A 57,671-nucleotide genomic window follows, 5' to 3' on the forward strand; every position below is an offset into this window, starting at 1 on the left:
ATATATTTTTAAAACCACATCAGCCTTTGATCCTGTTAATAGTGCATTCACTCGATTCTCTATCGGCTGTGACATACTAAAATAAGTTGCTGGAATTGATTTTGTAAGACTCACTTTTAATACATCCATGAGTTCTTCCCGATTCGAGGCATTTTTCCACTCTGATTTTGGGGTTAGTTTAACCATAACTGAAGTCTCTTCAGTACCCAAAGGTTCCGCTGCCGATTCGCCTCGACCAACACGCGATACAACACTTGCAATCTCAGGATATGGCTTTAAAACTCTTTCTATTTCTTGATTTAAATCTCGAGAATAATCAATAGCTGTAGAAGGAAGGCGTTTCGCATCTATTTCAATTTCCCCTTCATCAATCCGTGGTAAAAATTCAGAACCTAAATAAGAACCTAAGAAAAAGGAAAAAATAACCAACAGAAACGAAAATAGTAAAATCTTCTTTTTACGTAACCATCCCCAATCAAGTAACCTAACATAGTATTCTTCAATTTTTTCCCAAGCATGAGCCTTGTGAATGAATGGTTTTTTATAAAATAAAGCTAAACTAGCTGGAAACACGGTAATTGAATACACAAGTGCGCTGGCAAGAGCTAAAGCAACGGTAATTGCCATGGGTCGAAACATTCTGCCTTCTACCCCTTCTAGCACCATTAATGGTAGATAAACTAACATAATAATAGCAACGGAAAAAACCGCTGCCTTTCCAACTCTCTGGCATCTTTCTCTGATAATCTCTTCTGTGGCTTTTTGGATATCCTCTAAATTCATGGGATGGTTGAATTTTTTTCTTCCGATATAAAAACCAGCTAACACCGATTCTAACATTACAATCGAACCATCTACAAGTAGTCCAAAGTCTAATGCACCTAAAGACATTAAATTCCCGACAACTCCAATTTGTTTCATAAAAATCACAGCAACTAACATTGAAACAGGTATTGCCATTGCCACAAGGGCTCCACCTTTTGCAGTTCCTAGGGTAAAAATCAAAGCCAAAAATACTAAAACTGCACCTTCTGTTAGATTGATAAAAACTGTTTTTAAAGCTCGATTGATAAATTCCGATCGATCATAAAAGGATTCGATTTTCATTCCTTTTGGTAATGTTTTTGTGATTTCGTTAATTTTAGATTTAACGCTAGTGACAACATCTCTTGAATTTTGGCCAAGTAACATGATGACTGTTGCTGCGACCACTTCCTTGCTTCCTTTTGTCGCTATCCCAAATCGTAATGCAGGTCCTTCTTTTACTGTTGCAATTTGCCCGAGAAGAAGAGGGATGCCATCTTTTGCTGTTCTGACAGCAACACGTTTGATCTCTTCGATACCTTCAAATTGGCCTTCCCCACGTATCACTAATTGTTCATAATCTTTTTGGACATAACCTCCTCCGGTATTGAAATTTGCAGATTTTAAATTATCAATGATTTCAGAAATTGTCAGATTGTGTGACTGCAACCTGCGTGGGTCAATCAATACCTGATATTGTTTTAAAGAACCTCCCAGTGTGTTTACTTCAATCACACCTGGAACACTTTTGATTTTTTTTGAGAGATCCCAATCGATATAACTTCGTAGCTCTGTTTCATCATGTTTGTCTGAAGTTAAAATGAACTCATAAATATCACCAAGAGCAGTGGCTACAGGCGCCAATTCCGGTCGACCATACTCCACTGGAATCTTTGAATCGACAAGTTTAAGACGTTCATTCACAAGCTGACGAGCAAACCAGATATCTGTTCCATCCTCAAAAATAACCGAAACAGAACTCACTCCAGCTCGAGAGATAGAACGAATCTCTGTAGCACCAGGAATTCCATTAAGTTCCAATTCAATTGGATAAGTGATAAACTGTTCTACTTCGAAGGGAGTTAAGGCAGGTGATGAAGTAACGGCAGTTACCTGAACATTTGTAACATCGGGAACAGCATCGATGGGAAGTTTTAATGCATTCGCTAAACCAATGAGACAAAAAATACCTGTAGCAACTAAAACTGAAATTTTGTATTTTATAGATAAGTAAACTATTTTTTCTATCATGATGAGTCCTTAAATAGGTATCAGATGTAATGATTAAATTGAGGAATTTGATTGGAAGTTAAAAAGCGGGATGGTACAGATGGGATATTGGTATCCCCGCCCGATTCAGGGTGGGGAACTAGACCCGCCACCCAATGGCTTCCTTCTATCACAAAGACTCAAGTCCCTCCAGGAGAATTCACTTCTTCAGAAAAATTCTGCCCAAAAGTTCATATTTGTTCACGGATTACATCCACTTCTACTTTGAGTTTATGTTTTCCACCACCGAACAAAATTCCTTTCAAAGGAGAAACATCAGCATAGTCTCGCCCAACGGCCGTTATAATATATTCTTCTGTAATGATTTTACCATTGGTAGGATCAAAATCTATCCATCCAAACGTAGGACAATAAACAGAAACCCATGCGTGAGTTGCATCACTTCCTTGTAATTTCTGAGTCCCAGGCGGAGGTAAAGTTTCCAAATAACCACTCACATAACGAGTAGGAATCTTTAATGAACGTAATGCGGCAATCATCAAATGTGAAAAATCTTGACAGACACCTTTCCTTTCATAAAGGATTTGGTCAATTGGAGTATTGATACTTGTTGCCTTTGGATCGTATTGGAATGTTTGATAAATATAACTCGTCATTTCCAAGGCACCAACAAAAACAGGTTTCCCATTTGTAAAAAACATCCGAGCAAACTCTGAATAACTTTCTTTTGCAGCAATGAACGATGAAGGCTGAATGTATTCAATAGATAAAAGATCCGCATCTAAAGTGGATTCATGAATGAGCGAGTATATATTTTCCCATGGTGTAGATTTATTTAAATCTAAGCCCAAGGAATGATGTGTCCGAACCGTTGACTCAACAACGACCTCTAAAAAACGATGTGGGTCCTCAACAGAAAATAAAAATACTTGATTTCCAAAATAATCTCTTCGAAAGGAAGATACTACCGGTTTGGGATTAACGGTCACATGAGTTCTAAAACAATCCTGATGAGATGATGTCAACGGATACATATGAGCCATATTATGGCAATAAGCAACTGTATCATCATAACTATATTTAGTTTTATGGATCACTTTAAAATCAGCCATTTCCATCACCGATCCTAGTTTGTTCTTCGGTATAGTTGAAGTATCGTGATGACAATGCTTCGGATAGTTGCTTCAAGTAAGTATGTAATTCCTCTAACCAAACGGACACTGATTCTAAAGGATTTTCCAACTCAAAGAAAATGGATATATCTTTCATCTTAAAATGAGTATACAATTGTAATGCGGCTCGATCTTCTGAGTACACAACTTTGTCATCCTTTCCAGGTAAAAACTGTATGTCTGAATTGATTTGTTCTAACTGGTATGCAAATGATCTTGGATTGGTTGTATCAAATAACAAAATATCTAATACCGATTCCTGATCAATTTTTCCACTATATCGTCTATTGTATGTTAATCGAATATCATTAATACGTAAAAAAGTTTCGAAAGAAGCTTTGTCTCTAAAACTATCCCAACGAATCATTCCTTGTAACATCAAAATCATATTGATCGATCGTTCAATTCGTCGGCCGAGGTTAAGAAAATACCAACCAGCTTCCCGGCTCATATTTTCAAATGATAAACCTGTTAGAGAAGATAAGTTCACCACTATCTTTTGTAAAAAATCGATAATCTGATCATAAGATTCAATTTCGTGATTAGATTGATCTTCCAACTGCAATAAAATCTTTTTCATATCTTCAGAAAGACGATCGCGAACTGATTTAGAAGCCATCACCAAACTTCGCAAATGAAATGCCAAACTACCGACAACCTGACGGTTTGTAGTCAATCGTTGGAGTTCAGGAAAAGGATTTAAAAATAGGTCTCCCGCATCATCGCCGATAAACCCAGGATAACTATTGGTTACATGAGTCACGAGTTTTAACGAATTTTCCAATGATTCTCTTTCGTAACCATCTTCCACTTGTAAAATTTTATAAGTAGCCTCTCGTATGACTCGCGTTTGGTTTTCCGATCGTTCCAAATAACGAGCCAACCAAAACAGATTGTCTGCCACGCGGCTTGGAACTCCGGAACTTTTTCTTGAAATCAAAACTTGGTCTGACTTCGGAACTAGTAGCGATTCTTCTTTTTGAGTTTCTGTTGCGAGAACCCATAAATCCTTACTCCAAGCTCCTCTTTGGCTGGTGATAAAAAAATCATCTAAAGAAGGAGATACTCTCACCAATCCACCTGCCATGGTTTGATAACCCGATCCTGAAGAAGAAACAAAGGTTCTCATAATGGCGCGGCCGGGACGAAATCCATTTTCACCTAACACAGGAACAGTAGCCGATGCTATCATCTCTTGGGCAATAAAACGATTGGGAGATAATTTTAGTTTATACAAAAAGGAATCCTTTCTGTCGCCACTTAGTTCAATAAAGGTGACTGGTTTTTCTTCATCCGTCCGAGAAACTGTTTTAAAAACATACTTTTCAGGATTTTGTAAGACCAATTGAAAATGGTGTGGTGTTCCCATCCAGTAAGTTGGTGCCATGGGAAGAATCAAATCTTCACCTAAATAAAAACGGCATAAATCTGAATAAAAAGGTAAAAGAGCGCGGTTTTCTAAAAATCCTGTTCCTATGGGATTAGCAATTTTTACGTTTCCGGAACGAACTGATTCCAAAAGTCCTGGAACACCTAACAATGAATCTCCCCTTAGTTCGAGTGGATCCATAAAATCATCATCGACTCTTCGTAAAATCAAATCAATCTGTTGTAAACCTTCTACGGTTTTCATATAAACTTTATTTTTTCTTACAGTTAGGTCACCACCTTGTACTAAAGTATAACCAAGGTAACCTGCAAGATAAGCATGTTCAAAATAAGTTTCGTTAGATGGTCCTGGTGTTAGTAATACAATTACTGGTTCGCGCCCAATAACGCCCGCAAGCTGAGACAACGACTTCCGTAAAGAACGAAAATAAACTGCAACTCGATGCACCATTGCATCGCGGTACATACTGGGGAAAATTCGGGAGAGAACAATACGATTTTCAAGTGAATATCCGGAACCAGAGGGAGCTTGCACTCTATCATTCAAAACATAAAAATTTCCGTCAGCAGCACGAATTAGATCACAAACAAAAAACAATAGAGCAGGATTCCTCGCCAAGAAATGGTTGGAATCATACATACCATCACATGCTCTTAAAAAGGAAGTTTCATTAAAAAGAATTTCAGGCGGAATTTTTTTTTCATGTAACAGTCTTCTTTTGGAATAGACATCTCTTACAAGTGCATCTAATAAATCTGCACGTTGGTTGAGACCTCTTTCCAACACTCGCCATTCTTCACTTTCCATAACCAAAGGGAACAAATCCAAATCCCAAGGCCTTTCTTTTGCTTCCGGTGAGTCAGTTTGGTATAGATTGTATGTGACGCCATTTTCACGGAGGATTCGATCCGTATCACGTCGTCGATTGACTAGTTCTGCAGGTCCTAATTCTTGGAAGGATTTGACTAAGAACTTATATTTGTTTCGAATTTGACCGTCTGCATCATAGAGTTCATCATAAACTCCAGGAATGGTTCTATAATTTCCGATTAAATGATAAGGATCTTGGGTCATCATCTATTTGATTGTTACCATCCTAAGATCCAATGTTGATGGAAAGGCTTTATTTTCCAATCGAACTGGTGGTAAACTTTTTCCAATCTTATGGCCATGGGTCCAAAAACGAGAGATCCTACGGGATTCCGCTTCGTATCCATTGATAGGAATGGTTTGGTAAGACAACCCTCCTGGATGCGATACATGATATGTACATCCACCAAGGGCTCTATGATTCCATGTATCGTAAACATCGAATACCAATGACTGTTGTGCGGGCAGATGTGGATGTAAAGTAAAAACAGGAGTCCATGCTTTGAACCTTACGCCAGCAACATATTCATTATGAACCGATGTTGCTTGTAGCGGAACTTCGTACCCATTGCAACTCAATCGATATCTATCAGGATGAAAACCTTTTACCTTAACTTGGACTCGTTCCGTTGCTGAATCCACACCGCGTGATGTTCCCTGCGCTGTATTTTCTTCGCCAAGAACGTTCCAAGGCTCCAAGGCCATACGCAATTCAATCTCCATACCATCCAAATAACAAATTCCATATTGCGGAAATCGAAATTCAAAAAATGGATCAAAGTCTTTTGATAAAAATCCAAACCCACTATTTTGTAAATCTTGGATGACTTCTTTAAAATCGCGATAAACAAAGTACGGCAACATAAATCGGTCATGTAAATCCGTACTCCAATTCACCGGATTTCCATAATAAGGATCTTCCCAAAACCGACAAACAATTGCCATCATAAATGCTTGTTGAATCACACTCATTTGGTAATGAGGCGGCATCTCAAAAGCCCGCATTTCGATAAGTCCTAATCGCCCCGTAGGTGAACCTGGATCAAAAAGTTTATCAATAGAAATTTCTGTGCGATGTGTATTTCCGGTTATATCTATTAAGATATTCCTTAACACTCGATCTAACATCCAAGGTGAAGTATGTTTACTAGAATCAATTTGTTGGAATGCAATTTTTAATTCATGTAAAGAATCATTTCTACCCTCATCAATCCTAGGTGATTGTGAAGTGGGACCAATAAACATGCCAGAAAATAAGTAGGAAAGTCCTGGATGATTTTGCCAATAAGCCACCAAACTTCGTAAAAGCGAAGGTTTACGTAAAAAAGGGCTGTCACTAACAGACGCACCGCCTAAAGTGATATGATTTCCCCCGCCGGTACCAGAATGGCGACCATCCATCAAAAATTTTTCTGCCGTCAAACGAAGTTGGTGCGCTTCCTCATAAAGGATTTTTGTTTTTTCTACAATCTCTCCAAAAGAAGAGGAGGGATGGAAATTAACTTCAATGACCCCAGGATCAGGAGTGATTTTAAAACGATTTAACCTTGGATCGTGTGGAGCTTCATAACCCTCCAATACAATCGGAATGTCTGTAGCAAGGGCCGTTTGTTCAATTGCATAAATCAAACGTAGCCAACCCTCTAATGATTTGATCGGTGGTAAAAATACTCTAATGTTTCCATTTCTAGGTTCTACACAGAGAGCTGTGCGCGTTCGTTCTTCTGATGCCACATAACTTACTGTAGTTGTAAAAAATGGTGACTGGCCCAATTCCCTTGCTTTCGGAAGGTCTGGTTTGGGAGCGGCTGGATCTTCAGGGGATGTAGGTGCTTGTTTTCCACTTAAGGAATGTAAGGGAAGCCTTAATCCTATAGGTGAATCTCCGGGAATCAAATACATCTTTCCTCTTCGAAAAACCCATTCATCCGATGTCCAAGACTGATTGGCTATGTCATAATCTAAAGGAAGTGTATATCCTACTTCGCGGTGCAAACCAGAATCAACTACTTTGAGAATTCTTTTCCGTTCCATTTCATCATAAGTATTCAAATCATCTAATATAGATTCTGTTTCCGCCGGTAAATTTGCTTCTTGCCAAAGGTAATACAAATTATCTTCGTAAGCTGTATGAATCGATATTGTTGGAACTCGAAGATACTCACCGAGTGCGCTGATAAATCTTCTGGCATCTTCTGTTGTGGCCGACCCCGTATAACGATCATCTGCGAGTAAATAAGGATTGTTCCAGATAGGCTCCCCATCTTTCCGCCAATAGGAAATCATTGCCCATCGTGGAAGAGGTTCCCCCGGATACCACTTCCCTTGCCCATATTGAAGTAGTCCACCGGGTGCAAAGTGTTTGCTCAATTTTTTGATCAACTGTTCCGATTTGGAATATTTTTCAAAACCTAAGGCGTCAAAATTCCATTCAGGAGCTTCAGGATTTTCAGTAGAAACAAAGGTAGGTTCTCCACCGATGGTAAGTCTGATATCATTTTTTTTGATTCGTTTGTCAATGGAATCACCTAACCGAACAATACGGCTCCAATCATCATCCTGGTAAGGTAAGGTGACTCTGGGTGTTTCTAAAACCCTCTCCACACTCATATGAAAAGAAAATTCTAATTTTGCTTTTTCAGCAAAACCGTAAATAGGTCCAGCCGATTCTGGTTCTGGAGTTGCCGCCAAAGGAATATGGCCTTCTCCTGTGAAAAGACCAGAGGTTGGATCAAGACCAACCCATCCAGCACCGGGGATATACACTTCCGCCCAAGCATGTAAGTCAGTAAAATCTGACTCTGCACCTGAAGGACCATCTAAAGATTTTACATCCGCTTTCAATTGAATTAAATATCCAGATACAAACCTTGCTGCTAGCCCCAAATTTCTAAGTATTTGGACAAGTAAATAGGCTGAGTCTCTACAGGAACCCATACGAGAAGATAATGTCAATTCAGGTGGTTGGATTCCAGGTTCCATCCGGATCACATAACCAACGTCAGAGTATACTTTTGCATTTACAGCTACTAAAAACTCAACGATCCTTTTTGGTTCGATATCAATTGTTTTGAGGTACGATGCGAGTAATTTCCCTGGTTTTTTGACTTTTAAATAGGGGGCTAATTCCTTTTTTAAAACTTTATCATAAGTAAATGGAAAATTTTCTGCATACTCTTCGACAAAAAAATCAAAAGGATTGATTACCTTTAAGTCAGTAACTAAGTCAACCGCTACTTGCAAAATATTAGTTTTCTCTGGGAATACTAATCGAGCCAAATAATTCCCAAACGGATCTTGTTGCCAATTTAGAAATTTCTGCTCCGGTAGTATATTTAAGGAGTAAGAAACAATATGATTTTTTGTATGTGGGGCTGGTCTTAATCTTACTACATGTGGTGATAGTTTGATCGACTTGTCATATTGGTAGGTTGTGATATGTGATAATGCAACTCGTATACTCATAGTTAGTTTGTAAAAAATCGTTCCACGATTTTTGCGCCAATGTCATTCAATTCAATTTGAATGTCATCTAGGTACTCATGTAGGCCTTTATCAAAAATAGATTTAATATTTTCTGACCTCAACCGATTCATATAAACTGTGGTTGCATCCTGAGCTAAATTACGGGGTAAACCTTCTTTGATTCCAGAAATTTTTTCCAAAGCTTCTTGCATCTCTTGTAAACAAAAGAATATAGATCTTGGAAAGGTTTCATTTAAAATCAAAAATTCAGCAATATCTGTTGGATCCACTCGTTTGTATTTCTGATTGTACATCTCATGTGCAGATGCAGACTTTAGTAACGATAACCATTGTAATAAATCTAAGGTAGAGCCCACATCGTGAACTGAAGGAAGTAAAATGAAATACTTCATATCGAGGATTCTTGTTGTTTTATCCGCACGTTCCAAAAATCTTCCAAGAAGTGAAAAATTCCAAACTTCATCATGAGAAATGGTAGCATCCGAACATCCATAAAAACTTTGACAGCTCTTTCTAACCGTACTTAAAAACTCAGACAAATCCATGGAAACTGTATCTCCATGGAATTCCGCAGATTCCATATAAACCTTACGATAGTTTTTAATTAAAAGATAAAACTCATTCAATACTTCCCACATGGAGGTAGAGATATTTTCTCGAATGGTGCGAGCATTTTCTCTCGCCCTAGAAAGACATTGGAATATAGAATTGGGATTCTCTTCATCAAAAGTCATAAACCGTATGACATTCAATGGACTTGGTTCTGAGTATCTTTTCTCAAACAACTCAACATCACCTGTTGTGTGCACAAGTGGCAACCATTGGTTCGGAACTTGTTCATTTAAATCCAAAGATAACTGATGATTGACATCGATAAACCTTGAGTAGTTTTCTGCTCTCTCGATATATCGATTCATCCAAAAAACTGATTCTGCAACTCGGCTTAACATATAATTATCCTTATCCTAGAACCCAGGTGTCTTTTGAACCGCCTCCCTGGGATGAATTGACCACTAGGGATCCTTTGCGAAGCGCCACGCGAGTGAGTCCACCCGGCATGACATAAATATCCTTACCGTACAGAATGAACGGCCTAAGATCAACGTGTCTTGATTCGATTTTATCTGCAATAAGCGTTGGAACTGTAGAAAGGTTTAAAACTGGTTGGGCAATATAATTTCTAGGATCTGCTTTGATAAGTTCCTTAAAATCTTCCTGCTCTTGTTTGGTTGATTTTGGACCAATGATCATTCCATACCCACCAGCGCCATTGGCAGCTTTCACAACTAAGTTATGGATGTTTTCCAAAACAAATTGTAAATCAGGGCCTTCCGAACAAAGATATGTAGGAACATTTGGAATGATTGGCTCTTCACCTAAGTAGTATTTAATGATCTTAGGAACATAGGAATAAATGACTTTGTCGTCGGCGACCCCAGTTCCAGGTGCATTGGCGAGTGCTACATTTCCTCTTTTGAATGCTTCAAAGATTCCCTTTACTCCCAACAGAGAGTCAGGTCGGAAACTCGCTTGGTCCATAAATGTATCATCGATCCTTCTATAGATCACATCTACTTTACGAAGGCCTTTGGTCGTTTTCATAAAGACTTTATGATTTTCTACAATGAGATCCGATCCTTCTACAAGGTACACACCCATCTTTTGTGCTAAAAAACTATGTTCGTAATAAGCAGAGTTATAAACACCTGGTGTCCATACCGCAATGACTGGATCAACAACGTCTGTTAGGTTTTCCAACATAGAACGAAGATGGTAAGGATAATCATAAACTTGACGAATGTTTAACTTTTCAAAAAGTTCAGGAAAGGTTCGTTTCATCACCTCACGATTTTCTAAAACGTAAGAGACACCAGAAGGACAGCGAAGATTATCTTCTAACACATGAAAGGCGCCGGCACCATCTCTTACCAAATCCGTTCCTGTAATATGAATCCAAATATCTTTGGGCGGTTTCAAACCAATACACTGTTTGAGATATCCAGAACTAGACTCAATCATATCCCGAGGGATAATTTTATCTTTGAGAATTTTTCCTTCGCCATAAATATCTGTTAAAAATAAATTGAGTGCTTGGATTCTTTGTTTGAGTCCTTTTTCTAAACTCACCCATTCTTCACTGGGAACAATCCGAGGAATGACATCAAACGGCATAATCCGTTCTTGTTCACCACCATCACCATACAAAGTAAAGGTGATCCCAAGTGACATGAGAGCCCTTTCCGCAGAACCACTTCGTTTTACTAGTTCGATCCCACCCAAACTCTCCATTTTTGTTTTTACAAAATCGTAACTTTTACGCGGATAACCTTCGTTAGAAAACATCTCATCATATATATTTTTTGCACTATAGTCGGCGATAAACATAGGGGCACCCTCTGCTTACTTTGTTAGCAATATTTGTACCAAATGGAAGATATGACCCAAAAGGATGGATTCTAGGCTCATCCGACATAACAAGGTTAGGGGATGGGAATTTATTGTTTATAAATTAAGCATTTGAGGAAAAGAAGGAATCTGAGTGTTTACAAGCAGTACGGAATGATTAGTTTTCAGTGGATGGAGCCAAATCATCTGGAGAAATTTTCTTCTTTTTCTCTTTTTTTAGCCGGATTCCATAGACTAAGGTTCTGAAAAAATGTAGAAAAGGTAAAAATTTTAACAAAAACAGATTTCCCAGCTGAGAAAAATGCTCATACCTTCTCTTTTTCGGACGTAGGACTGATTGCAACACTCGACCGGCCAGCCGTTTTGGATCGGAAAGTTTTGGCTCGAGAGCAATGACTCTCGAAAATCGAAATTCCCTTCCCATTTGTTTACGAAAAGAATCCCAAAAATAATCCAAAGCGGACTTTGTCGATCCATACAAACCAAATCCAGGTGTAGGAATTTTGGTTAAATCTGAACTAACAACAATAATGTGGAGGCCGACGGAAATTAAATTAGTCAAACGCTGCACTGTGTAAATCGGAGCGAGTGTGTTCGAATGAAAAAGTGCCTTTAGTTTGTTCCAATCTTCTTTTTCATCTTCTGCATAAGTGATTTGTTCTGAATTTAAAATAAAAACATCAATTTTATCTAAAGTTTCAATGGCTGATTCAATCAAACGTTCCATTTGGTCCGGTTTGGAAGGATCAATTTTATACTTTTGTAAATTGGGATGATTTGGAATTTCTTCTGGGTTGGAATCACCTACTACCACAAGAGCACCTTCCGAAAGAAGTAATGGCAAAAGTTCTTTTCCCAAAGGAGAAGAACCCGAACTCAAAACAATCTTTTTAGAAGCTAGTTTCATATCGGCAATTTTAGCGAGTGGATCAATTGAGAGAAGGATCTTTTGTATGGTCAACAAAGTATTTATAGATCCCACCTTTGCTGCGAAGGGCCTCTCGCCAAACAACTTCAGGATCGTCTTCCCGAAAAACAATGGATTCATCGACCTGGTCAGAGACAACCCAAGACAACCTGTCAAACTCACTTTCTAATTGGCCGGACGACCAACCTGCATATCCTTGCAAAACTCGAAACTGAATCTGATCAGAGGAAAGAACTTCAACCATAGTATCAAAACTTCTTGCCATATAAATTCCGGGCACAATCTCCACACCTGGATCTTCTGTTTGTTTACCATTATGAATGATAGATACAAACAAATTGTCTACCGGGCCACCAGAAAACACTTGTTTGTTGGAATAAACAGTGTCTGGGAGATTTTTTATCAATGATTCCATTGTTTGGTCGGTGGGTTTGTTTAAAACCAGACCAAAAGCACCGTCATCATCATGATCAACCATAAGGATAACGGTTTTGTGAAAAAAATCCTGAATCACACTGGAATTGGAAATGAGTAACTTTCCGCGAGTTGAATCAGGAATTTCTGTCATTATTTTTTGCCGTGAATTTCTTCCAGGATTTTATAAGCCACTTCTAAGGTGCGAATATCAGAATCACCTTTCACCATCGGTTCGGATTCTCCTTTAATACACTTAACAAAGTGCTCGTGTTCCTGTTTGAGTGGATTATCTTTATGAACAAAGATTTTTTCCACAATAGATTCTTGTCTGTATTTGATTTCTCCACTTCCAAGCTGAGTAGTTGAACTTGCCTGTCTATGCAACTCAATCTCTTGGTTGGTAAAATCTAAAAATACATAGGAATCTTTTTGAGAAATATTGAGTGTTCTAATTTTTGCTTGGGAAGCACGGGAAGCATTTAAGGAAGCAACACAACCATTGGCAAAAGTGAGAACCACACTAGCAATATCTTCATGATTCGATACAATCGAAGAACCAACTGCTTTCACTTCTTTCACGTCTGATTTTACCAAGTTCAAAACAATGTCAATGTCGTGAATCATCATATCCAAAACAACGCCCACATCCGTAATACGACTGTTATAGGGAGCAATTCTTCTAGATTCAATGAGGAGTGGGTGTTCTGCAATTTTACCCAATTCCAAAACGGCTCCGTTGAATCGTTCCACATGGCCGACTTGCAAAATCAAGTTGTTTTGTTTTGCCAAATTTACCAGTTCTTTCGCTTCTTCTACCGTTTGTGAAATGGGTTTTTCGACCAAAACATGCTTCTTTTCAGTTAATGCTTGTTTGGCGATTTTATGATGCAGGAAAGTTGGTGCTGCAATGACGATAGCATCTGTTTCCTTTAACAATTCCTCCACAGTAGGGAACGCTTTTGTTTTGTGTTTTTCAGCAATTTGAGCGGCCCGTTCCAAGTTAGCATCAAATATCCCGATGAGTTCAGCATCTGAAAGCTGTTTGGCAACGTTTACGTGGTATTGGCCCATATGGCCAGTACCAATGACTCCGAGTCGGACTTTTTTCTCCATAGATGCTCTCAATACTCCAAAAGATCAGCGGAAAAACAACTTCGATTTTCCGCCACTGCCCACCTTTTCTCCGGACTCGCGGGCAAATTCTTCCATAAGTTCTTTCTGTTTTTTAGAAAGTTTCTTAGGAATTTCGACTTTGATGATTACGTGTTGGTCCCCTTTTCCGTAAGAACCAAGGTAAGGAATCCCATGACCTTTCAATCGGAAGATCTGTCCACTTTCTGTTCCTTCTGGAATTTTGAGTTGGATGGTTTTTCCATCGATTGATGGCACTTCAATCTCTCCCCCAAGGCAAGCCATGGACAAAGAAATTGTTTTTTGAACAATTAAATCATTCCCTTGTCTTTCAAAGGTTGGGTGTTTTTTGATATGTGTGACTACATACAAATCCCCACTTGGTCCACCATTCGGGCCAGATTCACCTTCCCCAGAAACTTTGAGTCGGCTTCCCGATTCGACACCTGCAGGAATTTTAATATGAATGGTTCGTCTTTTCTCTGTTAGACCTTCGCCCTTACAAGTTTTACAAGGATTAGAAATTACTTTTCCTTTTCCTTTACAACGTGGGCAGGTCGTTGTGACACTAAAAAAACCTTGTGTCCTTCTGACTTGTCCTGTTCCCGAACAATCCGGACAAACGGTTGGAGAAGATCCTTTGGATGCTCCCGATCCAGAACAATCCACACATGTTTCTAATCGTGGGATTTCAATTTTGTATTCTTTACCAAGGGCTGCATCTTCTAAACTAACTTCTAAATTATAACGTAAATCCGATCCTCTTTGAGGACCGGACCTTCTTCCGCCACCGCGGCTACCACCGCCACCTGCGCCTCCGAAAAATTCACTGAAGATATCACCGAAGTCTCCAAAGATATCAGAGAAGTCTGTATAAGCTCCTGCCCCGTATCCTCCGCCAGCACCGGCATTGACGCCGGCTTTGCCGTACTGATCGTACGCCGCACGTTTCTGTGCATCGCGTAAGACTTCATAAGCTTCGGTAGCCTCTTTGAATTTTTCTTCCGCTTCTTTATCACCCTTATTTTTATCAGGGTGATATTTGATGGCTAACTTACGATAGGCGCTCTTGATCTCATCATCAGAGGCACCTTTCGAAACGCCTAATACTTCGTAGTAACCACGGTCGCTCATAGTTTTACTTCTTTCTTCTCTATTTATTTTTTGTCCTCATCGACTACGGTGTAATCCGCATCGACGACCTTTTCGCCACCGGCAGAAGATTCACTTGCACCTTGACCTGCATTTGCATTAGGGTCTGCACCCGGAGCACCTGCTTCAGGACCTGCTTGTGAATAAATCTTTTGACCAATTTGCATGGCGACTTCTTGAATGGAATCACGAGAAGCTTTCATACGTTCGACATCACCAGATTCCATTGCTTCACGGCCTCGTTTGATTTCGTCCTGAGCTCTTTGTTTTTCTGATTCGTCGAGTTTGTCAGCAGATTCCCCGATGGTTTTTTCCAATTGGTAAACAATTGCTTCCAATTCGTTTTTAGTATCAGCCGCTTCGCGAAGTTTTTTATCTTCTTCTGCGTGAGCTTCTGCATCCTTAACCATCTTTTTGATTTCTTCTTCAGACAATCCAGAAGAAGATTCAATACGAATCTTTTGTTCTTTTCCAGTTCCTAAGTCTTTTGCTGATACATGAACGATACCGTTCGCATCAATATCAAAAGTAACTTCAATTTGAGGTACTCCTCTTGGTGCCGATGGAATTCCCACTAAGTCAAATCGACCGAGGGTTCTATTGGCACTTGCCATTTCACGTTCCCCTTGCAATACATGAACCGAAACTGTAGTTTGGCTGTCTGCAGCAGTCGAGAACACTTGTGACTTTCTTGTAGGAATGGTTGTGTTTCTTTCGATGAGTTTTGTCATCACACCACCCAAAGTTTCAATACCAAGAGATAGCGGAGTTACATCAAGTAACAATACATCTGTTACATCACCTGCAAGAACTCCCCCTTGGATCGCAGCACCTACTGCCACAACTTCGTCTGGGTTTACAGATTTGTTTGGTTCTTTACCGAAAATTTCTTTTACAAGTGCTTGCACCGCAGGGATACGAATCGATCCACCCACAAGGATGACTTCATCAATTTCGCTCGCCGAAAGTCCTGCATCTTTTAATGCATTGATACATGGAATGCGAGTTCGTTCTACAAGTGATCTTGTAATCTCATCAAACTTTGCTTTGGTGAGTGTCATATCCAAATGTTTTGGACCAGAAGCATCCGCAGTGATGAAAGGAAGATTGATTTGAGTGGAAGAGGTTCCAGACAACTCGATTTTAGCTTTTTCAGCAGCTTCTTTCAATCGTTGTACGGTGTTTTTATCTCCAGAAATATCAATCCCTGTTTGTTTTTTGAATTCATCAATCATCCACTGCATGACCACGTTATCAAAGTCGTCACCACCAAGGTGAGTGTCTCCATTTGTGGATTTTACTTCGAATACACCGTCACCAAGCTCTAAGATAGAAACGTCAAATGTTCCACCACCTAAGTCGTATACGGCGATTTTTGCACTGGTTTTTTTCTTATCAAAACCGTAAGCAAGAGCCGCAGCAGTTGGTTCGTTAATGATTCGTTCCACTTCAAGACCAGCAATTCGACCCGCATCTTTTGTTGCCTGTCTTTGTTCGTCATTGAAATAAGCAGGAACAGTCACTACTGCTTTTTTTACTTCATGACCAAGAAAGTCTTCTGCAGTTTTTTTCATCTTTTGAAGGACACGAGCTGCAATCTCTTGAGGAGTGAATTCACCAGAAACGGTTTCAAATTTCACACCATCATTTCCAGCACGGATCACTTTGTAAGATACCATCTTGGACTCGTCACCGGCTTCGTTAAAACGACGACCAATAAAACGTTTCGCAGAACGAATGGTATTTACTGCATTCGTAATTGCCTGGTTCTTTGCGAACTGGCCCACAATGGTTTCACCCTTTGCGGTAAAGGCAACAATCGAAGGAGTGGTTCTCGCCCCTTCTGAGTTTTGAATGACAACAGGATCTCCACCTTCCATAACCGCCACACAAGAGTTAGTGGTCCCCAAATCGATACCTATAATTTTTTCCTTAGACATAGTCTTTCTCCTTCTTACTTATATTAACTTTGTGGTTTTCCCACTTTTACACGTGCAGGACGAATGGACTGTTTGTTCTCACCTTCTTCATGGTAAAAACCTGCTTGGTATGTTTCCACAACAGTCTCTTCGGTAAACTCTGCACTTTCCTCGGAAGCAATTGCTTCCATGAGCATAGGATCAAACGGCATTCCTTTCGGATCTAATCGTTTGATTCCTTCTTTTTCCAATACGGAATAAAATTCCTTTTGAACCATCTTGATCCCTTCTACGAAAGCGACTACTTCCGGAGTTTGGTTAGGAACGTTGGATACTCGCTCCAAGTTGTCTAAAGCACCTGTTAGGCCTTCCGCAAACTTCTTAATGGATTCTTTTCTTGCATTTAACAAGTCATTCGCAGTTCTACGTTTGTAGTTTTGAAACTCCGCACGTTCTCTTAACCAAGAATCTTTTAAAGTCTCGATTTCTTTTTTAGCGTTATCGAGTTCTTTCTCGGCACCCTCTACTGCTTGTTCAATGGCTTCATCCGTAATGGTCTGTCCTTCTTCAACTGACACATTTTGTTCATCCACGGACCCGTTTGTTTCTTCTGCCATTTTTCCTCCTACTATCTACTCAATTTCGTTATCATTTCTGAAACTAACTTTGAGGTGAATTCAATCAAAGGTAAAGCTTTGTTGTAATTCATCCTCTGAGGACCAATGATTCCCATGGAACCAATCCTCTTTTCTCCCATTCGGTAATTAGTTGTGATGATGGTAACACCACCTAACTTTTCATTACCGTCTTTTCCAATGATGGTATAAACACCATCAATCGGAACATAATCGCTAAAAAACTCTTTGAGGAACTGTTTTTCATCAAAGAGATGCAGGATGTTTTCTAATTGTTCCTCTTCATCCTTAAAGTTTTCATATAAGTTTTTCAATCCATCGATATATAAGTTATCAACAGATTGACTGTCTGATCCCATGGCTCTCGCAATTGATGGTGCAAATAAAGAAAATCCTTCGGGACCCTCCTTTTGTATCATCATCTGAGGAATCAGATTACTTTGAATTTCATGAACATCAAAACCTTTGACGTTATCATTCAAATATCTTGAAATTTGGTACAGAGTCTCTTGTGAGATGTGATAATCGAAAAAAATATTTCGATTGAGCACAGTTCCTGACCGCATAACAAGAATCATAAGAACCTCTCCACCATTTACATGGATGAGTTCAATATGTTTGAGTGTATCCAAAGATCCTTCCGGACCAAGAACCACACTCGCAGATTGCGAAAGGGAAGCCAATACTTTGGATGTGGCGATGAGAACCTGATCCAAACGAAATTGCATCCGAAGATACTCTTCCTGGATTCTTTGTTTCTCTCGCATGGTAAGCTCAAAGAGAGTTACCAAACTATCCACATACAGCCGATACCCACGTTCTGTCGGAACCCGACCGCCCGAGGTATGGCGTGCGACTATAAAACCCATCTCCTCTAGTTCTGCTAAGCAGGACCGAATGGTAGCGGGTGAGACTCCGATATCATATTTTTCAGAAAGGGTTTTAGATCCGACCGGCTTGTTGTCCGATACGAATTCCTCAACCAAAGCTTTCAAAATAGAACGATGTCTAGGCGAAAGATCCATATCCTTCTTGGCACTTCCTTTAGCACTCTGGTGATTAGAGTGCTAATCTATGCTTAAAGTTTACGGATTTGGTATTTTTTCGTCAAGCAGGAAGAAGATTGGAGTCTGGAATTTTAGCAGAGTTTCTTAGAATCTGCTAAAATTATGTCACACAGGATAAACTTGGATCTGGTTCCTTCCATGGTTCTTGGCTTGGTAGAGAGCAATGTCGGCCAACTTCAAAATCTCTTCTGGTTTTTGGATCGGGTGCACCTTTGTGAAACCTATACTGATTGTGATATTGAGATAATAATTATCAAAAATGAAAAAGCGGTGTTTTGCCACAGATTCACGAAGGCGATCAAGGACGATGGTGGCTCCCTCGGTGGTCGTATCGGGCAGAATACAACCAAACTCTTCGCCCCCAATCCTTCCCACTGTATCCTCTTCCCTTAGGCAATCCACAAAGATATTGGCCATTTTCTTTAATACCAAATCCCCAATGTCATGACCGTAGGTATCGTTGATGACTTTGAAATGATCGATATCGAAGACTGCAAGAACGGATTCGCGGTTGCGACGTTTGACCGTTGCGACCGTTTTTTGCAAACTTTCTGAAAAAGAACGTCTGTTTGGCAACATGGTAAGTTCATCCATGTAGGCCAAACGTTTCAAACTATTGATAAGAACATTCTTTTGTTCTTCTAATCGTCTGCGTTCGCGCACATCACGAATGATCGCCGCGTAAAAGATTTGGTTTTCGTTGCTGATGGTAAAAGCACGGATCTCCACTGGAATGGTGCCTTTCGGTTTTGTGACCAGTTCTAGTTCTTTTAAAAATCCAGCAATATAATGGGAATTATTGGAGCTAACAAAGGTTTCTATGGAACTTTGTTCTCCCTTTTCATTCGGAGGGAAAAGAAAGGAAAACGTTTTTTGGTCTAATTCTTCTTTCGTAAATCCAGTTAACGACTGTAACGCTACGTTACTAAAGAGTATTTTACTTTCGGTATCTAAAACAACAATGGCATCGATGGATTGGGAAACAATTTCTCTCGCAAACACATCTGTATAAATCTCATTCATTTCCCCAAATTTCCCCATTACCTTTTTCGCTTCGGAATGAATCCCGCCACTTGTGGATATGACGAAAATTAATCTCGGGTTTGTTGACTCGGGATTCCTTTTTCGGCAAAACCTTCATTGGTTTTGGATTCAGACTCTGATACCAATAAGCAACAGAGATTAAATCTAAGGTCAAGGAATTTGCATGTCCATGCTCTAAAAGGAATAGGAAATTTCTTTCAAACCGTATGGGGGATTCCACCCAAAATCGGTATAAATGGGTTCGACCAAGCCATCCCACAGAATCAGAGACTCGTGGATATCCGAAGTATGGATGCATAAAGATTTCTTTTGGTGACCAAGCAGTGTTAAAAACATCTTCTGTACCTGTTCCTTTTAGATTGGCTTCTGTTTGGTTTCCATCAATGAAAATCAAATCATCCCCTTCTCCATACCAAAGAGGTGTGGGAGAATCTATATACAAATTGAGTCCGATGAATTGGCCTTTACCTTCTGTTTCAAGTACTGTGAAGTAATTTTCCTTTTTAAAAATCGTCTTTTCTGTTTCCCCAAGAAGAGCCCATTCATTTTCTTTCCCATTCGATGTGTTCGGTTGGGTGGTGCTTCGATTCCACTGTGCATGGAAACGTAGATTAGAACCTATTGGTTCTTTCCATTCTTCATAATCGATATAAAAATAAAAATTACTAATATCTTCCTCAGATTCATTTTCGATTTCAATTTTTGCCCCTGTTTCAAAGGGCATAGGAAAGTATGAATTCATCGACTTTCCTTTTTTGGGAGCCGCCACCAAGGGAGCCGAATTGAGTATGTATTCTTCGCCCCAACCTTGCCCAAAAAATTCACCTAACGGAACCTCAACGGAAGGATATTTGTGGTTGTCCCAATAGAAACGTATCACCGCATTTTTACGGGCCATTAAATCTTTACTAGCAAGAGTCATCCAAATATGTTTGATGACCCCTCTGGTTTTAATCTCAGCAATCGTTACTGTTTTTTTCTTTGGAATTTTGATAAAATCGTCATTGCCATTGGTAGGATCCGCGCTGGAGATCCTTTGGTTACGGTAATTTTTATCCTTCCAAATCGAAGATTCCCATCCATCAGCGAACAATAAATTTGTGGAAAGGAATATAACCAATCCGAAGAAAAAGAAAGAACTCATTGAAGAAGAAAATTTTTGCATTACTCTATGTTTCGTTAAAAAATTAGAATTCTGATCACTCATAGAATACCAATTTAGCGATTTATTTAAAACGCTTCACTAGTCCAAGAAAAATTCCGGCTTGGACAAGTGATTGTAAAAAGATTTCAAATACCACATACAAGTGGATCGAGAGAGAAACTTCTGGAATTAAGAATACCATTCCTTCCAAACTTCCCACAGCCGGAGAAATTGCCGCAAGCCCACCAAGCACAGTCCTCATCCAACCCAAAACAAACATTTGTTTGCCGAAGGACTGCATGCGAAACCAGTCCCAAATCACAATGATAAAACTTACCATTAGGATTGCTTGTAATACCAAAGTGGGAAATAACCAAGTCATAGCTCTTGACCAAGCGGCACCATCGTTTGCTGTGATGAGAAACAATGGGAATACGGCACTGTCCCCTTCATAATAATCCTTCATCACCAACTGGAAATAAGGAATCGAAACGAGGAGATAAGCGGAAAGATGGCTGAAAATAAACTGAATTGTGATTTTAATCTTCGGATTCATGTTAAAGTTGTCCAATAAGGTAGGAGATCCCATCTTAACATGATGAAATCAGAACTCAAGGCAAAACTGCAACGGACATTTCCAAAAGCCAAAACAGTTGCCTCCGGTAGGCTCTTCACACGCCAGTTGAGTAATCTTGTCGATGAGTCCATCCGGACTCTTTTTAGCGAAGTCTCCGAGGGGATCCCATTAAAAGACCATCTTTGTTTGATTGCCGTCGGTGGCTATGGTCGAAGGGAATTGGCTCCCTATTCTGATATCGATCTACTTTACCTCCATGATGGTAAACTTTCGGACAAACTCCTTAGCGAAATCATTTCTAAAATCAATACCTTCTTATATAACAATGAAAAGGAAGTGGGCCATTCTTGCCGCACGATCAAAGAATCCTTTTTGTATTTGGACCAAATTGAAACCTTCCATGCCGTCCTTGATTCTCGGTTTCTTGTAGGATCAGAAGTTCTTTTCCAAAAATACAAAACAGAGTTCCTCGGAAAAATTCCTGAAAAAACCATCAAAGTTTTTAACGACTGGAAATTGTCTTACCTTCGAGAAAGGATCATCAATTCTTACAATCCCATCCTACTTTCTGAACCTAATATCAAAAACGATCCATTAGGCCTTCGTGATATTCAACATATGTATTGGATTGAAAAAACAAATCCTTTGGCTGATTCTGCCGATGGAGGAATTTTTGATTTTTATTTGATCGGTGATAGTTTAACTCTTTTGTCAGCTTACGATTTTTTACTCTTAACAAGATCAGCACTGCACATCGTTAGCGGCCGTAAAAATGATCGCTTGGATTTGGGTTTGCAGGCGGAAGTGGCAGAGTTTTTAGGTTTTGGTCCCAAAAACGAAATCAAAACTCTCGAATCCTTTATGAGCCAATTTTACAAAGCTCAAAAGGAAGTGTATTTTTATATTGGAACGTATTTGGATGAAAAAACCAATCGAAACAAAAAAAGAATCCAAAGGGAACTTTCCAATCCCGACAGTTTGTACGATGACATCATACAATTCTTCGCAGTGTCCCAATTAAACGAAGAAGAACCATCCCGAATTGATTTGAATGAAATCAGATTCGCATCACACTTCTTAGATGATGATTTTAAAAACCAAAAATCTGTTTTAGATACCTTTCTTGGAATGTTGCGACAAAAAAAACGTGTTGGGCATACCCTCACTCTTATGCATGAGTGTAATATTTTAGGAAAACTGATTCCTGAATTTGGAGCCTGTACAAACTTTCCTCTCTTTAGTTACCACCACCAATACACTGTGGATGAACATACACTACTTATCTTAAGGGAACTCGATGTTCTCATCGCTGATTTATGGGAAGATAGACAAATCCAAGAAGTATTCAATGTATGTGAAAAAATTGAAATTTTGGCCTTAGCGATTCTCATCCATGATGCAGGAAAGGTAAAAGAAGGAGACCATAGCCAATACGGCGCGGAACTGGCACTCATCATTGCCGAAAGGTTTCGGTTGTCAGAAGAAGATACAGAACTTTTAAGATTCCTCGTGGCCGAACACATTGTGATGTCAGAACTTTCTTCCAAAAGAGATATTTATGATCCCAAACTCATTGCCTCTTTTGCAAAACAATTTTCGAATGAAAACACTTTGCGATTATTATATGTACTTACCATCATTGATACAAAGTCCGTAGGACAAGGAATCCTAACGAACTGGAAAAAAGAAATCCTGCATTTCCTATTCACTTCCACTTTGGCTTATCTACAAAAAGGAAATCTTGCTGATACCCAAGAACGGATTGAATCCACTCTAGAAACCTACTTAATCGAAAAAGAAGGACTAACTGCCGAACAATCGGAACGCATCGTTGAATTTGGAATGCAGATAAGACCCTCTTCCTATTTAAATTACAATACGCCGAGAAGAGTGTACCAACATTTTATTTTACTTTATGATTGGAAAAGTTCTGGATTGCCATTCCGAATGATTACCGAAAGGGAACCTGCCTTTGTCACTTTATCCATCTTTGCCAACTCCGACAAACAAATGTTACTCTACCTATCGGGAACCATCTCCTCGTTGGGACTGAATTTAGTGGGACTCCGTTTATTTAGAACCGCGGAAAACCAACTCATTCTACAGGCACAAATCACCGATGAATTTGGAAGTGGTGAAATCGCCGAAGGACAAATCACCGACATTGAATCTACACTCGCTGATTGTATTGAAGGAAAAACCAATATCGAAGATTTGGCATCCACAACAAATATTTGGAAAACACTACCAGAGATACCCGATGGAATGGTTGAAGAGTTGGTAAAATTTGCGAACGACCTTTCGGAATCTTATTCTGTTTTAGAAGTCAGAGTTCCCGATTCCATTGGACTTGTGTATCGAATCTTAAAAACATTACTCGACTTTGAGCTCGAAGTGATTTTTGTTAGGATCTCCACCAGTGCGGATTTTGCTTATGACTCTTTCCATATACAAACCAAAAATGGCAAGAAGATTGAAGACACAGGTATACTACTGGCAATCAAAGAAAAAATCCTCTCGGTGGCTCGAGTGAAAGAAAATCAAGGAATCATGGAGATTAATTTTTAATATGGTCTGGTGGAAAGAAGCAGTAATCTATCAAATTTACCCACGTAGTTTTCAAGATTCCGATGGCGACGGCATTGGTGATTTAGAAGGAATCATCGAAAGATTGGATTATCTTGCCGGGTCCAAAGATTCACTCGGGATTGATGCCATTTGGTTATCACCAGTGTATCCTTCTCCTATGTTTGATTTTGGTTATGACATTTCCAACTATGAAGAAATTGATCCAGTTTATGGTGATACTCAAACCTTCAAACGGTTGTTAAAGGAAGCCCACAAACGGGGAATCCGAATCATTATGGACCTTGTGGTTAACCATACTTCCCATCTCCATCCTTGGTTTATCGAATCCAGATCCTCAGTCAATAGCCCCAAAAGAGATTGGTATATTTGGAAAGAACCAACTCATGTTGGACCACCTAACAATTGGCTTGGTGCATTTGGTGGATCAGGATGGGAATACGACAAACGAACTGGCGAATACTATTTCCATTCTTTTCTGAAAGAACAACCTGACCTCAACTGGCGTAATCCCGATGTCGAAGACGCCATATTCAAAATGATGAAGTATTGGTTGGATATGGGAGTCGATGGGTTTCGATTGGATGTGGTCAACTTATATGTAAAAGATGAATTCCTCCGAAACAATGCCTCCTACTTTATGAAAGGCCCAAGGCCTTACGACAAACAAGTACATGCTTATGATCGTGATCGTCCAGAAATGCATGGAATCTTACGTAGAATGCGTAAACTACTCGATTCGTATTCCGATAAACGTATGTTTGTTGGTGAAATCATGCAAGACTTCCCAGGAAACGTCCTCCTTCCGGCAACCTACTGTGGTCGTAACGACGAATTACACCTTGCATTCAACTTCATGTTTTTATTTTCTCCATGGAAAGCAGAACGATTCTTTCAAATCGTCAAGGACTTTGAATCGGCTCTCGGCGAGGACAATTGGCCGAACTACACTCTTTCTAACCACGACTTTCCACGCCACATCACAAGATACGAAAAAGGTGTAGATACAATCGCCAGAGCAAGACTTGCCGCCTGCATGATGTTAACGCTTCGTGGAACACCTTTCCTCTACTACGGTGAAGAGATTGGTATGAAACGCCAAAAAGTTCCCTATAAAAAAATCCAAGACCCGGTAGGAAAACGATATTGGCCTTTTCATCCCGGTCGTGATCCTGAACGAATTCCGATGCCTTGGGATGGATCTGAAACCACAGGTTTCACCACAGGAAAAGCATGGCTTCCTTTGTACGAAGGAGCAAACACAGTGAATGTGGAAGCTCAAAAAGCAGATCCTAATTCCCTATTTTTCACCTACAAAAAACTAATCCAAATTAGAAAGGACAGAAAGTCTCTCCGCAAAGGAAAATTAAAAATACTAATTACCGACGACAAACAAGCATTATACTACCGAAGAAGAGAAGGAAAAGAAGAGACTTATATATTTTTAAACTTTTCCTCTAAACCAGTCAATGTTTCCTATCCAAGAAAATGGATTCTCAATCAAATTCTATTCAGCTCTGCGAACAGAACGTCCTCTTTTGATCTAGAAAAGGAATTGGACTACGGTGGTTTAATTTTGATGCCGAACGAAGCTGTTATTTTTGGAAATTAAAGTATTGTGATTTAAGAATGCGGGCGCCTCGAATCAGTTCGAGGTTTCCTGATCTCAAAGTATAACGACCCCGCTTTTCGCTCCAATCTTTCCAATCCTTTCCTAACAAAACCTACTATCCAAAACGGAAAGGATTTCCGCTCCAATCGGTGGCGCGGGGATTGGGATGATTGTGCAAAGCGAAAGTTAGGTTTTCAAAACCTATTCAATCATTCAGTTGGTTTTTTATCCAATTTCGCTGGAAACTCTAACAACTCACTCACCTCTTCCGGCAGTGATACAATCTTCTTTGTCAAATGACTTACCGTAATGTAGGTAAGCATTCCCGAACAAATAATTTTATCTCCGCATTTCATTTGAAACGACCAATAGATTTTGGATGATTTGTAACTCGGACTTAAAAAAACATCTAGTAGATCATCAAACTTAGCACCATTGCGATAATCAATTAACGATTGCACGACATGAAAATCGAGTTTGTAACGATCTATAAATTCAGAGTATGAAATTCCTTTAGCACGAAAGTATTCTGTAATGGCTACATCCAAATAGTTTAGATAATTTGCGTTAAACACTATCCCTTGAGAATCTACTTCCGAATACCGAACTCGGAACGAATGCTGAAAAGAGTTTTCCTTGAATTTCATTGAGTGTCAGTTACTCCAGATTTTCTCAACTGTTTTGTTTTTCCGAATCAGCAAAATTAAAAAGTAATATAAGAAGGTTGATTGTTATACTGATTTGTTTCATATCGTTTTAAACTGGAGAACTTAAACCTAACTAAAGAATGTCTGTTTTTCTTTTATGATACAATAAGGCTTTCTTCAAACAAACAATGAGTTTGGTTTTAGAAAGTTTTTGATTTGCTTCCAAGTACAAAGCTCTTTTTCCATCACATTTTAATTCAGGAAATTCAATCGCAATTTCCTGGGCTATGCTGGTTTTACAATTAAAGTAGAGCGCATATTCCGAATCATTCACCTTACCAATCCGAATGGTGGATCCCGATTTTGTTTTTGGTGTTAGAAAACTAGGTTGGCCCCATTTGATACATTCTTCAATCTCACCAATTTGATCGTTCGACTGTGAGATTTCATAAATCCAATTGCGAATTTCCATAAATTTATCTAACATTACGGGTGTTAAATTAAAATAATATGAAGAGAGAGATTCGGAAGGAACGGGATATTTTTGTTTGACTTTTGGATTTGTTTTCATCGGAAGCAGTGTTTGATTGTGCTTTATCAGATGACTTTTAACTTCAAGATTCCTAGTCCAAATGATCGAGCAAGTAAAGTCATGGAGAGTGGAACTGAATAGGAAACTCTAATATTGAAATACAGGGCCGATCTTTGGATCCACGTTTTTGAATCGAACTTTATCACCAATTTTTACAGTATTAAAGTCCGCTACATCTTCAATCACAGTAGTGAGTTTTACATGTTCTTCCGTTTGGACGATCGCCAATACATAAGGGGCACGGTCCGCCATATGCCCAAATCCAACAGAAACAACTGTAAACGAATGGATGATTCCATTCTGCTTTAAGTCTACCGTTTCTAGAGATTCACTTCCGCAGGAAGGACAAACTTCAGCAACCTCTGCCACTTTAAAGTTACATTTTTTGCAGTGAGTGCCAGGCAGAGTTTCGGTTACGTTCATAGTACATTACTCAATTTTTTGTGAAATAAATGCAATACGTAAAAATCCCTCAGTGGAGTAAAATCGGTGTTTGTGGATTGGCGATTAGCCAACCAACGCGCGCGAGTTATACGTATTGCGTTTAAATCCCAATTAAGTTAAATCTCTTTCGGAAAATTCAGGCTAAGCAAGGTAAGGAGTGCGTGTTAATCGAATTTCGGTTAAATCCGGATTGAGACTCCGTCGGGGAACGTCGTCGCAGCTATACGATTGGATTAAATCTCTGTTTGGCAATTTAAAATACGTCTGCAAACGCACGCGATTTATACGCATTGCGTTTACATCCCATAGATAGATATTTTGGTACCAGTAATTTTATTCGTTTGAGTGGGGTAATAAACAAAAACACGTTTAAATCCCCTTAGGAATCTAAACGTGTTTGTAAAAGAAATTTTGGTCTTATCTTACTTCAATCTTTCGATGATAGTGGCAATACCCATACCACCACCGATACAAAGAGTGATGAGGCCGTAACGAAGGTCTCTTCTTTCCAACTCGTCAAGAACAGTTCCAGTAAGGATGGCACCTGTTGCTCCGAGTGGATGTCCAAGAGCAATCGCTCCCCCATTTACATTGATTTTCGATTCATCAATTCCGAGTGTTTTCTTTACGTATAACACTACAGAGGCGAATGCTTCGTTGATTTCCCAAAGGTCTATGTCCTTTACAGTAAGGCCAGCTTGTTTCAAAGCTTTTTGAGAAGCAGAAACAGGACCTGTCAACATGATCGTTGGATCTTCACCAGTCGCAACTGTTGCAAGAATTCTTGCACGTGGTTTTAAACCGTATTTTTTTAGACCTTCATCATTGGTAACAAGAATCGCTGCAGCACCATCTACGATACCAGATGAATTCCCGAGTGTATGGATGTGGTTGATTTTTGTTACTTCTGGATAAGAACGTAATGCAATGGCATCCAATTCTTTTTCACCGATAGTTTTGAATACAGGGCCAAGGCCAGAAAGGAATGCATAATCAGATTCCAAACGTGGGTTCTCTTCTTCAGTCACAACAGTTCCATCATCCAAAGTAATGGGGATTACAGATTTTTTGAAATATCCGTTTTGAACCGCCGCATGCGCTTTTTGCTGCGAAGATTCAGCAAATCGATCTGCTTCCTCACGAGAAATATCATACTTTGTTGCGATTAAGTCAGCAGAAATACCTTGTGGAACTAGGTTGTAGTGAGCAGCAATTTTATCGTTACCAACGTTAAAATCACGTCCCATCATATCATCACCCATTTTCACACGGCTCATGGATTCAACTCCACCACCAACGCCAAGTTCCATTGCTCCGGAAGCCACATGGTTTGCAACGTTGTTGAGTGCTTGTAATCCAGATCCGCAAAAACGATTCACAGTGTAACCTGGAACGTCTTTTGGCCAATGAGCAGCCATAACCGCATAACGTGCGATACATGCAGCTTGGTCAGCAACTTGGGATACACAACCCATTACAACTTCTTCAACCGTTTTTGGATCGATTCCGGTACGTGATTGGATGGCTTTTAATGTGGCGGCAGCTAATTCTTGTGGGTGGACGGATGCAAGTGTCCCGCGTTTTTTGCCCTTTCCTCTCGGAGTTCGGACAGCATCAATAATATAGGAATTCCCCATGGGTTTACCTCTCTCTGGGTGTTTCTAGGAAAAACGTACAGAGTTCGCTCCACAAGAAAAGTAAAAAAATCATCATTTCGTCATAGTTTTCATGATTTTGTGACGGTAGTGGTTTATTTTCGCCCGAATTTGGCAGTGATAGCTCGAAATCAGGGAATCTAAGCGATCTGCTTTGCTTTCATTTCGTTCTTCGGCAATACGGATGTACCGAAAGTTGGGTTCGATGGCTTCCGAAAACTCCCGTTTGTTCCAGTCTACATAACGCCAAGCACTGAAACTATGGTTCACCCCCACCTTTTCATCGATGGTTCCGAGGAGTTGGAATTTGGATTCACAAGGAGTCCGAAAGAAAATGTAACGATTGAAGAAGTAAAGAATGGTTCGGTGGGGGTTCGCATCCAGAACCGACCGGAAATGTTCTCGCATCTCCTCCACTGTATAAAATAAATCAGGCCCAGAATTGGTACTACGAAAAATCACCGGCGAAAATTCATTTGGAGTGTAGATCCTTGTGAGAACCCGAATGTATTCTGGGTCATCCAAGCGGTAAGGAATTTCGTTGAAGGCAAAAGGGAAAGGATCCCTTTCCGTCATATGAATTTCTATATAACGAGTATGATCGTATTCCGGGTCATTGATGTCGGTTGCTACAATTTTTTTGATAAAACGAGAAAGGAATTGGTCTTCATACAAATCTCTTACTGTGACTGCGCCCTCTTCATAAAGAATGGCACTTCCAAAATCAATAAAACTTGCTCCGTCTAACAAACGTCCGATGGAACCATAATCATGGTGTAAAATTCGGTTTCGAAAGATCGAACGAAGGATTAAATTGTGATCGTACAATCGTTTGCGACCCGATCTCTGTTCCACAACAGTGTTTTTTGTTTTTTTGACTTTATAATAATGGATATGATTGGCGAGACCAAATCGTAACTTCTCAAAGGCATGATTTTCTAAAACACGTTTTTCATCTTCTTCATTTTCGATAATAGTTGTCTCAGCAACTAATACAAAATGAAAACCAAAAAATAACATCCAAAGATAAATACAAACAAAGTTTCTGAAGTAATTCCTTACCTTGAAATTGTTTGCGGATTTTATATTAGAAAATTTTTTACTTATTCTTAAAATCAAAGGAATGGGATTCACAAATGGAATGAGATTAAATCAGAAAGCAAAATGAATAAAAAGAAACCCGGCGGTTTCCTATGGGAAACATCAACCGGGGAATAGAGTAGAATTGGCAGAATAAATTAATTCCTTTGGCCGAGAATGGGGCCACCTGTCTTTTCCATCATTCTTTCTTTCGTTAAAAATAAATCTTCCCGGTTGTCGGCCGCCATCTCACCAGTTCCATCCAAATAGATGGCACCCTTAGGACACGCCTCTTCACAAAGCCCACAAAAAATACATCGCAATAAGTCGATTTGGAACTTCTTTGCATATTTGTCTTCGGGATGGAGGTGTTGGCGTTCCGAAGTTACTTCTGCCGCTTCGATGTGAATGGCATTGGCCGGACAAATCCACATACAACAAAAACAAGCCGTACATCTTTCTCGGCCTTGTTCATCTCGTTTCATGGAGTGCATTCCCCTGAACCGAGTGGAATACTGGCGTTTTTTGTCTGGATATTCAATGGTAACTTGTTTGTTAAACAAAGCTACTTTAAGGAAATGTTTGAGTGTGATCCAAAGGCCTTTGCCAATGGACCAAAAATAAAACTTTTCATACCAAGAGAACTGGTGTCTTTTAGCGACGTTGACTACATTAACTGTTCCCAACACTTGCCTCCATTCTTTCGGTCAGTTTTTGAAAGATAGAATCGACAACACCTGCTGCACTCTGTAATCCTTTGATTGCAGTCATAGATTGTTCAAAGTTTTGTTTGAGGCCGTTTTTATTGGTAAAACTACCGCTTGCTTCTGTAAAAATTTGAATCGGCGCCGCCAAACTTGCGTTCTTTGCTGCGTCCGTCAAATTAGAATCAAAAACAATCACTTTGGAAACATCAATTCCATCCGGGATAAACTCTTTCAAAACAATCACTAAATCAATCGCGCCCGACTTAATAGAACTGATGATTCCAGAAATTCCCGATTGTGTGGTGATCCCTAAATCTAATGCACCGCGTGTGTTTGGATGACTGTCTTTTGTGAGTAAAAAATCCACTTGTTCAGTATCTTTGTTTTGCGCATCAGTCACTCGTGATTCCCACTGGATGGACTTTCCACCTAACTCACGAGAAATACTTTCGAAACCTTTTTTTAATTTCTCCAATGTTTCATTCGATTCATGAGCCCCACCAAGTACCGCAATGGATTTAGCCGATTTCATTCGATCAACAATCTTAGAAATCACTTCTTTAGAAGTGGAAGGAGTTCCCTGATCCAGATAACTAAGTAGGCGATTTTCATTCATCCAATCCAAATCAAATCTTCCTTTATCACAAAGGAAAAACATACCTTGGTCGTAATTCTCACGTACCATATAACGATACATCTTATTGTCTCGTACATTTGTTGTTACATTACAACCGGTAGAACAACCATGGCATACTGACTTATGAGATTTGTACCACCAAACGCGTGATTTAAACAGAGTTTTATTATTGAGAAGTGCTCCTACAGGACAGATATCCGCCAAAGCCCCTTGGTAGTTGTGGTTGATTGGTTCTGATTTCGCAAGACCAATGATGGAATGATTTCCCCTTTCAAAAAGACCTAAGTTGGACTCACCCACCTTCTCTTCTTCGAAACGTACACAACGATAACAAACAATACAACGATTATGATTGATGATGAGATTCGTTCCAATCTCTTCTTGAGGAATATTACGTTTATCAAATTCAAATCGGGAATGACCAGTACCCGAACCAAATGCGTTGTCTTGCAAACGACATTCACCAGCTTTATCACAAACTGGACAATCTAACGGGTGATTGGCGAGAAGGAATTCCATAGTACCAGCGCGAGCTTCTTTCACTCGATCTGATTTGGTAATGATCCCCATTCCTTCTTTTACAGGAGTATTACAAGCTGCTTGTAAACGAGGAACACCTTCAATTTCAATGAGACACATACGGCACATACCGACAATGCTAAGTGCTGGGTGGTAACAGAAGTAAGGGATTTCGACTCCAACTTCTTTTGTGGCGTCGATGAGGTTTTTCTTTTCGTCGACTTCGTATTCGACTCCGTCTATCTTTATCTTAACCAAAGAACAGGCCCCCTACGTTTGATTAGACCTTATCATTGGTTTTTGTCAAACCTTCATTTTGAAATTATATTTACCTCGGAAAGATAACTGAAGGGTTGCAAATCCACTACATTGTCAGTGAAGAAATCGGAATCTAAAAATAAGGAACTAGCTCGAATATTGGTCTGTTTCAGAATTTTTGCAATGAGATCATCCAAGATTTGTAAGGCCCGGCTTTCAAAAAAGAAGATCTTATCGAGATTGATTCTCAAATTGGTGAAGGATCCTCGCCCACCTAAGGTTAACATAAACCGGTCGTAGATCTCCTCTTGGGCTTTTTTACCCGGGCAACCCTTAATCTCCAAAAGCATTTGAGAAATGGATAATTCGGAGACATTAACTACCAATGGATGTTGTTTTTTATCAAAGATGTTTTCCGGTTTTAACTGCAATACTTGCGCAATTTTTTCCAAAAGAGCTTGGTTGGCGATGGGTTTGAGAAGGTAAGCAGTCACATGACTGAGAGCGGCTCGCCTTACTTGGTCCTTTTCGCCCACAGCAGTTAACATGATGACAGGAGTCATCTTTAACATATCTTTTCCTTTTTCTAAAAAACTAATTCCATCTAGATATGGCATATTCACATCGCTAATCACCAAATCATAACTATTGTTTCTGATTTTAGTAAGCCCAGACATCCCATCCACTACATGAGTGACATCAAAGTTATATCGTTCCAAAGTATGAAGTAATAGTTTTGCACTACTTTCATCATCTTCTAACAAAAGGACTTTATAAACTTTTGGTCGATTCATGTGTATAAGGATTCCTTTATTGTTCCGGTATAGACTCTAAATTAGCATATTTCATAAACCATTTTGGTTGTAATGCTCTTTGGTAAAGGTAAGCATCCACGAGCACAAGATTTACCACTGCTTCCACAATGGGAACAGCTCTCGGTAATACACATGGATCATGACGACCCTTTGCTTTCAAAATGGTTTCTTCATTTTTATCGTTAATGGTTTTTTGTTCTTTTTTAATGGTTGATGTTGGTTTAAAAGCAGCACGTAAAATCAAATCCATTCCGTTTGAAATTCCACCTTGGATCCCACCAGAATTATTGGTTCTAGTTTTTACTTTTCCAGTGCCTTCTTCAATATAAAACTCATCGTTGTGGACACTTCCTGTTTGGCGAGTCCCCGAAAACCCAGAACCCACTTCAAATCCTTTACAAGCAGAAATAGAAAGGATTGCTTTTGCTAAATCTGCATCTAACTTATCATAGACGGGATCGCCAAGACCTGGTGGTAGATTTCGAACCGCAATTTTTACCACTCCACCCACAGAATCTCCTTCATCCCGAAGTTTGCGAATGAGAGTTTCCATTTCATCGTTGGTCGATTGTTTAGGACATCTTGTAGGAAACCTGTCCACTATATCCCTTGAAATGGGATATTCCAATTCACTAATATGGGAATCAATAGGACCAATGGCATCTACCCAACCGACCGTGGAGATACCTAACTCACGTTCTAAGATGACTCGTGCAAGACCGGCAGCAGCCACTCGTCCAATGGTTTCACGAACCGATGACCTACCGCCACCCACATGAGCCCGGTGTCCGTATTTTTCTGAATATGTATAATCTGCATGTGAAGGACGAAACACGTGTGCCATTTCATCATAGTCACTACCAATCGTGTTTTGGTTGTTCACCTTCATCAAAATGGGGCTACCAGTAGTTTTTCCTTCAAACACTCCCGATTCCACAACCATCCGATCCTTTTCATCCCGTGGAGTGGTAAGATCATTTTGGCCTGGCCTACGGCGTGTTAGATCTTTTTGGATTTCTTCTTCTGGAAAGGGAAGACCCGCAGGTACCCCATCCACTACAACACCAACGGAAGTTCCGTGGGACTCACCAAACGTCGATACTCTGAAAATTTTTCCCCAACTGGAAGGCATATACGGACAATGAAAATGGAGATTGCATTCTCTCCAATAAAGTTTTTCATGAACTTGGGATGCACATTCTCTTTGAAGGTCCGAAATATAAGGCTCTTTCTATTGCTGTCGGATTTCACGTTCTATTAATGTTCGCTCTAATCGGCTATAACCTCCAAAGGGACATAGATTCGCCACTTTTGAAATGGAAAGAGGGTGGAAGTGTTTCTACCATTCGTCTGCATTTTTCTTCGGGATTAGGAAATGCCAGAGCCACCTCCTCTGCAGGACCAGTAAAGGAAGACGGAACCAAAACCGTGGAAGACGAAATCTCAGAATTCCAAAACTGTTTGAGTTATCCTGCGCTGGCCTTGGAACAAAAATTAGAGGATGTTTGTGTTTATAAGCTGACTGTCAAAGAAGATGGTTCTCTAGAAAAAATTGCAGTGGTCACAGCGTGTAGGTATGCGGTCTTTGATTTACAGGTGCGTCGGCAACTCGCCGATTGGCAGTTCCAATATTCCAAAGGTAAAGAATTTGTTCTACCCATTAGGTTCCGTTTAGATGTCCGAGACTAACCCCCCCAACGAAGAAAGCACTTGGTACATCGTATATACCAAACCTAGAGCGGAAAAAAAGCTGAGTGAACTACTGGCAAAGTATCATTTAGAGAACTATCTCCCGATTCGTAAGGAACGAAAAAAATGGACGGATCGATTTAAGTGGATCCACGTTCCTATCCTTCCGTCTTATATTTTTGTTAAAATTGTTTTCTGGAGAGATAAAAATAAAGTCCTCCAATTACCAGGTTCTCATCATTTTGTATTTCATAAGGGCCAACCAGCAACTGTAACTCAAAATGATTTGGACTTATTAGAAGAAGGCCTTCAAAAATATGCGGATTCTTTAAAAGTAAATCCTGAATCCGTATTGGAAAAAGGAAAGCTGGTTCGCATTATCAGCGGTTCTTATGTTGGCAAAACAATGGAAATTTTAAAAGTTAAAAATAAAACCTTAGTTGTTCTAAGGTTTCCAGGAGTCGATACAGTGTTTTCTTATGAAATCAAAGTAGATGATTTGGCCTGGGAGGAATTAATTGTATGAAAGAAAAAGATACCATAGCTATCGTCAGACAAGCGCTAGATGACGAAATTTCATCCCTTGTCCACTTCCGAGATGAATTAGATCCCTCCGTTAAAGATTGTATTGATTTGATCTTAAAATCAACTGGTAAGGTCATTGTCACTGGTGTTGGAAAATCGGGAGACATTGCCAAAAAAATTTCGCATACACTTTCTTCCACGGGAACCTCGGCTTATTTTTTACATCCAACGGATGCCTCTCATGGCGATTCAGGGATTGTAGGACCAGATGATGTAGTCCTTGCCATCGGTAAAAGTGGCGAATCCGAAGAACTCAATTACATATTACCCACACTCAGGAAGATTGGAGCAAAAATTGTAGGAATCACAGCAAACGCAAAATCCAAGTTAGCATCTCTTTCTGATATTGTTATCATCACTCCCGTATTAAAAGAAGCTTGTCCTTTGGATTTAGCCCCTACTTCGAGTACGACCATTGCCCTTGTTCTTGGAGATGCGATTGCAGTAGCACTGATGGAATTAAAAAACTTTCAGGCTAACGATTTTGCCTTATACCATCCCGCAGGCCGACTCGGAAAACGACTTTCTTTGTATTTATCGGACGTTATGCGAAAAGGGGAAAGAAATGCTTCGATTTCTGTGGATGCTAATCTAGAAACCATTCTGAAAGAAATTACAGAAAAGGGGATTGGTGCCACGGGAGTAGTGGATTCCCATTCCAAACTCATCGGTCTTATCACTGACTATGACATCCGAAAGTATTTAACCAAAAATACACTGCTACCTACAGTCACTGCAAAAGATATGATGAATGCAAATCCAAGCAGCTTTCGACCAGAGGAAAAAGCTTATGATGTTTTAATCAAAATGGAAGGAAGGGATCGACCTATTTCCGTGGCACCTGTGGTGGATGAAACAGGTCAGTTTGTCGGAATGATTTCCCTTCACGATTTATTACAAAAAGGACTATAAACATTATGCCAGAATCCTATAAAATCATAGCTTCCGTAGGTGAAGATGATCTTCGTCACTTGCAAAAAAAGGACGTAAAAGAAGTCGATGTGATCGAAGTCCGATTGGATCTTTTCTCAAGAAACTACATCCAAAAAGAAATGAAAAAAAAGCTAAAAGCTTTAGGTCTTCCTGTGCTTTTTACTTACCGCAGGGCAGAAGATAGTAGTGTTCGTTCCTATGTAAAACTCTTCCATGAAGATGTGGAGGGCATTCTAAAAGATTTTAATGACAATGCCAATTATTTAGATATCGAATTGAATCGCGAAGATACTATCTTTCGTAATTACGAAACTCTTAACTATCGAATCATTTATTCCTACCATTCATTTAAAAAATCCATCCTCGCGAATGAAATGATGAATTATATTAATAAAGCAAAGCCTGTAAAAAAGAAAAATCCAATCTTTAAATTTGCGATCACACCAGAAGACATTGAAGAAACGGCAGATTTTTTGAATGATATTAAACTTTTATCCAAATCCAATACAATGATTGGAATCTGTATGGGAGAACTGGGAATTATTTCTCGAGTTTTTGGTGATAAATTCCACTCTTCTTTCACCTACATGACATTAGGTGAAGCAAAAGCACCTGGTCAAATTTCCGTGGATACCTTTAAAAAACTAAGAGCTGATTTGTTTAAAAGTCCAAGTTCTGGAAAGGATTCTAAAGAAGATTAGAAAGTAACACGACCACGGAACAGTGATTCCTGCCCCCGAGGTTTTAGTTTATGGTTGGGCCTGGGCGCTGATTGTGCCCGCTTTTGTTTTAATAAATTCACGAAAACTAAGATCTTTCCAAACATCTTTAAAATCCTTCTCTAAAGATTCAGAAGTCCAGTACTCGGGTTTTAAATCTGCAGCTAACTTAAATTGTTCTTTGGTTTTGGAAAGATCTCCTTTTTTAGAATAACATCTAGCTAGCAGATAGTATCCTGAAGAAGAACCTGAGACTTTTTGTAAGATAGAAATGGCCGCGTCTACCTTTCCTGAATAAAAATAATTCCGACCACGATAGAACAAAAACTCTCTTGATTCTGAATTTGCAGGAACTTTTTCCAAAACAGAAAAATAGGTCTCTGCTTTGTCGAAAGCATTGGTTTCCGTATATCGCCTTGCGAGTTTGATAAAACCCACTTGGTATTTTTCTGGCGTTTGGGTTAGATCAGGATATTTTGAATCAATAAATTCTGAATACTTAGCAAAACTATTATCGAATTTTTTAGTTCTTTTTCCGGCCTCAAACATACAGACAAAACGAAATATATGGGATTCTATTTGTTCTGGATTTAGAGAAAGAGCTTTGTCTGCCGAAGATATACAATTCTCCCAATCCGATTTTTGTTCATACAACCTTGCTAATGCTAATAATGGCGGATCTTTTTGTAATTGTTTGTATGCCTGTTGGAAGGAGATTTCGGCTTTATCTAATTCAGCTAACTTTTGGAAGGCGATCCCTTCGTTCAGATATACATAATACAAAAAAACATTTGTGTCTTTGGTAAATGGATTTTTTTTGGCACGTTCGAAGGATTCAATTGCTGATTTAGGATCATCTTGTCTTAGTTTTACAATGCCAAGTTTATAATGATATCTAGAGCGAGATGGATTTTTTTCAATTAGGATCTTTAGATTGGTTTCTGCTAATTCATATTTTTTTTCTTCAAACAAAGCTAAAACATAATCCCAACGTACATCTTCCAAATTCGGTTGATTAGCTAAAACTTGCTCATAATACTCACTTGGTTTTGTGTTTTCAGAGTTACCGGAACCTTCTTCTACTTTTTTAGATGCATCTTTTTTTGAATCTGATTGTTTTGGTTCTGCAGGTTTGGATTCTACTCTCGTTGTATGAGTATAGTTTTGACCAGAAGAAGGATTCCCTTTATTTCCCACAGCACGGTTGTATATCTTTTGCACTTCTTCATTTTTAGAATCATATTTCAAATAACGCGCCGCATAGGTTGCTGACAAATTCCAATCTTGGTGGTAGTTAAAAAAAAGTGCGAGTTTCAGAAGGACCGTTTTTCTTTGGTCTTTGTCCAAATCCAAATCGGCAGCTCTTCTAAAGTTTTGAATGGATTTAGGATAATCTTTTTTATATTCGTAAATATATCCCAAATACATATAGGCTTCACCGTCTTGCGGGTGTGAGTCGGCATGTTTTGTAAATTTTTTAATCGCTTCGCCATAAGCTTTTTTTGAGAAAGCTTTTTTGCCTTCCTTCATCGAATCACTGTCAATGGCGAAGACTGTAGTGTGAAGGATTACAAAGATAAAAACTAAGGAAAGATATTTCCGCACGGGTTCCAAACTAGTGGGAACCCATGGGAATGAAAGGGATTTTTGGAAAAAAGTTAGATCTTCGTTCTTTCTTCTTTTTGTGCGGCCAAATTTCTCGAAGCTCTGAGAACGATACTCATTGTCGTTATTTGTGGGTTCACCGAAAGTCCTGTAGGGTAAACAGAGGCATCCATGACAAATATGTTTTTATGGCCATAAATTTCCAAATTTAAATCAACAGCGCCCTTTTCTGGATCGTTTGCAGACTGAATGGACCCATGTGGATGCGCAGAACCGACGGTTAGGTCACCTGGTCTCGTACTTTCTTTCAAAATCCAATCAAAATTATCGTTTCCTGTGACTTTGTAGGACTCTGAAAACCTGGTGAAAGGAAAAATGAGTTCTTTCGCACCGGCAGCCACTGTCACTTCTGCAAGTGCCTTTAAACCTTTTAGCATATTGAGGCCATCTGTTGGTGTTAGTTCAAAATATACCTTTCTTCGTCCCAAACTGTACTTCACACTCGCATTAGCTTCCCCATCGGCACCATCACGCACAAGAACGATCCCTGCGTTGTATTTGGTGTAGTCCTTCATGACATCAAACTGTTGTTTGCCGTAAAAGGGAACAAGAGAGGAAGCAAGTGTCGGTCTGTAGGGAGCAGCTTCCAACCAAAATCCATACCCGGTTCCGTTTTGATTGTGACCATCTTTGATCACGATGGACTGTGGTGGACCTTGGAACATTTTAATTTCTGAATCAAATTTGCCAAAGATAGTGGAGGTAGGATGGACTTTTAAATTTCGACCTACCCATCCGTTCCCAATCCCACTCCTTTGTAAAAGAGCAGGACCTTCAATGGCACCGGCACTCACAATCACAACCGGAGCTTTGATTTCCATAATTTCAATCACTTCCGAAGGAGCTTTTTCATAAGCATCGGGTGTAAACTCAGCTATGACAGTTTTGATTTTTCCTTCTTTGATTTTTGCTGCTCGCATATTGGAAACAACAACGGCACCAGCTTCAATCGCATCGGGAATCCAAGTCAAAAATGCCGATTGTTTTGCGTTGATGGGACAACCGAGGCCACACCGACCAAGTCCAATACAACCACGATTATTGTTTCGAAGCACTTGTGGTGTGAGTCCAATTTTTTTACCACCCACACGAAGGACATTATTGTTAGCATTGACTAGATTATCAGGAACTTCATGAACTCCTAACCTTTCATGTACTTCGGAAACAAAGGAATCCATTTCTTCTCTTGAATATCCTTGCCATCCAAATCGTTCACTCCATTCCGTTGTTACGTAGTCTGGAGGATATAAGGATGTTTGCCAGTTGACAGTTGTGGAACCACCGATAGACTTCCCTTGCAAAATCGATAATGTTTGTTCTTCCGTAACGATAAACCCTGCATCGCGATAGAGTCTTGCTTGCGAGATGAATTCATCAGAATTGAATTGTGCAGGAGTGAAGTAACTACCTTCTTCAATAAGGACCACCTTCCAACCGTTACGTGCTAGTTCGCTTGCTGCGACGGCTCCACCAGCACCAGAGCCAATGACAACAACATCGGCACTCAGTTCCCATTTTCCGTTTTGGATTTGGTTCTCTTTGATAATGTCTGAATGTTTTTTTGGAGTGATAATTTTTTCGTTAAAAATAGGAATTCCCATATAGCCGCCTTATTGGATATAACCGACAAATTTTTGGTATTCTTTGTCGGAACTTAAAAGGAAAAATGAAATTTGTCTAAGAATGGCGTAAACACCACGTTTGAGGCCAAGAGAAGAATGTTTCCACTCTAACAATCGTTTGATCCTTTCTTCCATGGGAAGTTTTACAATCGGAGTGAAAGAAAAATCAAGGGCGATGGCCGCTAAAATCGAAGAAGGAACACTAGCTAACAGTTGTATAACGCTTTCCGTTTCAATGGGATAGGGGTGACCATATACATAATTGTCCAAAGCAAGCCCTAGATCAAAATTCGGAATGGGGTTGTCTTGGAGGAAGACTTCTTGCAAGCTACGAAAACTGTGGTATTGTTCTGGCGATATCCCCCTGAGGGCCGGAGTGTTCAGACCAGGTCCACAATTCACTCCATGAATCGAAACTGCAGTTAGGGCAAAACATTTGAGAGAAAATTTTAAGAAACGATTTCGCGATAAAGTAAAGGGTGTATACGGCTCCAAGTCTCTTTTCCTTGCTAAGATTTTGAACCCATTGTGTCATAATCTTGTAAAATTATCACTCATTTTCCTTATTTCCACTGGATGTATTGGTATTTTTCGAAAGGCACCTGACTATCCATCCATTCGCATTGAAGGTTTGGTATCCTATAGCGAACTAGAGTCGGTTAAGAAAGTAAAATGGAACTCACTTTCCAAACAGAGAGATCCAAAATCTATTTCAGCCCTCATTCTACACAACTCTGGAAAACGAAAGTTCGCTGACTTCTTGAAACTTTCCGTGGACAATCAGTTTATGTTTCATGTCTACGTAGACTCGGAAGGGACTGTCTTTGGTGATCCCAATTTTTTAAATCATGAATGGTCGGCCGCCCCTGGAATTGATTTAGAGTCCATTCACATAGTATACGAAGGCACCCAAGAAGCTCTTTATAACAATCGCAAACAACGGGCCGTTTTAAACGGTGTTATTTCCTATTTGGCAGAGGAACTCGACATCCCCAAATCCAACTACGATGTCATCTCCAAACGCGGAATTTTTACACATAACCAAACCAAGCGAAGGTTTGGCGGTTTTGTGGATTTTTCACCATGTGGGAGTGAACTTGCCCTCAAACAAATCCTTTCCGAAATCGATGGGAAATTTTATGAAGAAGATGATTGGAAGGATCGTTTTGTCACAGGTTGGGTCTTAAAAAAAGAAAACAAAGAAATTTTGAAAGAAACCTTCAAACCCACCAATGGCCGAGGGATCACAAAAGCAGAAAAGATCAACATATCACGAATTGAAAAAGATGAGAAAGGTCTCCCTCCCGAAGAATACAGAGTCAAATATTTGTTTCGCGGAAAAATCAAACCTAGTTGTGTTGTTTTACATTACACTGCCATTTCCGAATATTTTAAATCACTTCGCACACTGGAAGCGAGAAACTTAACTGCATCCATCATGGTGGACAATAACGGAAAGGCCTACCAACTTGTGGATGTTCTGGAAGACAGAGCTGCTGCTGCCACAGGTACAAACAATAATTGTATCCAAATCGAAATTGTGGCCAAAGATACAGAAGAACTTTTAAAACAACCAGAACAAATCCAAACTGTAAAAGACCTTGTGATTGAGCTCACATCCAAATACAAAATTCCTCTCTCAAATGAAAAAGTGGAAGACTTAATCGGTGTCTTTAGCCATACCCAAGCCAAAAAAAAATGGGGTGGTTCCATTTTCTTAAACGCAAAAGACTTTGATCCAGGCGAAGATTATATGGAAATGATCTTAAATTCCATTGGTGGCAAATACTATAGCGAACCAGAATGGAAAAATCGAAAGTCCATCGACTGGGCCATTTTATATCGTAACTTTCAACCATAACGAGACGGAGCTTCTATGAAACAAATCTTACAAATTCTATCCCTAATTTCGATCGTTTTGATTTTGGATTGCCGTCTGAAAAAACCAGTTTACCACCTAACGCAAGCCGAGGCTGATAGTCGATTTGAAATTTTAGAAGACATTCATTATGAACTTGATGTCCATTTAACTCCGAAAGATTTCTTCGATGGAAAAGTCAAAATCCGTTTTGCGGGAAAAAAACTAAAAGACCTGCGATTGGATTATTATGAAGGAAAAATCAAATCGATCATTCTGAACGAAGAAGATTTAACCAACCTTCCTTACAAAAACGGTCATATCCAACTACCAGCAAACAATCTAATGATTGGCAATAATACTCTCACGGTTTTGTTTGAAACCCCTTATGCAAAAACGGGGAATGGGCTTCATAAGTTCACTGATCCAGACGATAAAGAAGTGTATCTTTATTCCCAGTTTGAAGCCTTCCATGCGAACAAAATGTTCCCTTGTTTTGACCAACCCGACCTAAAAGCTACCTTCCAACTGAATGCGACCGTTCCTAAAAATTGGAAAGTCATTTCTACAACTCTTCCTAATTCCCAAACCAAAGGTGCAAACCCAGAAGAGGTTACTCATTCGTTCCCAGAATCGGCAAAAATTGCAACTTATGTTTTTTCACTGCACGCCGGACCGTACCAAGTTTGGGAAGATCAATTCGAATCTATCCCTTTGCGACTTTTTGTTAGAAAATCCCTTGGCAAATACGTAGACCCCAAAGACTGGTTTACCTTTACCAAAGAAGGATTTGCCTTTTTTAATTCTTATTTTGGAATTCCTTATCCCTTCCTAAAATACGACCAAGTCATTGTACCCGAATTTAACTTTGGTGCCATGGAAAACGTAGCAGCCGTTACTTTTTCTGAACGTTTTGTTTCACGCGCCCCCATGACAAGATCCCAAAGAGAAAACCTATCCGATGTAGTTTTACATGAAATGGCACATATGTGGTTTGGAAACTTAGTCACCATGCGATGGTGGAATGGATTATGGCTTAACGAAAGTTTTGCGACTTATATGGCAAGTTTAGCCCAAGCAAAAAATTCCGAATTCAAAGAAACTTGGATTAGTTTTTTTGAAAAAATGAAACAATGGGCATATGAAGAAGATAGTTTTATCACAAACCATCCTGTAGAAGCAAAAGTATCCGATACAGAAGAAGCCTTCACCCAATTTGATGGAATCACTTATGGAAAAGGAGCTTCTGTTCTCAAACAATTGGTTTACTTTATAGGAGAAGATGCCTTTCAACGTGGAGTGCAAAATTACCTTCGTAAGTATTCCTATTCCAATTCTACACTCACTGACTTTTTAAAGGAACTGGAATTTGCCAGTGGGTTTCCCATGAAAAAATGGTCCAAAGATTGGTTGGAAACTAAAGGGACCAACCAAGTAGAACTCACAACCCTTTGTGCCGATAACCAGTTCTATTGGAAAATTGTCCAATCGGCACCTGGTTTAGAAAACAAACTCAGAGATCACAAAACCATTCTTGGGCTTTACTTTTTTGATAAACCAAACAAACAACTTTCTTTTGCGGAAGTTCCCGTGATTTATTCTGGTCGCTCCACTAATGCCATTTTTCCTGTAAAATCTTGTCCAGATTATAGTTTTATCAATGCCGAGGATCATGACTTTGCCATTTGGAAATGGACAGAACCGAACAAGGAAAATCTGGAATATGTTTTAGAATATGATACAGACCCAATGCGAAAACTCATTTTGTGGACTGATTATTTTAGACAAGTGTTACTTGCCAATATCACCTTTGATGAATTCAAAGACACCACGATTCGTCTGTATCCAAAAGAATCGGATATTAAAATTAAACGTTGGATTTTATCTCGTTTAGCCGGTGACAACGGTTCAACTTATGTAACGAGCCGCTTTTGGTTTCCGGAAGAAAAAAGGATTCGCGATTTTGATGCCTTACAAAGTTTTTTATGGGAAGAACTGAACAAAGCAAAACCAGGAAGTGATGAACAACGCTACCTTTTTCTTTCGCTCATCGACTCTAGCTACACAATCACTTCGAAAAAACGTTTATACGACTTTTTGGAAAACAAACTCATCGCTCGTGGATTAAAAATCGACCAAGACTTACGATGGAGTCTGATTGTAAAACTTAGTTCCCTAGAAAAAGATAGGACCCAAATCCAATCCATCATCGACCGAGAGAAAAAAGTAGATCCTTCTAGTCGAGGAGTAAACTCTAGTTTGGCGGCCGAAGCGGCAGAACCCAATCTTTCTGTAAAAGAAAATTGGATTCAAGTTCTTCTCAATCCAAAAAAAAGTAAATTCTCTTCTTCGACTCTACGTGTAGTTTCTTATTCCCTATTTCCAGAAAATCAAAAGGACATCCAACTGAGTTTTTTCGATATCTATTTAGATGCTCTAGACAAGTTCAGTAACGGTGAGGATGAAAATTATCTAGATGCTTTTGCTAAGAGTTTGGCACCTGATTTTTGCACTGACGAAACACTACTCATTTTAAAAAAGTTTACCGGTAACCATCCTCGCCTTCCTGCTCCGGTCAAAAAAACTCTTTTGAAACAAATTGATTCAGAAAAAAAATGCATTCAAATGAAAAACAAACATAAAGAGCTCATTAACAATTAAGGAATTTCTTTGAATCAAGTTTTTAGTTTTTTTATACTACTGGTTTTGATCTCTAGTTTGTTTTTTGCTAACTGTGCTTCCCCGGGTTTTGGACCGAGGGGGTTTTTGTATACAAAAACAAAAATTGGGATTTTTGGAACTGGCGAATCCTCTAAACGAAGAGCAACATCCTGCGTACACTCTGTACTCGGTCTTATTTCTTTCGGGGATGCTTCATTGGAATTTTTAAAATCACGATCGAAAATTGAAAATGTAACAGAAACCAATTGGACCACCTTTGCCATCCTCGGCATTTATGCGAACCTATGTGTAGAGATCTCAGGAAACGAATGGAATTGAATCGTATCTCTTTGCATTCATTCACTCTCGGAATTTTAGTTCTTATGGGTATCTTTACAACCGGTTGTGCAAATTTGGGCCAACCGCAAGGATTGGGCCCGACAGGACTTTTATATGCCTCTTATTCCTTAGGTCTATCAGAACGAAATTTACCCAAACTCCCTTTAAAAAAAGGAAAGGCTTGTGTAAAGCGGTATGGATTTCTTTTTACTTCTGGTAACGCCAGCATTGGATCAGCAGCCAATGCTGGCGGAATTGTGGATATCTATCGAATTGAAAAAGAGGCAACGAACTACCTCTCTCTCTACTCTTCCCTCTGTACGGTGGTTTGGGGAATCTAAGGTTTTTTACGAACCACTGAATCTAACAAATCGGGATAGTCAGAAATAATACCATCCACACCACAAGAAACGAGTCGTTTCATTTCTTTCTCCGTATTCACTGTCCATGGAATTACTAACATATGTTTGTTATGCGATTCACTCACAAAACTTGGTGTTACATAAAGAAAATATGGAGAAATGATATCAGCTTTTTTGTCTTTTGCTGCTGATAGAATGGTTTCACGATACCCATTTCCAAATCCTATCGTCATTAAAAAACCTTGAAAGTAAGTGGGAACAAACAAAGCACTCGTTTTGATTTTAGGATTTTTTGCCTTTGCAAAAGTTAATGTACGAAGGTCAAAGGATTGGATGGTGGAACGTTCGGTTACTTTATACTTTTCAATGATTTGATTTAGTTTTTCTGTATGTTCTTTTACCAAACTATCGGGAGCCGATCCATCATCTGGAAATTTTGTCTCAATGTTGAATTCATAAATCTCTTTTGATTTTTTTTCAATAGCCAATACCTTTTCAAAAAACTCTTCCAAAGAAAGAAGTTTGGTTCCAGGAACTGGAATCTGTTTGGGAAAGTTTGGATTTTTTTTAGATCCACAATCATAAGATTGTAACTCAGCCAATGTCAGTTCATAGAGAGATGTTTTTTTTATCTCTGTACCATCTGCGTTTTGGCAAATGACAGGATTGGTATCGGAATCATGATGGATGACCACTCGTTTGTCCTTGGTAAGAACAGTATCAAGCTCCAAGGTTACCATCTTATACTTGATTGCTTCTTCAAAAGCAGGCCAAGTGTTTTCTGGTTTGAGTCCCCTTGCCCCTCGGTGGCCTTGTAAATCGATCTCTTTACGCAAACGAGTGGGTGGTTCCATCGTTGCACAATTTATGGAATAAAGTGTAATGCAAATTAAGAGTAAACTGATTTTAAAAGATTGGGTTTTGTTCATCAATGGTTTCCTTTCTAACGGATTCCATCCTAGACATTTGTAATGATTATAAAGAAATTTTTCTGATTCCCTTTTAAAAAGAAATCCCCTGCTTCTCCTTAGTTCAGGAAAAATACCAAAAACCTAGAGAATCTCTTACAAAACAGGTAAAAAAAGTGGATTCAGACGATGGAAATAAGAAAAGGCTGGAAAAAACGAGCACACCACCTACGGTAACATCGGTGGTGAACTCCAGAAAGGAAATTTAGCGTAATTTGATCCTAACTGTTCTTTCAAAGAGATCGTCAACTCTATCCATGCGAATCTTATTCGTTCAGAACGTTCCGAACGTTTTTGATGCCATTTCAGACCGTTATTAACGGAAATTTAGAATTTTTTTTAAACCATGGAAAAAGTAAATCACTTCAGAAACTATCGCGAGAGAAGAAAACTCACCCGAATCGAACTATCAGAAAAATTGAATATTCCTCGTTCTGCCATAGAACTTTTGGAATCAGAAGATTGGATCCGATCCAAGTTTGATTATGTCGTTTTGGTCGCTAAAGAACTGGGACTGTCTCTGATTGATCTCATTCGGCAAGAATTTGATTATGATTTAGAAAAAGAATTTTTCAACGAAGAAGAATTTGAAGAGATCGTAGCTCGTTATGCCAATGCAAGGGTTACCTTGATTCTTTCAGAACTCAAACTGTTTTGTAGAAATGCCAAAGTACGGTTGGATGATTTTGATATTACTGAATTTTCATTTTCTATGGGGAACCTTCATAAACTCATCACTCTTAACCAAAGGTTAGAACGTGGTGAAATTTCTCAAAAGGATGCTCTGGTCGAATTTCCACCTAAATGGGGAAAGTTCAGTAACAGAACCAAATAATAACTTTCGAAGATTCAAATTTACAAAAGGAAACCGATTCTTTCTGTAAACTAAACTTGCGGCTTAAACCACAAGTTCGTCTTCTCCCGCACGAGCCACAACGATCTCGCCTGCTTCTTCCAGTTTACGAATGATGTTTACAATTTTTTGCTGCGCATCTTCCACATCTTTCAAACGAACCGGACCCATAAAGTCCATATCTTCCCGAAGTAGATTGGCCGCACGTTTGGACATGTTTTTAAAGATTTTATCTTGCACTTCGGAATCTACCGACTTTAATGCTTTCGCCAAATCGGTGTTATCTACCTCACGCATAACCTTTTGAATCGCGCGGTCATCCAGTAAGACGATATCTTCGAATACGAACATCCGTTTTTTGATCTCTTCGGCAAGTTCTGGGTCTTCTTCTTCCAGAGCTTCGATGATGGTTTTTTCCGTTCCCCGGTCTACCAAGTTCAAAATTTCTACCACCGAATCGATACCACCCGCAGAAGTATAATCTTCGGAAGCGAGAGTGGACAGTTTACGTTCGAGAACTCGTTCTACCTCGCGCAGTACGTCCGGTGATACCCGGTCCATGGTTGCAATTCGTTTGGCCACTTCCGCTTGGATTTGGTGCGGTAAGTTCGAGAGAATATTGGATGCTTTTTGAGGATCCAAATAAGATAAAATAAGGGCGATGGTCTGCGGATGTTCCCCCTGGATAAAGTTGAGGAGGTGGGCCGGGTCAGTTCTACGAATGAAGTCGAATGGCCTTACCTGTAAGGACGAGGTCAACCGGTTGATGATATCGATGGCTTTCTGGTTTCCGAGAGCTTTTTCGAGAAGTCCACGCGCAAAGTCAATACCACCATTGGTGATAAATTCCTGAGCCATCATGAGTTCATTGAACTCAACGAGTACTTTTTCTTTGTCTTCTGGAGTGATTTTATCTAAACGAGCAATTTCAAACGTGATTTGTTCAATCTCGTCTTCACGGAGATGTTTGAAGATTTCAGATGCCACATCGTTTCCAACAGCAACCAAAAAGATGGCGGCCTTTTGTCTTCCTGTGAGCGATGGCTTCTTATTGATCATACTTCGTCCCGAAATCCGTACTACTTAGTTTATCGGCCTGGTCTCTAAAAAACAATGAGATTTATTCTCTCAGAAATTTTGCTTCGTTTAGCGATTCGAAACCAAACAAAATCGAGATAAATGGATTCAAATTCGAGAATTTCATTTAAACTTTTTTATGTTGACCGGTCTATTATTTATTTTACCAATGGTGTATGGGCAGAAAAGGTGGAACCACAAAACAACGGATGATTGAAGTGATGGCCGAGCTTTTAGAAACAGGTGGGTATGGGGCGAGTGGACTGAGTGAGCTCGGGAAAGAAACCAATACACCCAAGGGTTCTCTCTACTTTCACTTTCCAGGTGGGAAAGAGGAATTGACGAGTTTTGCTCTCCTCCATTCTGGCAGTGAATTGAATTCGTTTTTTCAATCAGTATTGGCAGAAACAAATTCGCCTGTTGAGGCCGTAAAACAAGTGTTCCACTTATTAGAGGAACGAATTGTTTCGAGTGATTACAAAAAGGGATGTCCCATTGCCACAACCGCGATGGAAACTTCCGGTTCTGTTCCTATGGTTTCGGATGCCTGCACACAAGTTTATTCCCTATGGTTAGGGACATTTGAAACCTATCTAGTAGGAAAGGGTTATACTTCTCGTGTCTCTAAAAATCTTTCTCTCTCGCTACTTTCATTGTGGGAAGGGGCTTTATTGCTTTCCAAACTCCAAAAGTCTCCCGAGCCACTCCGTGTGGCTGCGAAAACCGCCGAATCACTCTTCAAACAAGATTAATTTTTTATAAAGGATACCCATTGAATATGAAACTCTCATCAAAATCTTTGATTGCCACAAGCTTAATCATTGTCCCACTTTTTCTCTTCCTTCTCTATTTTCTCGGATACCCCAATGAAAATATCACAGCTACATACTTGGCACAAAAAGAAAATAACGCCCTCATCCCCAAACCAAAAGGAAAATCACCTCTTGTATTTTCGATTCTGAAAACAGGAGAGGCAAAAACATTAGAAACATTTGTGATTGAAGGTGGATCTTTACTTAAGGTAGTCACCGTGGCCCACTCAGGATTTTACATCCAACATCCTAAAGGAAATTTTTTATTTGATACCGGACTTGGAACCAAAATCAAAGAACAGTTCCAAGTTTTTCCTTTGTATTTAAAATTACTTATGGATTACCAATTGTTAGCGCCAGCAAAAGAACAATTAGAATCCAATGGAATCAAAATCGAATCCATCCAAGATGTTTTTTTCTCGCACCTCCACTGGGACCATGCCAGTGGACTCAAAGACTTTCCTTTGGCAAAAATACATTCTTTAGCTAATGAATTAAACGATCCCAAAATTGAATTTGGTTATATTTCGTCCCAGTTTGATGGGGATTCTATCCATTGGAAACCTATACAATTCACTAAGCAACCTTATGCGTCTTATGCGAAGAGTTTGGATTGGTTCGGGGACGGAACGGCCATCTTTGTTCCTATGAAAGGCCATAGTGAAGGTTCCGTTGGTTTATTTTTACATACAGAAAATGGAAAAACCTACTTTTTAACAGGTGACATTGTCTGGAGAAAGGAAGGTTTTCTGGACAAAAAACACAAACCAAGAGGTGCCCGATGGATTGTGGATTTTGACACGGTCTCGCTCGGCGAAGAAATTTCTCGGGTCCATGAAATTTTAAAAATGAATCCTGAGTTAGAAATCATCCCAGCCCATGACAATGATGTACAATCTCCGCTAGGATTTTTTCCGCAAGTGGTTGGTAAAAAATAAAATGATTCATTGGTTTTTAGTTCCTTGCCAATGAGTCTTTATGCCAAAGCAGAAAGTTCCAATGGAATCTTTCCTAAAATAGAATGAAAAACTTAATCCTTGATTTTTTCCTATGTTTACTTACGATTGTAAGTTTTCTTTTTTATTTCACGCAAAAAGTGGGGTTATTTTTATTATATGGGATTCTTTTCTTAGGATTTGTTTCCCTCTTCCGAATTGGATGGATACTATACAGAATGATTGGTAGAAGAAAACAAAACCTTTCCTTCTATATTTTATCGATACTATCACTCCTCATGAATGCAATCAATGGTTTCTGTTTATTTTTTATCTTTCTATTGGCTTTAGGATTTACTGGCTCTCATTAGCTCGAAAAAAAATTTTAGAAATTTGGACAAAATCTTTATTCCAATGGTTTTTCTATCGTTCGGTTCTTTTGCGAAAGGAGAGATTTGATTCCTTTGAGTGAAAGTTCCAATCGTTCTAATTCTTGGTACAAACTGTCCTGATTTTCTTGAATTGTTTCGTGATAAAGATGGGCCTTTCCTACCAATTGGTGGTAGTCTAAAGAAAGTTGGTGGAGGGCAGACTCCCAAGTTTTTGGTTGGATCCGTCTTTTGTTCCAATAAATCTTTTTTCCCAAACGATAAAGAATTTGAAACAATCCAATTGCATGTAACGGGACTAAAATATAGAACGAAACAAAGATAACTCTGGTATAAGAAACTTCTTTTCCAAACAATCCCGAAAAATAGATCCAAAGTGCTGAGAGTAACAAAACTGCAATGGTAAGATTGGCCTTCGGAGTTTTGGGAGAAACTGAATTGAAAATGGAAAGGAGGATGACAGAAAAGATGAGTAAGAGGAGAACTTCCCAAGGGACTAAAGTAAAAAACAAATCCCAAAACTTTTGAAAATTCTCCCAACTGGTTTTGATCTGGTTGATGGTAGTTTGGATTTCTAGAATTTGGTTTTGGATTTTTTGAAAGAAGTCTGTGATCGCCGACATGAAGCAAATACTAACCAAAATCCAAAATCATGCAAGTGGTTTCTTTACCAAATTCTTAGCACCGAAAACCACAAGAAACCTGCTCATTTTATATTCGCTTATCGCCATTCCCTTTTTCATTTACCATGAATCCCATTTGCCTTGGCACTACATTTTTGCCCTATGTATTGTTTCTCTGATTGTTGGATTATTTATTACTTATGCCAGTCTGTATGTCATCCAACGATATTGGGCAGAAACATTTCATCCTTTTATTGAGCTAGGTGTTGTTGTTATTTTTATTTTTGCCCTCTGGTTAACAGAAATTTTGGTGTTTGAAGCCGGAACTGTTTTTTTGTTTTTGTTTATCGCCATAACTTTTCTCATTCGTGTTTTGCGTATCGAAGAGTATGCACGTCTGTTAGTTGCGGCCTGCCTAATTGCAAGCAATGCACTGATTGCCTTCAAGGCTTTACAAGGGGCAGAAGTCTTATCCGCCTATCTCCTTTTCAAAAACAAATACCAAATTGAAGAAAAAAATCTGAACGGCTGGATTGTGACAGACAACAACCAATATTGGAATGAAGAACTCCAATTGGGATTTACTCTTCCAGAAGGATTTTATTTTTTTAAACCAGAAGACTTAACCATGGAAAACAAAACTGGCGCTGGTCAAATTGCAGGCCTTCTTGCTTTCAGTGACCATGATGCGGAACGTTATCCATTTGTTCGTATCTTTTACTTTCCGGATTATTTAGGTTTTCAAGAAGAACAAGCCATCTCGGAGTTTTCTGAATTCCTTAAGATACAAGTAAGTAAAGGTGATATTGAAGACATCCAGGAAATCCAACAAAAGGAATTAGAACCCTTTGTTCTTACATCCAAGTTTTGGACATTTTATGATCTACTACGTCCTCGTTATGCGAAAACAGGCTTTATCCTTGTGGAAACACCAAATCACGATAAACTTTTGTTACACATTACTGAAAATTTAGAAAAGGGCGAAATTCACGAACAAGGGATTCGTGAATTCTTATCCTCAATCCGATTCGGCAATCGACTGCAAAGCAATTAAAGAGAGCGGGTCTACCAAGGTGTCATTTACCTTAGCACCCAAATGGAGGTGAGGTCCAGTAGACATTCCTGTCGAACCAACAGTTCCAATCTCTTGGCCTTGTTTCACCGCATCACCCACTTTGACTTTGATTTCATCTTGATGCATATAAAAAGAAAATATCTTATTCCCGTGATCTACGATTGTAAAATTACCTTCATAGTAAGTTTTACGTGCTAAAACGACCACACCATCTTGGATCGCATATACAGGAGTTCCTGATTTTCCTCGAAAGTCAACACCGCCATGAGGCCGACCTTGTTTATTATTATAGTCTCGCCTAACATAAAATTTGCTGGTAATAAAAATCTTTTCCAAAGGATTTTTGAAATTACCAAGAAATTGTAAACGACTTTGTTTCGAAAAAGCGACTTCTTTTGCTGTTTTACATTCTTGGATAAAATCTAATGTTTCTTTCGGAAGTTCTTTGGTAACAAATTTCTCATCAACCTTGATTTGTTGGTTTTTTTTGATTACTTGGAACTTTGTTGGTTCGAGAATGATTTGGTATTGTTTTTGTCCCCGTTTGACAAAAAAGATTTTAGATACAATTTCGAGAGTCATCGCACCCGCTGGTGTGTCTGGAGAAATGGGCAAAAAAGCAATCATACTCTTTTCCCTTTTGGTTAGAATCACATCTTTACCTAACCAACTGACTTTGTAGGATTCGTTGATCCATTTTTTATCTTTCGGAGTCAGACGTAAAAAAATCACCTCTCCTCTTCCGAATCTCCTGGCTTCCATAAGTAAGGAAAAATTCTTTTCCTCTTTCTTTACAAAGTAATTAGAAGGATTTGCTCGAGTTGGTTTTTTTTTGACCTCACGAGATTCAGCAGGTACCGCACGTACAAAAGATAAAATTAGGATCAATAAGGATAATAACCGTATCATCTCTTTAAATTTCGGCTATTTTGTTTTTGCGGATTCGTTAAATTTTTGAACGAAGACAACAAAATCTTCAGCCGGAAGCGGTTTGCTATAAAGATAACCTTGGATCATATGACATCCCAAATCATGTAACAAATCCCTTTGGGCGACGTTCTCCACGCCTTCGGCAATGACTTCCATTCCCAAAGAATGGGCCATATTGATAATGGCCTTACAAATAGCTCTATCATCCTCATTTAATTCCAAATCAATTACAAAGGAACGATCAATTTTTAAAACATCAGCGTTGATTTTTTTAAGATAACTTAAAGAACTATAACCTGTCCCAAAGTCATCGATTGAAACTTTAATGCCGAGTCCTGATAAATATTCGAATGCTTCAATACTTTTCTCTGGGTTTTCCATGATAGAACTTTCAGTGAGTTCTAATTCAATTTCTTCAGGATTGATATTATACTGAAGAATTGTCGACTGAACTCTATGTGACCAATTAGCGCGCGCTAGTTGCTTTCCGCTCACGTTAATACTCACGGGAAATGTAGGAAGATTTTGTTCTTTCCAATCTTTTTTGAGTCGACAGGCCTCTTCTAGAACCCAATCGCCAATCCTTTCAATGATCCCAGAATCTTCAGCAACAGGAATAAATTCTACTGGCGGGACCCATCCTCTCTCAGGATGTTTCCAACGAATGAGTGCTTCGGCTCCACATACTTGGTTGGTGATAGTGGAGATTTTTGGTTGAAAAAAAAGTACGAGCTCCTCATTTTGAATGGCCTTTCGCAAAGAATTTTCTATGTACAATCGTTTTTCAGAGCGAAGGATAAGTTCGTTAGTGTAGAATTTATAATTGTTTCTACCTAATTCCTTTGCTTTGTACATGGCCATATCTGCGTTCTTTAAAAGTTCAGAAGAGGATACGCCATCATTTGGGGAAAGAGCAATTCCCATGCTAATCGTAGTAAACAAGTCCCGACCCATGATATGAAAAGGTTGGCTTAAGATATCTAGAATCTTTTGGGCAAATTCAGCGGCCGCACTTTTGCTGGGGACATCCACTTTTAAAATAGCAAACTCATCGCCACCAAAACGTGCTACAGTATCTACTTCTGTCATAACACGTTTTAATCTTGCACCCACCATCTGCAAAAGAATGTCACCTTTTGTATGGCCCAAACTATCGTTAATAAACTTAAAATTATCTATATCAAAAAAATAGAATGCTAGTAAAGTCTCTGTTGATTTATGATTTTTTAAAGCTTGGTTCGCATGATCAATAAATAATGTGCGATTGGAAAGACCTGTCAGCGCATCATAATAAGCTAAGTAAGTAATTCTTTCTTCAGACAGTTTTCTTTCAGTAATATCAACGCCGAAACTAATAAATCTTTTTTGGTCTGTTTCTGCATCATCAATTGGAATGTATTTTCTTAATAGATAAGTGACCTTGTCATTACTATCTTGAATGAGTTCTTCAAACTGAACAATTTCGTTTTCTTTGGCAGCAATTTCTAAATATTTTTTTCGTTTCTCATGAAAATCAGCTGGGAGTTCCAACCTTTCCGCCAAATCCACATCAGTTTTTTTAAATAACCATTTTCGTAGTTCTTTATCAGACAAAAATACTGGGTTCGTGTATTCATACTGAAAATTTGCATTTAATACAGCAATGTCAGAATCTAGATTATCTAAAATAAATTCATAATAAGCCTTTTGATTTTTTACTTGTTCTTGTGACCTCTTCCTTTCGGTGATATCGCGAAATGTGGCCCAAATCGCCATTTTGCCGTTTACGGGAAATAAGCGGAAAGAAGATTCTGTCGGAATCAATTGGCCTGATTTTGTTTTTAAAGCAGTACTTTCGATTAAGTTTCCTTCAAACGCTTCATCCTCATCCACTTCCACGGGAGGCATAAAGAATGAAAATTCTTTGCCTACAATTTCTTCCAATGGGTAATCCAATACAACTACTGCTTGTTTATTTGCGTTGATGATCTGTTTGGTGCCAGGATCGATCTGCATTAAAATGTCTAATGACTCCTCAAAGACATTTTGAAGTACGATTACTTTTTCTCTGATTTTGTCATAAGCGATGGAACGATTCATATCTTCTATCAATCGCTCCGCAAAGTTTAGTACTAAATCTAAGATACCCACTGTATAAATTTGTTCAGTGAGGTGTAGATAGGTAGGATGAGCGGCCCTAGAAAGTTCAGTCGGTGTTAATGGTGCTATCGAAAGCAAAATATACGGTGATTCAGGAAACTCTTCAAAAATAAATTTTTGTTTTTCTAAAACTTTTGGATCATTCCAAAAAAAGAATACTGCAGATTCTTGTATTGTGCCTGGTTTGATATCTAAGATGGAATGAAAGCTATGAACATTACAAGTTTCAATGTTTGTTATGTCACGTAGAATGCGATTGTAAAAATCATGATCAAACTCTTCAATATAGATAGTGATGTGTTTGAGTGACATGACCTAGGCATAGTAGACGAAAAATCCTTTTCCTTACAATTGATTTTTTTGATGATCAATTTGTATCTATTGTACCTACCAAGCACTGATTAGAATGAAAATAATATGACCAATAGTAAGACATTCCCGAGATATCTGTCATGATTCTGTCAGTGTTCGAAAAAAAAGGCAAAACCATAAAATGAATTTGATTCTCATTACCAGTCCGCAACGTTGGATAAAAATGACCGAGGTTCTATGAAATCCCTTCAAAATAAGACAAAATTACTGATCGTTTTGAGTTTGGTGGCTGGACTTACCTTCCAGTGTGAAAAGAAAGAAGAGGAAGACATGACTCCCCTCTTGGCTCTGGCTGCTTTGACAACTTCTGCCGGTGACTGCTCAGTTTCGACAGCAGGAAAATCCACAATCAACACTTGGACGACAGACGTTACCGGAACTACTAGTGGCACAATCTCTAAATTAGGATCTGTTCCTATCGTTGCACACTCAACAGCTGCGATTAAATTGACTGCTGATGGAACAACTTCCCTTGCTGTGACTGGTAGTGCTTTTATCATCGTTTATAAAACGAGTGCTTGCCCACTAGCGACATCAAACCTTGCAGTTCGTACAACCGACTATTCGATAACTGGCGGAGCTGATTCAGCAAGTGAGTTTCCTGAATCTTGGAAAATTACGAATCAAACAGCGACAATTACTCTTAACGGTTCTAACGGATACTATGTTTTCTTATACGCGATTCCTAGAAATGGGCAATCAGCTGGCGTAACATATACATTCAATCAGTAACAGTGATTCGATTCCTTAGCATTGGTTGTTTTCTATTACTAACAAGTTTTTGTGCAAGGCAAGAAAGTGCCTTGTCGGACCAAGAACTTTTTGTAAACCAATTGGTCACCAACTTGATCAATGCTGGAAATCCCAATGCTTTGGATAAAATTGTATTTTCCAGAGCCAATGGTGATGGCAGTTATACCACCAGGTTCAATGCGACCAATTTAGATTTTTATATTTACTTTCAATTTGAAGGGAATAAACAAATCCCTTTTTCAGAAAAAGATTCCCTAACCTGGGACATTGCATTTAACAGATACAAGGCGGCAACAAATTCGGGCGAAACGAATCGTTTCGGACTTGGTGGTGCTTGTAAAAGTAATACTACTGATTTTGGAGTAGCAAGTTCTACTTCTGCGGCAAGCCAAGGATGTAACACATTTACAGTCGATGTTGCAACCACCACCCAAGGAATTGGGGGAGCGGGAGCGGTGTATGTCGGGAATGCAATCGTTACCGAATGGTACTTTTACACCATTGGAAATTTAACTCCAAAACCTGACATCTTCCTCATTCGTTCTGGAACAGGACTTTCTACTTACGCAATTCATATCGAAAATTATTATAGTGATGCGGGAACTTCTGGTTATCCGACCATCCGATGGAAAAAACTTCCCTAATGCATTCTTTCATTCAGTTTCTTCTCCCTATCCTTTGTCTTTTTCTACTTTTTATTGGTGAGGTTCATTCCCAAACACGCCCTCGTGAAACGGGAAAAAAGGCCAAAACTGTAGAACAAACACCTAACACGACTACAAACCCACCTCCGGTATCAACAGAAACAAGTCCTAAAGATCTAAATTCCCAAAACACAGAAACCACAACTCCTACGGCTCCCATAGAAGAGGGAAATAAAGAAGAAACAAGCTCGGAAGAAGTCGACAGGTTCAAAGATTTGGATAACAAAAACGGCATTGTAGTCACTGGTTCTCGTGGGGAACGACGGCTGAAAGATTCCGCTGTAGCTACAGAAGTAATCTCTCGAAAACGAATCGAACAAACAGGGGCACGAAACTTGGGTGAGGTGCTCGATACTCAAATCGGGATCAATGTAACTCCATTTTTCGGAGGTTCCCAAGTGCAGATGCTTGGGCTTGATTCCAAATATGTACTATTTCTTGTGGATGGGCAACGTGTTGCCGGACGCTTGAACAATACAATTGACCTAACTCGCTTTAAAGTACAGAACATCGAACGGGTCGAAATCGTAAAAGGAAGTTCCTCTTCACTCTATGGTGCAGATGCCATTGGTGGTGTGATCAATATCATCACCAAACAGGCAGAAAAACCAGAACACTATCAATTCCGAACCACGTACGGTAACGGAAGGCAAACCAACTTTGGAACCCAGGGCGAAAAAAACA

51 protein-coding genes (2 of these 51 cut by a window edge) are annotated in these 57,671 nt (G+C 39.2%); 18 read left to right on the forward strand and 33 right to left on the reverse strand.

The window, feature by feature from the left end; all coding sequences use genetic code 11:
- The 16 genes from JWG40_RS13850 to JWG40_RS13925 form a co-directional block, all read right to left on the reverse strand.
- Positions 1-2,055 carry the 5' portion of an efflux RND transporter permease subunit gene (locus tag JWG40_RS13850; RefSeq protein ID WP_205286383.1) on the reverse strand. 1,185 nt of this gene lie to the left of the window's left edge, so only the first 2,055 of its 3,240 coding nucleotides appear in the window; it begins with the start codon at positions 2,053-2,055; its stop codon lies off the left edge, out of view.
- A gap of 209 nt (positions 2,056-2,264) precedes the next feature.
- The gene (locus tag JWG40_RS13855; protein WP_205286384.1) at positions 2,265-3,146 is read right to left on the reverse strand and encodes a transglutaminase family protein; all 882 of its coding nucleotides are present in this window, start codon (positions 3,144-3,146) and stop codon (positions 2,265-2,267) included.
- A complete protein-coding gene (locus tag JWG40_RS13860; RefSeq protein WP_205286385.1) occupies positions 3,139-5,673 on the reverse strand; it encodes a circularly permuted type 2 ATP-grasp protein in 2,535 nt (844 codons plus the stop codon). The genes JWG40_RS13855 and JWG40_RS13860 overlap by 8 nt, the downstream gene beginning before the upstream one ends.
- Positions 5,674-8,931, reverse strand: coding sequence for a transglutaminase family protein (locus JWG40_RS13865; RefSeq protein ID WP_205286386.1), 3,258 nt, complete (start codon positions 8,929-8,931; stop codon positions 5,674-5,676).
- 2 nt (positions 8,932-8,933) lie between these two features.
- The gene (locus tag JWG40_RS13870) at positions 8,934-9,902 is read right to left on the reverse strand and encodes an alpha-E domain-containing protein (protein ID WP_205286387.1); all 969 of its coding nucleotides are present in this window, start codon (positions 9,900-9,902) and stop codon (positions 8,934-8,936) included.
- A gap of 10 nt (positions 9,903-9,912) precedes the next feature.
- The gene (locus JWG40_RS13875) at positions 9,913-11,337 is read right to left on the reverse strand and encodes a circularly permuted type 2 ATP-grasp protein (protein WP_205286388.1); all 1,425 of its coding nucleotides are present in this window, start codon (positions 11,335-11,337) and stop codon (positions 9,913-9,915) included.
- A gap of 178 nt (positions 11,338-11,515) precedes the next feature.
- Positions 11,516-12,265, reverse strand: coding sequence for an SDR family NAD(P)-dependent oxidoreductase (locus tag JWG40_RS13880; protein WP_205286654.1), 750 nt, complete (start codon positions 12,263-12,265; stop codon positions 11,516-11,518).
- A gap of 22 nt (positions 12,266-12,287) precedes the next feature.
- On the reverse strand, positions 12,288-12,845 hold the full coding sequence (locus JWG40_RS13885; RefSeq protein ID WP_205286655.1) for a YqgE/AlgH family protein: 558 nt from the start codon (positions 12,843-12,845) through the stop codon (positions 12,288-12,290).
- Between the two features lie 8 nt (positions 12,846-12,853).
- Entirely contained in the window at positions 12,854-13,816 is a 963-nt protein-coding gene (locus tag JWG40_RS13890; protein WP_205286389.1) for a Gfo/Idh/MocA family protein, read from the reverse strand.
- Positions 13,817-13,840: 24 nt separating this feature from the next.
- Positions 13,841-14,968, reverse strand: coding sequence for a molecular chaperone DnaJ (dnaJ, locus tag JWG40_RS13895; protein ID WP_205286390.1), 1,128 nt, complete (start codon positions 14,966-14,968; stop codon positions 13,841-13,843).
- 23 nt (positions 14,969-14,991) lie between these two features.
- Positions 14,992-16,926, reverse strand: coding sequence for a molecular chaperone DnaK (gene dnaK / locus JWG40_RS13900; protein WP_205286391.1), 1,935 nt, complete (start codon positions 16,924-16,926; stop codon positions 14,992-14,994).
- Between the two features lie 23 nt (positions 16,927-16,949).
- Complete coding sequence (gene grpE, locus JWG40_RS13905) at positions 16,950-17,522, reverse strand: nucleotide exchange factor GrpE (RefSeq protein WP_205286392.1); 573 nt, start codon at positions 17,520-17,522, stop codon at positions 16,950-16,952.
- A gap of 11 nt (positions 17,523-17,533) precedes the next feature.
- Entirely contained in the window at positions 17,534-18,565 is a 1,032-nt protein-coding gene (gene hrcA, locus JWG40_RS13910; RefSeq protein ID WP_205286393.1) for a heat-inducible transcriptional repressor HrcA, read from the reverse strand.
- Positions 18,566-18,712: 147 nt separating this feature from the next.
- Positions 18,713-19,630, reverse strand: coding sequence for a sensor domain-containing diguanylate cyclase (locus tag JWG40_RS13915; protein ID WP_205286394.1), 918 nt, complete (start codon positions 19,628-19,630; stop codon positions 18,713-18,715).
- On the reverse strand, positions 19,623-20,795 hold the full coding sequence (locus tag JWG40_RS13920; protein WP_232369380.1) for a glycoside hydrolase family 172 protein: 1,173 nt from the start codon (positions 20,793-20,795) through the stop codon (positions 19,623-19,625). Before JWG40_RS13920 ends, JWG40_RS13915 begins: the two co-directional genes overlap by 8 nt.
- Positions 20,796-20,877: 82 nt before the next feature.
- Positions 20,878-21,351, reverse strand: coding sequence for a hypothetical protein (locus tag JWG40_RS13925; protein WP_205286396.1), 474 nt, complete (start codon positions 21,349-21,351; stop codon positions 20,878-20,880).
- 39 nt (positions 21,352-21,390) lie between these two features.
- Here JWG40_RS13925 and JWG40_RS13930 point away from each other — a divergent pair, with 39 nt between their 5' ends.
- Together JWG40_RS13930 and JWG40_RS13935 are read left to right on the forward strand one after the other, a co-directional pair.
- Positions 21,391-23,940, forward strand: a complete 2,550-nt coding sequence (locus tag JWG40_RS13930; protein WP_205286397.1) for a [protein-PII] uridylyltransferase family protein — start codon at positions 21,391-21,393, stop codon at positions 23,938-23,940.
- A gap of 1 nt (position 23,941) precedes the next feature.
- On the forward strand, positions 23,942-25,570 hold the full coding sequence (locus tag JWG40_RS13935; protein ID WP_205286398.1) for an alpha-glucosidase: 1,629 nt from the start codon (positions 23,942-23,944) through the stop codon (positions 25,568-25,570).
- Between the two features lie 209 nt (positions 25,571-25,779).
- Here the strand turns inward: JWG40_RS13935 and JWG40_RS13940 are convergent, their stop codons facing one another.
- The 9 genes from JWG40_RS13940 to aroC all read right to left on the reverse strand — a co-directional run bounded on the left by JWG40_RS13940 (position 25,780) and on the right by aroC (position 34,056).
- Entirely contained in the window at positions 25,780-26,217 is a 438-nt protein-coding gene (locus JWG40_RS13940) for an acyl-CoA thioesterase (RefSeq protein WP_205286399.1), read from the reverse strand.
- A gap of 133 nt (positions 26,218-26,350) precedes the next feature.
- Positions 26,351-26,788 (reverse strand): DUF1801 domain-containing protein, encoded by a 438-nt coding sequence (locus JWG40_RS13945; protein WP_205286400.1) that lies wholly within the window; start codon positions 26,786-26,788, stop codon positions 26,351-26,353.
- A gap of 108 nt (positions 26,789-26,896) precedes the next feature.
- The gene (locus tag JWG40_RS13950; RefSeq protein ID WP_205286401.1) at positions 26,897-27,232 is read right to left on the reverse strand and encodes a Zn-ribbon domain-containing OB-fold protein; all 336 of its coding nucleotides are present in this window, start codon (positions 27,230-27,232) and stop codon (positions 26,897-26,899) included.
- A 443-nt stretch (positions 27,233-27,675) separates the two neighbouring features.
- Positions 27,676-28,890, reverse strand: coding sequence for an acetyl-CoA C-acetyltransferase (locus JWG40_RS13955; protein ID WP_205286402.1), 1,215 nt, complete (start codon positions 28,888-28,890; stop codon positions 27,676-27,678).
- A 72-nt stretch (positions 28,891-28,962) separates the two neighbouring features.
- Complete coding sequence (locus JWG40_RS13960) at positions 28,963-29,928, reverse strand: hypothetical protein (protein ID WP_205286656.1); 966 nt, start codon at positions 29,926-29,928, stop codon at positions 28,963-28,965.
- A gap of 218 nt (positions 29,929-30,146) precedes the next feature.
- Positions 30,147-30,674 carry a NuoI/complex I 23 kDa subunit family protein gene (locus tag JWG40_RS13965; RefSeq protein WP_002976106.1) on the reverse strand — a complete coding sequence of 176 codons (528 nt, stop codon included), beginning with the start codon at positions 30,672-30,674 and terminating at the stop codon, positions 30,147-30,149.
- Positions 30,661-32,109 (reverse strand): NADH-quinone oxidoreductase subunit G, encoded by a 1,449-nt coding sequence (locus JWG40_RS13970; protein WP_205286403.1) that lies wholly within the window; start codon positions 32,107-32,109, stop codon positions 30,661-30,663. The genes JWG40_RS13965 and JWG40_RS13970 overlap by 14 nt, the downstream gene beginning before the upstream one ends.
- Positions 32,110-32,162: 53 nt before the next feature.
- Positions 32,163-32,903 (reverse strand): response regulator, encoded by a 741-nt coding sequence (locus tag JWG40_RS13975; protein ID WP_205286404.1) that lies wholly within the window; start codon positions 32,901-32,903, stop codon positions 32,163-32,165.
- Between the two features lie 16 nt (positions 32,904-32,919).
- Positions 32,920-34,056 carry a chorismate synthase gene (aroC, locus tag JWG40_RS13980; RefSeq protein ID WP_205286405.1) on the reverse strand — a complete coding sequence of 379 codons (1,137 nt, stop codon included), beginning with the start codon at positions 34,054-34,056 and terminating at the stop codon, positions 32,920-32,922.
- 128 nt (positions 34,057-34,184) lie between these two features.
- Between aroC and JWG40_RS13985 the strand changes: the two genes are divergently transcribed.
- From JWG40_RS13985 to JWG40_RS14000, 4 genes are read left to right on the forward strand one after another with little or no spacing between them, the layout of a single operon-like run.
- Positions 34,185-34,613: an LIC_10042 family TonB-like protein gene (locus JWG40_RS13985; RefSeq protein WP_408611534.1), complete on the forward strand. Its 429-nt coding sequence runs from the start codon at positions 34,185-34,187 to the stop codon at positions 34,611-34,613.
- A complete protein-coding gene (locus JWG40_RS13990) occupies positions 34,600-35,139 on the forward strand; it encodes a UpxY family transcription antiterminator (RefSeq protein ID WP_205286406.1) in 540 nt (179 codons plus the stop codon). The genes JWG40_RS13985 and JWG40_RS13990 overlap by 14 nt, the downstream gene beginning before the upstream one ends.
- Positions 35,136-36,110, forward strand: coding sequence for a KpsF/GutQ family sugar-phosphate isomerase (locus tag JWG40_RS13995; RefSeq protein WP_205286407.1), 975 nt, complete (start codon positions 35,136-35,138; stop codon positions 36,108-36,110). Before JWG40_RS13990 ends, JWG40_RS13995 begins: the two co-directional genes overlap by 4 nt.
- Positions 36,111-36,115: 5 nt before the next feature.
- Complete coding sequence (locus tag JWG40_RS14000) at positions 36,116-36,832, forward strand: type I 3-dehydroquinate dehydratase (RefSeq protein ID WP_205286408.1); 717 nt, start codon at positions 36,116-36,118, stop codon at positions 36,830-36,832.
- Positions 36,833-36,880: 48 nt separating this feature from the next.
- Here the strand turns inward: JWG40_RS14000 and JWG40_RS14005 are convergent, their stop codons facing one another.
- The 3 genes from JWG40_RS14005 to JWG40_RS14015 are packed head-to-tail and all read right to left on the reverse strand — an operon-like array spanning position 36,881 to position 40,632.
- A complete protein-coding gene (locus tag JWG40_RS14005) occupies positions 36,881-38,464 on the reverse strand; it encodes a tetratricopeptide repeat protein (RefSeq protein WP_205286409.1) in 1,584 nt (527 codons plus the stop codon).
- Between the two features lie 44 nt (positions 38,465-38,508).
- Entirely contained in the window at positions 38,509-40,116 is a 1,608-nt protein-coding gene (locus tag JWG40_RS14010) for a GMC family oxidoreductase N-terminal domain-containing protein (RefSeq protein WP_205286410.1), read from the reverse strand.
- Between the two features lie 9 nt (positions 40,117-40,125).
- Positions 40,126-40,632 (reverse strand): hypothetical protein, encoded by a 507-nt coding sequence (locus tag JWG40_RS14015; protein WP_205286411.1) that lies wholly within the window; start codon positions 40,630-40,632, stop codon positions 40,126-40,128.
- Between JWG40_RS14015 and JWG40_RS14020 the strand changes: the two genes are divergently transcribed.
- From JWG40_RS14020 to JWG40_RS14035, 4 genes are read left to right on the forward strand one after another with little or no spacing between them, the layout of a single operon-like run.
- On the forward strand, positions 40,574-41,998 hold the full coding sequence (locus JWG40_RS14020) for a peptidoglycan recognition protein family protein (RefSeq protein WP_205286412.1): 1,425 nt from the start codon (positions 40,574-40,576) through the stop codon (positions 41,996-41,998). The genes JWG40_RS14015 and JWG40_RS14020 overlap by 59 nt on opposite strands.
- A gap of 15 nt (positions 41,999-42,013) precedes the next feature.
- Positions 42,014-44,656 carry an aminopeptidase N gene (gene pepN, locus JWG40_RS14025; RefSeq protein ID WP_205286413.1) on the forward strand — a complete coding sequence of 881 codons (2,643 nt, stop codon included), beginning with the start codon at positions 42,014-42,016 and terminating at the stop codon, positions 44,654-44,656.
- A gap of 9 nt (positions 44,657-44,665) precedes the next feature.
- A complete protein-coding gene (locus JWG40_RS14030; RefSeq protein WP_205286414.1) occupies positions 44,666-44,995 on the forward strand; it encodes a TRL-like family protein in 330 nt (109 codons plus the stop codon).
- On the forward strand, positions 44,986-45,336 hold the full coding sequence (locus tag JWG40_RS14035; protein ID WP_205286415.1) for a TRL domain-containing protein: 351 nt from the start codon (positions 44,986-44,988) through the stop codon (positions 45,334-45,336). The genes JWG40_RS14030 and JWG40_RS14035 overlap by 10 nt, the downstream gene beginning before the upstream one ends.
- Here the strand turns inward: JWG40_RS14035 and JWG40_RS14040 are convergent.
- Positions 45,333-46,286, reverse strand: a complete 954-nt coding sequence (locus JWG40_RS14040; RefSeq protein WP_205286416.1) for a glycerophosphodiester phosphodiesterase — start codon at positions 46,284-46,286, stop codon at positions 45,333-45,335. The two genes, JWG40_RS14035 and JWG40_RS14040, sit on opposite strands and share 4 nt — an antisense overlap.
- A 385-nt stretch (positions 46,287-46,671) precedes the next feature.
- Here JWG40_RS14040 and JWG40_RS14045 point away from each other — a divergent pair, with 385 nt between their 5' ends.
- Complete coding sequence (locus JWG40_RS14045) at positions 46,672-47,160, forward strand: helix-turn-helix domain-containing protein (RefSeq protein ID WP_205286417.1); 489 nt, start codon at positions 46,672-46,674, stop codon at positions 47,158-47,160.
- 63 nt (positions 47,161-47,223) lie between these two features.
- Here the strand turns inward: JWG40_RS14045 and fliG are convergent, their stop codons facing one another.
- Positions 47,224-48,237 carry a flagellar motor switch protein FliG gene (gene fliG, locus JWG40_RS14050; RefSeq protein WP_015681495.1) on the reverse strand — a complete coding sequence of 338 codons (1,014 nt, stop codon included), beginning with the start codon at positions 48,235-48,237 and terminating at the stop codon, positions 47,224-47,226.
- 194 nt (positions 48,238-48,431) lie between these two features.
- Here fliG and JWG40_RS14055 point away from each other — a divergent pair, with 194 nt between their 5' ends.
- The 3 genes from JWG40_RS14055 to JWG40_RS14065 all read left to right on the forward strand — a co-directional run bounded on the left by JWG40_RS14055 (position 48,432) and on the right by JWG40_RS14065 (position 50,373).
- The gene (locus tag JWG40_RS14055; RefSeq protein ID WP_205286418.1) at positions 48,432-49,007 is read left to right on the forward strand and encodes a TetR/AcrR family transcriptional regulator; all 576 of its coding nucleotides are present in this window, start codon (positions 48,432-48,434) and stop codon (positions 49,005-49,007) included.
- 26 nt (positions 49,008-49,033) lie between these two features.
- On the forward strand, positions 49,034-50,005 hold the full coding sequence (locus JWG40_RS14060; protein WP_205286419.1) for an MBL fold metallo-hydrolase: 972 nt from the start codon (positions 49,034-49,036) through the stop codon (positions 50,003-50,005).
- 83 nt (positions 50,006-50,088) lie between these two features.
- Positions 50,089-50,373 (forward strand): hypothetical protein, encoded by a 285-nt coding sequence (locus JWG40_RS14065; RefSeq protein ID WP_205286420.1) that lies wholly within the window; start codon positions 50,089-50,091, stop codon positions 50,371-50,373.
- 35 nt (positions 50,374-50,408) lie between these two features.
- On the opposite strand, the gene JWG40_RS14070 is transcribed toward JWG40_RS14065, so the two are convergent.
- A complete protein-coding gene (locus JWG40_RS14070; protein WP_205286421.1) occupies positions 50,409-51,014 on the reverse strand; it encodes a hypothetical protein in 606 nt (201 codons plus the stop codon).
- On the opposite strand from JWG40_RS14070, the gene JWG40_RS14075 reads away from it, so the two are divergent.
- Positions 51,013-52,068: a hypothetical protein gene (locus tag JWG40_RS14075; RefSeq protein ID WP_205286422.1), complete on the forward strand. Its 1,056-nt coding sequence runs from the start codon at positions 51,013-51,015 to the stop codon at positions 52,066-52,068. The genes JWG40_RS14070 and JWG40_RS14075 overlap by 2 nt on opposite strands.
- Here JWG40_RS14075 and JWG40_RS14080 read toward each other — a convergent pair.
- Both JWG40_RS14080 and JWG40_RS14085 read right to left on the reverse strand, forming a co-directional pair.
- Complete coding sequence (locus JWG40_RS14080; protein ID WP_205286423.1) at positions 52,033-52,998, reverse strand: M23 family metallopeptidase; 966 nt, start codon at positions 52,996-52,998, stop codon at positions 52,033-52,035. The two genes, JWG40_RS14075 and JWG40_RS14080, sit on opposite strands and share 36 nt — an antisense overlap.
- 15 nt (positions 52,999-53,013) lie before the next feature.
- Positions 53,014-55,470 carry a sensor domain-containing protein gene (locus JWG40_RS14085; RefSeq protein ID WP_205286424.1) on the reverse strand — a complete coding sequence of 819 codons (2,457 nt, stop codon included), beginning with the start codon at positions 55,468-55,470 and terminating at the stop codon, positions 53,014-53,016.
- A 237-nt stretch (positions 55,471-55,707) separates the two neighbouring features.
- On the opposite strand from JWG40_RS14085, the gene JWG40_RS14090 reads away from it, so the two are divergent.
- From JWG40_RS14090 to JWG40_RS14100, 3 genes are all read left to right on the forward strand, one after another.
- Complete coding sequence (locus JWG40_RS14090; RefSeq protein ID WP_205286425.1) at positions 55,708-56,262, forward strand: LIC20153 family lipoprotein; 555 nt, start codon at positions 55,708-55,710, stop codon at positions 56,260-56,262.
- A 71-nt stretch (positions 56,263-56,333) separates the two neighbouring features.
- Complete coding sequence (locus tag JWG40_RS14095; RefSeq protein WP_205286426.1) at positions 56,334-56,927, forward strand: HmuY family protein; 594 nt, start codon at positions 56,334-56,336, stop codon at positions 56,925-56,927.
- Positions 56,927-57,671, forward strand: the 5' portion of a protein-coding gene (locus tag JWG40_RS14100; protein WP_205286427.1) for a TonB-dependent receptor plug domain-containing protein. The gene runs 1,445 nt beyond the window's last position; the window shows 745 of its 2,190 coding nt (coding positions 1-745); it begins with the start codon at positions 56,927-56,929; the stop codon falls past the right edge of the window. The genes JWG40_RS14095 and JWG40_RS14100 overlap by 1 nt, the downstream gene beginning before the upstream one ends.

This window comes from Leptospira abararensis (assembly GCF_016918735.1).
Lineage (GTDB): Bacteria > Spirochaetota > Leptospiria > Leptospirales > Leptospiraceae > Leptospira_A > Leptospira_A abararensis.

What these genes read in the sequence shown, in the direction of transcription:
- JWG40_RS13855 (WP_205286384.1), bottom strand. Translation starts at nt 3,146, where the DNA reads ATGGCTGATTTTAAAGTGATCCATAAAACTAAATATAGTTATGATGAT.
- dnaK (WP_205286391.1), bottom strand. Translation starts at nt 16,926, where the DNA reads ATGTCTAAGGAAAAAATTATAGGTATCGATTTGGGGACCACTAACTCT.
- JWG40_RS14090 (WP_205286425.1), top strand. Translation starts at nt 55,708, where the DNA reads ATGAAATCCCTTCAAAATAAGACAAAATTACTGATCGTTTTGAGTTTG.
- JWG40_RS13920 (WP_232369380.1), bottom strand. Translation starts at nt 20,795, where the DNA reads ATGAGTTCTTTCTTTTTCTTCGGATTGGTTATATTCCTTTCCACAAAT.
- JWG40_RS14000 (WP_205286408.1), top strand. Translation starts at nt 36,116, where the DNA reads ATGCCAGAATCCTATAAAATCATAGCTTCCGTAGGTGAAGATGATCTT.
- JWG40_RS14045 (WP_205286417.1), top strand. Translation starts at nt 46,672, where the DNA reads ATGGAAAAAGTAAATCACTTCAGAAACTATCGCGAGAGAAGAAAACTC.
- JWG40_RS13915 (WP_205286394.1), bottom strand. Translation starts at nt 19,630, where the DNA reads ATGAATGAGATTTATACAGATGTGTTTGCGAGAGAAATTGTTTCCCAA.
- JWG40_RS13985 (WP_408611534.1), top strand. Translation starts at nt 34,185, where the DNA reads ATGTTCGCTCTAATCGGCTATAACCTCCAAAGGGACATAGATTCGCCA.
- JWG40_RS13935 (WP_205286398.1), top strand. Translation starts at nt 23,942, where the DNA reads ATGGTCTGGTGGAAAGAAGCAGTAATCTATCAAATTTACCCACGTAGT.
- JWG40_RS13940 (WP_205286399.1), bottom strand. Translation starts at nt 26,217, where the DNA reads ATGAAATTCAAGGAAAACTCTTTTCAGCATTCGTTCCGAGTTCGGTAT.
- JWG40_RS14055 (WP_205286418.1), top strand. Translation starts at nt 48,432, where the DNA reads ATGGGCAGAAAAGGTGGAACCACAAAACAACGGATGATTGAAGTGATG.
- JWG40_RS14060 (WP_205286419.1), top strand. Translation starts at nt 49,034, where the DNA reads ATGAAACTCTCATCAAAATCTTTGATTGCCACAAGCTTAATCATTGTC.
- JWG40_RS14080 (WP_205286423.1), bottom strand. Translation starts at nt 52,998, where the DNA reads ATGATACGGTTATTATCCTTATTGATCCTAATTTTATCTTTTGTACGT.
- JWG40_RS13865 (WP_205286386.1), bottom strand. Translation starts at nt 8,931, where the DNA reads ATGAGTATACGAGTTGCATTATCACATATCACAACCTACCAATATGAC.
- JWG40_RS13945 (WP_205286400.1), bottom strand. Translation starts at nt 26,788, where the DNA reads ATGAAAACAAATCCAAAAGTCAAACAAAAATATCCCGTTCCTTCCGAA.
- JWG40_RS13960 (WP_205286656.1), bottom strand. Translation starts at nt 29,928, where the DNA reads ATGTTATTTTTTGGTTTTCATTTTGTATTAGTTGCTGAGACAACTATT.
- JWG40_RS13870 (WP_205286387.1), bottom strand. Translation starts at nt 9,902, where the DNA reads ATGTTAAGCCGAGTTGCAGAATCAGTTTTTTGGATGAATCGATATATC.
- JWG40_RS13930 (WP_205286397.1), top strand. Translation starts at nt 21,391, where the DNA reads ATGATGAAATCAGAACTCAAGGCAAAACTGCAACGGACATTTCCAAAA.
- JWG40_RS14065 (WP_205286420.1), top strand. Translation starts at nt 50,089, where the DNA reads ATGAAAAACTTAATCCTTGATTTTTTCCTATGTTTACTTACGATTGTA.
- JWG40_RS13880 (WP_205286654.1), bottom strand. Translation starts at nt 12,265, where the DNA reads ATGAAACTAGCTTCTAAAAAGATTGTTTTGAGTTCGGGTTCTTCTCCT.
- JWG40_RS14085 (WP_205286424.1), bottom strand. Translation starts at nt 55,470, where the DNA reads ATGTCACTCAAACACATCACTATCTATATTGAAGAGTTTGATCATGAT.
- JWG40_RS13860 (WP_205286385.1), bottom strand. Translation starts at nt 5,673, where the DNA reads ATGATGACCCAAGATCCTTATCATTTAATCGGAAATTATAGAACCATT.
- JWG40_RS13955 (WP_205286402.1), bottom strand. Translation starts at nt 28,890, where the DNA reads ATGGGGAATTCCTATATTATTGATGCTGTCCGAACTCCGAGAGGAAAG.
- JWG40_RS13890 (WP_205286389.1), bottom strand. Translation starts at nt 13,816, where the DNA reads ATGGAGAAAAAAGTCCGACTCGGAGTCATTGGTACTGGCCATATGGGC.
- JWG40_RS14040 (WP_205286416.1), bottom strand. Translation starts at nt 46,286, where the DNA reads ATGAACAAAACCCAATCTTTTAAAATCAGTTTACTCTTAATTTGCATT.
- JWG40_RS13875 (WP_205286388.1), bottom strand. Translation starts at nt 11,337, where the DNA reads ATGTTTATCGCCGACTATAGTGCAAAAAATATATATGATGAGATGTTT.
- hrcA (WP_205286393.1), bottom strand. Translation starts at nt 18,565, where the DNA reads ATGGATCTTTCGCCTAGACATCGTTCTATTTTGAAAGCTTTGGTTGAG.
- aroC (WP_205286405.1), bottom strand. Translation starts at nt 34,056, where the DNA reads ATGCCTTCCAGTTGGGGAAAAATTTTCAGAGTATCGACGTTTGGTGAG.
- JWG40_RS14075 (WP_205286422.1), top strand. Translation starts at nt 51,013, where the DNA reads ATGAAGCAAATACTAACCAAAATCCAAAATCATGCAAGTGGTTTCTTT.
- fliG (WP_015681495.1), bottom strand. Translation starts at nt 48,237, where the DNA reads ATGATCAATAAGAAGCCATCGCTCACAGGAAGACAAAAGGCCGCCATC.
- JWG40_RS14035 (WP_205286415.1), top strand. Translation starts at nt 44,986, where the DNA reads ATGGAATTGAATCGTATCTCTTTGCATTCATTCACTCTCGGAATTTTA.
- JWG40_RS14010 (WP_205286410.1), bottom strand. Translation starts at nt 40,116, where the DNA reads ATGGGAATTCCTATTTTTAACGAAAAAATTATCACTCCAAAAAAACAT.
- JWG40_RS14070 (WP_205286421.1), bottom strand. Translation starts at nt 51,014, where the DNA reads ATGTCGGCGATCACAGACTTCTTTCAAAAAATCCAAAACCAAATTCTA.
- JWG40_RS13995 (WP_205286407.1), top strand. Translation starts at nt 35,136, where the DNA reads ATGAAAGAAAAAGATACCATAGCTATCGTCAGACAAGCGCTAGATGAC.
- JWG40_RS13975 (WP_205286404.1), bottom strand. Translation starts at nt 32,903, where the DNA reads ATGAATCGACCAAAAGTTTATAAAGTCCTTTTGTTAGAAGATGATGAA.
- JWG40_RS13950 (WP_205286401.1), bottom strand. Translation starts at nt 27,232, where the DNA reads ATGAACGTAACCGAAACTCTGCCTGGCACTCACTGCAAAAAATGTAAC.
- grpE (WP_205286392.1), bottom strand. Translation starts at nt 17,522, where the DNA reads ATGGCAGAAGAAACAAACGGGTCCGTGGATGAACAAAATGTGTCAGTT.
- JWG40_RS13925 (WP_205286396.1), bottom strand. Translation starts at nt 21,351, where the DNA reads ATGAATCCGAAGATTAAAATCACAATTCAGTTTATTTTCAGCCATCTT.
- dnaJ (WP_205286390.1), bottom strand. Translation starts at nt 14,968, where the DNA reads ATGAGCGACCGTGGTTACTACGAAGTATTAGGCGTTTCGAAAGGTGCC.
- pepN (WP_205286413.1), top strand. Translation starts at nt 42,014, where the DNA reads ATGAAACAAATCTTACAAATTCTATCCCTAATTTCGATCGTTTTGATT.
- JWG40_RS13990 (WP_205286406.1), top strand. Translation starts at nt 34,600, where the DNA reads ATGTCCGAGACTAACCCCCCCAACGAAGAAAGCACTTGGTACATCGTA.